A 57,671-nucleotide genomic window follows, 5' to 3' on the forward strand; every position below is an offset into this window, starting at 1 on the left:
GTCGGCAGGCCCTTCAGGGTGGCCAAGAGACCGGTCAGGTCGCCGATCAGACGGCCGGACTTACCGCGAGCGAGCTCGGCGATATCCGGATTCTTCTTCTGCGGCATGATGGAGGAACCGGTGGAGTAGCCATCGTCCAGCTTGACGAAGGCGAATTCCTGGGTATTCCAGATGATGATTTCCTCGGACAAACGGGAAATATCCACGCCGGTCATGGCAGCCACGAATGCGAATTCAGCCACGAGGTCGCGCGAGGCGGTGCCGTCGATGGAATTGTCGGTCACGCGGGAGAAGCCGAGTTCGCGCGCAACAGCTTCCGGATCGAGGCCAAGGGTGTTGCCGGCGAGCGCACCGGAGCCGTATGGGGAGGCGTTGATGCGCTTGTCCCAGTCGATGAGGCGCTGCACGTCGCGGATGAGCGGCCATGCGTGGGCCATAAGCTGGTGTGCGAGCAGCACCGGCTGGGCGTGCTGCATGTGGGTACGGCCCGGCATCACGGTGCGGCCGGCCTTCTCGGACTGTTCAATCAGTGCGTTGACCAAGTCAAGCAGCAGACCAGCGATCACGCGGGAGTGGCGGCGCAGCCACATGCGAATCAGGCAGGCGATCTGGTCGTTGCGGGAGCGGCCTGCGCGAAGTTTGCCGCCGAGTTCGTCGCCGGCGATATCAATCAGACCACGTTCAAGCGCGGTGGCTTCGTCTTCGTCATCTTCAATCGGAGCGAAGGAACCATCGTCCACATGGCGCTGCAGGGTGTCGAGCGCATCTTCCATGCGCTGCAGTTCGTCGGCGGTCAACAGGCCGGCACGGCCGAGTGCACGGGCGTGGGCGCGGGAACCGGCGATGTCATCGTCCGCCAGTCGCCAGTCGAACTGGGTCGACTTGCTCAGGCGAGCCAGTTCCGGGGACGGGCCGGAGGTGAAGCGGCCGCCCCACAGTGCCAGATGTTCATTGTTTTCAGGCATGAATCACTCCTTATACGCTCCAAGAAGCTTGGGCAAAGCTTAACTTTCAGCTGCAAGCAAGGCTATCAGCGCACGGCTACATCATCGTTCGTCACTGTCTGAGTCAATGACAGATTATGCATCACTCAATCTATCTTTAGGAATACAATCAATAAAACTCAATAAATACAGGAACTTTATCGGGTTATAATCGGAAAACTTCGCATCTTTTCTATTTAATCGGACTACAATCGAACTATCAGTCGTAGAAATCGAGGTTCCCATGCCCCAGCAGTTATTAAAGCGTCCAACGTATATCTCAACAATCGAACCTTATATCGACGCTCCATTAGTGAAGATCCTCACCGGAATCAGGCGCTGCGGGAAATCGACGTTACTTCAGCAAATTGCCGAGCTCTTGATGCAGCGTAACGTTCCACAGACCAGTATCCTGCGCTACTCTTTTGATTCAATGCAATATGCAGGTTGGGATGCAGCTCAGCTATACCGGCACTTGACCAGTGCGCTTCCCACAGACGAATCGCGACAAGATCGCCGGTTTTATTTGTTCCTTGACGAAGTTCAGGAAATAGACGGATGGGAACGTGTTGTTAATTCACTGATGGCCGAATGCAATGTGGATATCTACGTCACTGGCTCAAACTCACGAATGATGTCATCGGAAATCTCCACTTACTTAACCGGAAGGTACATCGCATTTCGCGTATTCCCGTTATCTTTTAACGAATATCTTCGTTTCATGGCCGCATACGGCATGGATGACAATAGCCAGAACACCCATTATCAACTTGGACAGTATATTCGCCATGGCGGTTTCCCAGCTACATGCTTAACCTCATACACAGACGATCAGGTTTACGCCATTGTAAAAGACATTTACAATTCGACTATCTTTACGGATATCGTTCGCCGCAACAACATTCGTAAGGTCGACCAACTGGAACGTATTGTTCGATACACCTTCGACAACGTTGGGCGCACATTCTCAGCTGCGACTATCACCAAGTATCTGAAAAGCCAGAACCGCTCCATTGATGGTGAAACCGTCTACTCCTACCTCAAACAGCTCGAGTCAGCGTACATTCTTCATCGATGCTCGCGTTATGACCTGGAGGGTAAAGAGATACTGAAGACCCAAGAGAAATTCTATCTAGCCGATTCTTCCCTGAGGTATGCAGTCCTCGGTTATCAACCAGATAGCGTCGCCGCAATGCTGGAAAACCTTGTATATCTTGAGCTCCTGCGTCGCGGATGGCAACCATTCGTAGGCAAGATAGGTGAAGCCGAAGTTGACTTTATAGCGAAAAAGCAAAACCAAACCATGTATATTCAAATCGCTCAGACACTCGGCAATCCAGATACGCGAAAGCGTGAATATGGCAGATTGCTCAACATACACGACAACTATCCCAAATACGTGTTATGCACCGATGAATATACCGCGGGTGATTATCAGGGCATCACCACCATGCATGTCGCCGACTTCCTCTTGTCAAAGCGTTGGTAACAACAAAAAAGTCCTCTCTGCACTAGGCAGAGAGGACTTGCAAATCGAAAGGGACTTCCCTTCAGTCAGCTTCGTCGATGGTTCCACTCACAGAGGGGAGTCAGAGAGCCGGCATTACTCCACGGTGTTGGTGGGGACTTCGATGCCGTTGCCGAACTTCACGTCGCGGGCTGCGGCCACGCGGGACGGCAGGCCGTAGATGTCGATGAAGCCGTTGGAGGACTTGGAATCGAAGCTGTCGCCGGAATCGTAGGTGGCGAGCTTGTAGTCGTACAGCGAGGAGTCGGAGCGGCGACCGGTCACCACGGCACGGCCACCGTGCAGGGTCATGCGAATCTCACCGGAGACGTACTTCTGGGTGTCTTCGATGAAGGCGTTCAGGGACTGGGTTGCCGGGGAGAACCACTGCGCATCGTAGACCAGCTCGGCCCAGCGCTTGTCGATATCGCGCTTGATGCGGTGCTGTTCGCGCTCGAGACAGCAGTTTTCGAGCTCCTGATGGGCGGTGATCAGCGCCACGGCACCCGGAGCCTCGTACAGCTCACGGGACTTGATGCCGACCAGACGATCCTCGATCAGGTCGATACGGCCGATGCCCTGGGCGCCGGCGCGACGGTTCATCTCTTCAATGGCCTGCAGCGGGGTCACGTCGCGGCCGTCGATCTTGACCGGAATACCCTGCTTGAACTCGATGACCACTTCATCTTCGACCGGCGGGAAGGCCGGATCGTCGGTGTAGGAGTAGCAGTCCTTGGTCGGGCCGTTCCACGGATCCTCAAGGAAGCCGGTCTCGATGGCGCGGCCCCACACGTTCTGATCGATGGAGTACGGGGACTTCTCGGTCTGGGTGATCGGCAGCTTGTGCTCCTTGGCGAACGCGATTTCCACGTCACGGGTCAGCGCAAGGTCACGAATCGGGCTGATGGCCTTCAGGGTCGGATCAATGGCCGCGATGGACACCTCGAAACGAACCTGATCATTGCCCTTGCCGGTGCAGCCGTGGGAAATGGTGTCGGCGCCGAACTGGTGGGCGGCACGCACGAGGTGCTTGGAGATCAGCGGGCGGGAGATGGCGGAGACCAGCGGGTACACGCCTTCGTACATGGCGTTGGCCTTGAGGGCCTTCATGCAGTACTCGTTGGCGAACTCGTCGCGGGCGTCCACCACATAGGATTCCACGGCACCGCAGGCGAGAGCGCGCTGTTTGATGGTTTCGAGGCTTTCGCCGCCCTGACCGACATCGAGGGACACGGCGACAACATCCTTGCCGGTGCGCTCCTTCAGGTACGAGATGGCGACGGAGGTATCAAGACCACCGGAATAGGCCAGAACAATGCGCTTGTTATCTGCCATTGGTTCCCTTTCCTAAACAATCAAAAACAAACTGAGTGTAATTATATACAGAGCTATGCATATTTATGCATGGGCGTGTTGGGGGATTATTTGGAGGCGAGGGCCAGAAGCCAGTCGGCGCGGGCTGCGGCGGTGTCGTCATCCGTGCAGATCACCAGCACCGTATCATCGCCGGCAATGGTACCGAGCACACCGTCGATTGGCTGCTTATCCACCACCGAAGCCACATATTGCGCCGCACCGGAAGGCGTATGCACCACAATAAGATTGCGCGCGGAGGCCACCGAAGTCACCAACCCGCTCAATACGCGAGCCATCTGGGCTTCGGACCGCTCCCCCACCACGGTTTCCCCCTCGCCGGCGGCGGAACCATGTTCAACCGTGTACGCCACGGTGCCATCCTTGAGACGCGTTTTCACGGCATGCATCTCGTCCAAATCGCGGCTCAGTGTTGCCTGAGTCACCACAATGCCCTCATCAATCAGGATTCTGGACAACTGTGATTGCGATGTGACGATATGCGTAGCCAGCGCCTGCTCGATGGCACTGAGGCGAGCGGCCCTGGTAGCGGGCCGCTGCAGGGACGGAGAGGATTCGCTCATGCCAGCAGGCTTTCGTCTCCACGAGCCTTGCCGGCGAGCCATGTCATCAGCGCTTTCTGGGCGTGCAGACGGTTCTCGGCCTCATCCCACACCACGGACTGCGGGCCGTCGATCACCTCGGCGGTGACTTCCTTGCCGCGGTAGGCGGGCAGGCAGTGCTGGAACAGCGCGTCCGGCTTGGCGAGCGCCATGAGCTCGGTGTTGACCTGATAGTTCCAGAACGGCTTGGAGCGAATGGCGTATTCGGCTTCCTCACCCATGGAAACCCAGGTGTCGGTGAACACGCAGTCGGCATCCTTCACGGCTTCCTTGGCATCGGTGGTCACCAGAATGGAGCCGCCGTTTTCCGCGGCGATACGCTCGGCATCGGCCACAATGTCCGGACGGGGCAGATAGCCCTGCGGACCGGCAACGCGCACGTTCATGCCTGCCACGGCACCGCCGAGCAGGTAGGAGTTGGACATGTTGTTGGCGGCATCACCCACGTAGGCGATGGTCTGGTTCTTCAGGTTTTCCACGCCGCCGCGGTGTTCGGCGATGGTCTGGAAGTCCGCCAAAATCTGGCAGGGGTGGAAGTCGTCGGTCAGGGCGTTGATCACCGGATGGGTGGAGTACTTGGCCATCTCCTCCACGCGATCCTGGCCGAAGGTGCGCCATACCACGCCGAATGCCATGCGGTCGAGTACGCGTGCGGTATCGGCCACCGGCTCGCCGCGGCCCAGCTGGGAACCGGACTTGTCGATAACGAGCGGGTAGCCGCCCAATTCGGCGACGCCGATGGAGAAGCTGGAGCGGGTGCGGGTGGACGGCTTGTCGAACAGTACGGCGACGGCCTGTGGGCCGGCGAACGGCTGCTTGTAGAAGCGGTCATGGTGGAACTTGATCGCCAGTTCCAGCACCTGCTTCTGTTCCTCATGGTTGAGATCATCGTCGCGCAGCATGTGGCGAAGTTCGGGGGTCATAGTGGTCTCCTTCACAGTAACTTAACGTATTCAGTCGTTGGGCAGGTCGTTGGGAACGCTCTTCAACACGGCCAGAGCTTGGTCCACGTCTTCGGCAGTGACGATCAGCGGCGGCGCGAAGCGCAGGGCATCCGGTGCTACGGCGTTGACGATCAGTCCGTGTTCGAGGCAGTAGTTCATCACCGCATGAGCGCACGGATGCTTGAGCTCCACGGCATCGAGCAAGCCGCTGCCGCGTACGGATACGTAGAGCGGATTGCCGGTGGCCATGATGCCGTCGCGCAGCTGCTTGCCGCGTTCTTCGGCGTTGGCCACAAGGTTCTCATCCTCAATCACACCGATGGTGGCGAGGCCTGCCGCGGCACCCAATGGATTGCCGGCGAACGTGGAACCGTGGGAGCCCGGGGTGAATAGCGAAGCGAGTTTGGCGCCGAAAGCGATCATGCCGCCCATCGGGAAGCCACCGGCCACACCCTTGGCGAACGTGATCATATCCGGGGCCACACCGCCGGAAAGCTCCTCGTTCTGGAAGGCGAACCAGGACCCGGTACGGCCCATGCCGGTCTGGACTTCGTCGATGATGAGCAGGGCGTGATTAATGTCGCACATCTCGCGCACGAACTTCACGTAATCCGCGCCCAACGGCTTGACGCCCGCCTCACCCTGAATCAGCTCAAGAATCACCGCAGCCACCGGCCCCTTGCCGTAATGGCCGAGACCGGTCTGGGCAAACGCATCATGCAGAGCGTATTTGTCGCCCGGGCGCACGAATTCAATGTTCGGCACCAGCGGATCGTACGGCTTGCGAATGTTCGGCTTCCAAGTTGCGGAGAGCGCACCCATCGTACGGCCGTGGAATCCTTGGGTCATCGCGATGATTCGCGCAGGCTTGCCGCCGACCGACGGCAGCGCGCCAGGCAGCGTACGGCCATACAGTTTGGCGAGCTTCAACGCAGCCTCATTGCCTTCAGCACCGGAATTGCCGAAGTACACTTTGGAGCCTTCAGGAGCACCGGCCAGCTTCACCAGTTTGGCGGCGAGTTCGATCTGCGGTTCGGATGCGAAGTAATTGCTGATATGAGCCATCTTGCCGGCCTGATCGGCAACGGCCTTGACCCACTTCGGGTGTGCGTAACCGAGCGAGTTGACGGCGATGCCCGCCAGGAAGTCGAGGTATTCATTGCCATCGACATCCCAGAGATGAGCACCTTCGCCGTGATCCATCACACGCAGCGGCGTACCGAATACGTTCATATGAACCTGGGCGTACTCCCCCAGCCATTTGCTGTCTTCGGCGCCCAACGTTTCCTTATGCTCAGTAGCCATAGGAACTCCTCATTTCCAGTCCGTCCTCAGGCACGACCATGGTGCCGATACCTGCGGAAGTGAATATCTCGTTCAAGATGGAGTGCGGTTTGCGACCGTCGATGATGTGGGCCTGCGGCACACCGCCGTCGATGGCACGCACGCAGGCTTCCATCTTCGGGCGCATGCCGGATTCCAGATCCGGCAGCATATCGCGCAGATTCTCCACGCCGATGCGTCCGATCAGCGAATTCTTGTCCGGCCAGTCGGCGTAAAGGCCGTCCACGTCCGTAAGAATCACCAGCTTGTGGGCGCCCACTGCGGCGGCAAGTGCGGCTGCGGCCGAGTCGGCGTTCACATTGAGCACTTCGGTGGCGTCCTCTTCGTTCGGCGCCACGGACGAAACCACGGGGATTCGGCCAGCGGCAACCAGATCCTCCACAGCGGACGCGTCGACGGACACCACATCGCCCACCAGACCGATATCAGTAGGCGTGCCGTCGATAACCGGCTTGCGCTGGGTGGCGGAGAACAGGCCGCCATCCTCTCCGGAAAGGCCGACGGCGAGCGGACCATGGGCATTGATCAGGCCCACCAATTCGCGCGATACCTTGCCGGTCAACACCATGCGAACCACGTCCATGGCTTCCGGAGTGGTAACGCGCAGACCGCCCTTGAATTCGGATTTGATGCCCAGAGCCTTCAGCATCTGGGAAATCTGCGGACCGCCGCCATGCACCACGATGGGATGAATGCCCACCTGACGCAGGAACACCATGTCTTCAGCGAAGCACTGCTTCAAATGCTCATCCACCATCGCATTGCCGCCATACTTGACCACAATGCGCTGGCCTGCGAACTCCTCCAACCATGGCAGCGCCTCAATCAGCACTTCCGCTTTCTGATCGGCGCGCAGGTCGGTATGCACGTCAAAATGGAACCCAGGTCCCTTTAATTCAGTTGACAATTGTTCTCTTTTCTGCGATGCCGCCGGGCGCTTTCGCTGGCGGCTGCCATCACCAGTCCGCTGGACTGCAGGTCAGCTTTCGTAATCGGCATTGATGTGCACGTATTCATGGGTCAGGTCGTCGGTCCAGACGGTGGCTGCAGCATCTGAACCAGTGTTCAGGTCGATGTCGATGTGCACTTCACGCGGGGTCATGTCGACTTCGCTGCGGTCGCGTCCGGCACCGCCGTTCTCACAGATGCGCACGCCATTCACATCCACGGTAACCTTGTCGGAATCGTACGGGGCCACTGCTTCAGGTACGGTGCCCAGCGAGCTCACAATGCGACCCCAGTTCGGATCGTTACCGGAGATCGCGCACTTGAGCAGGTTGGATGCGGCGACGGCGCGGCCGCACGCCAAGGCGGCCTCCTCGCTGGTGGCACCGGTCACAGTGATGCGGATGTCATGCGATGCGCCCTCACCATCACCGATGATCTGGCGGGACAAGCTAGAGCAGGCTTCGCGCACCAACTTGTTGAATTCATCCTTGTCCGGTTCGATACCGGAGGCACCGGAGGCAAGCAGCAGCACCGTATCGTTGGTGGACATGCAACCGTCCACATCGATGCGGTTGAAGGAATGCTCGGCGGCCACGGTGAGTGCAGCCTGCAATTGGCCGGCGGATACCACGGCGTCAGTGGTGATGACGCACAGCATGGTGGCCAGCTGCGGGGCGATCATGCCGGAACCCTTGACCATGCCGCCGATCTTCCAGCCGTTGGAACCGGTCAGTTCAACCGTCTTGGGCTTGGTATCGGTGGTCATGATGGCGTGGGAGGCATCGACACCGGCTTCAGCAGTGCTGTCCAACGCCGCGTATGCCTTGGCGGCACCGTCGAGTACATGGTCGAGCGGCAGCAGCTCGCCGATAAGGCCGGTGGAGCAGACCGCCACATCGTCGGCCTTGATACCAGCCAGTTCGGCCACCTTTTCCGCGGTGGCCTTGGACTGCGCGTAGCCTTCCTCGCCGGTGCAGGCATTGGCGCCGCCGGAGTTCAGGATCACGGCCTTGACATGGCCATCGGCAACGATCTTGCGGCTCCACTGAACCGGTGCCGCACAAAAACGGTTCGAGGTGAATACGCCCGCCGCGGCGTCCAACGGACCATTGTTGACCACCAGGGCCAGATCCTTTTTGCCTTCGACTGCGGAAATCCCAGCTTCAACGCCGGCAGCGGTGAAGCCTTGTGCGAATGTGACGCTCACGGTGCTACTCCAATCTTGGTCAGGCCTGCATCCTCAGGCAGGCCCAGTGCAACATTCAGTGACTGTACCGCTTGACCGGCTGTACCGCGGTTGAGGTTATCAATAGCTGAAAATGCATAAAGACGCTGCGACTTGCGGTCGACCGCCACTTGCAGATGTGCGGCGTTGGAACCGATCACGTTGCCGGTGGCCGGCAGCATGCCTTCGGGCAGCAGCACCATAAAGTCCTGTCCCTCATACGCCTTGGCCCATACGGCGCGAATCTCCTCATCGCTCATGGCCAGCGCCTTCTCGCTCATGTGCGCGGACACGGTGGCCAGAATCCCGCGGGACATCGGCGCGAGCACCGGCGTGAAGCCGAGGGTGAATTCATTGGCCGCAGCGGCGCTTTTGCCCGCGGCGTGGGCGAAGTTCTGCAGGATTTCGGGAATATGGCGATGCGTGCCGCCTACGCCATACGGCAGCGCGGACTGCAATGCCTCGGATGCGAGCAGATTGGTGCGCTTCAGATTCTTGCCCGCGCCGGAGTAGCCGACCACCAGATCAGCCACAATGTCCTTCGGCTCAATCAGTCCTTCGGCGATGCCCGGTTGCAGGGCCAGGGTGGTGGCGGTCACGTTGCATCCAGGGCCTGCGATGCGCTTGGTGCCAGGCAAAGCCGTGCGCTGACGGGTGTATTCGCCGGCATCGTTCTTGCCGGTGATGAGCTCAGGCATGCCATAGGTCCAATGCTCGTAGAAGTCGCCACCGTAGAACTCGTCCCAGGCGCTCTTCTCCTCAAGGCGATGATCGGCACCCAGATCCACGACCACCGCATTGGGGTCGAGCTGAGAGGCAAGCTTGCCGGACGCGCCGTGCGGCAAGGCGAGAATGATCACATCATGGCCGTTCAACACTTCCGGCGTGGTGTCTTCCACGGTAAGCCCCGCGAGTTGGGGAATGTGCGGCATGTGCTTGGCCATCGAATCGCCGACCGAGGAATGGCCAGCCACGCATGTGATTTCGAAGTCGGGGTGGGTGGCAAGAATGCGCAGCGCCTCACCGCCGGCGTATCCGGTGGCACCAGCCACGGCCACTGAATATTTTGGCATACTCATCTCTTTTCCATTGGTAGAACTGCAATGAGTATACATGATTATGCAAACATATGCATAGTTATGCATATGGTGTGTTGGATGGCTGGCGGTCGCACAACAGGAAAGCCCCTCCTCGAATCATCGCCGTTCACAGTGAAACGAACAAGCGCGATTCGAAAAGAGGCTTCACGGGCGACACGAACTGCGACCTACGCAGCCAGCGCTATGCGGAGATGGAATCTCCGGAGGCACCGGAACCTGAGCCATTGCCGCCCATCAGCTGCTGCAATGCTTCCTGATACAAGGTGGTGGCATCGTATCCGTTCACCATCATCCACAGCACGGCCAACGTGTACAGCACATTGAGCACCACGGCCGCCACGGCAAGACCGAAGCCTTTCATATGGAAGGTGCGCGTACGCCACATGGCAACGCCACCCATCAGCGCGGACAGCACCGGCACTGGGAAGAACACCGCCAGTATAAACGAGATGATCGCGTACGAATCCCAATGCCCGTACAGCGGATTCTGATTGGGATCGTTCAGGTCGATACCGTTGTAGTAATGCGGCTGATGCGGGGGTTGTGGCGATCCCGCGCGACCAGTGCCCGGCTGCTGACCGCCGTTCTGCCAGCCGGCACCATACGGCTGCCCTTGAGCGCCTGGATACATGGACGGATAATAGCCGGGCGCATTGCCCTGCTGTGCAGCGGCGTTCGGCTGACTGTTCTGCTGCGGCTGGGCTGGCGATGGCGTCGATTGCTGTTGTGCTGAATCGGAATCGGGAGCGCCATAAATATACGGGTTGTAGTTCGGCCCGTACTGTCCAGCCATCGCACCGTATTCAGGCTGCTGGTACTGCCCGTACTGCGGCGTTTGTTGTTCAGGCTGGCTCATGACGCTCCTTATATTGTGCTTTACACATGGATGTGACTCTCCTCAGTCACCTTGCAGTTGCCTTGTAGTCGCCTCGTAGCAACAGCTCCCCTCTGAGGAGGGGAGCCAAGACTGTTTGGAGAGCCAAGGGACAGGTCAGGCGCGTAGTTGCGCACCGATCTTCGCGGCCTCGGCCACGATGTTCGCGCGAATCGCCTCGCTGTCTTCAGCGGAAAGCGTCTTGCTCGGGGAACGGAAGACCACGGCGTATGCCAGGGACTTCTTGCCTTCGCCCACCTGCTCACCGGTGAACACATCGAACAGTTCGATGGATTCGAGGTTGGCACCGGCGGCTTCGCGAATCACGGCTTCCACCTGGTCGGCACTGACCGTATCGTCCACGGTGAATGCCAGATCCTGCTTGACCGGCGGGAAGGTGGAAATCGGCTTGGCCTGCACTGGCTTGCCGGTCAGCGTGGCGAACAGATCAGTCAGGTTCAGCTCGAAAGCGGCGGAATGCTCCGGGAAGCCGAGGGCTTCGTTGACACGCGGATGCAGCTCGCCCACCCAGCCGGCGAACACATCGCCAGCCATCACGCGGGCGGCACGACCCGGGTGCCACTGTGCGGGAACGTCGTCGGCAGCGGGCTGATCCAGCGTGATGTTCGCGCCAATACGGCCGGCAATGCGGCGCACCGCCTCTACGGCATCAGACCAGTCGACCGGGCGCTTGTCGCCCAGCCAGCCGGAGTCCTCGGCCAAACCGGTCAGGATGCCGGCCACATGGTCGGGCTGATCCGGCAGGCCGGCGTCTAGCGCGGCAAGCTGCTCGTCGGTCGGACGCACGCCACCGGGCAGAGCCGGGATGGCGGGGGCATTGGGATCCCACAGGTAGACATGACCGAGCTCGTACAAGGACACGTTCTCGATGCCGCGGCGAATATTGCGCTGCACGGTGGTGGCCAAGGTCGGCAGGATCTCACGGCGCAGGTACGGGCGGTCGCCGTACAGCGGGTTGGCGATTTCCACGCTCACCTTCTTGGTGGCTTCGGGATCATAGGCGAACGCCTTGTAATCCTCATCGCCCACGAACGGGTAGCTCAGGGCTTCCACCATGCCGTATTCGGCCAGCTCATCCGCGACGCGACGACGACGCAACTGGTTCGGGGTCAGGCCCACCAGGCCTTCGATCGGAGCCGGCGGCACGGTGACCGGAATCTTGTCGTAACCGACCAAGCGTGCGATCTCTTCGACCAGGTCGCAGGGAGCACCCAGGTCCGGACGCCAGGTCGGCGGAGTCAAGGAGAACTCGCCGTTGCCACCGCCGGCAACCGTGCAGCCGATGTCGGTGAGAATATCGGAAATACGGTTGATGTCCACGTTGAGGCCGGCCACGCGAGCCACTTCGGAGGCCTTGAAGTGAATCACCTTACGGCGTGCCGTGTTGTTCACGTCGTTCGGGAATTCGCTCGGCTCACCGTTGCCGTACTTGGCCAGCAGCTCGGATGCCATCTGGGCGGCGGCCGGCTGCAATGCGGTGTCCACGCCACGTTCGAAGCGACGGGACGCCTCGGACGGAATCTTGTGGCGACGTGCGGAACGGGCGATGGTCACCTGATCGAAGTGCGCGGCCTCCAGAAGGATGTTCTTGGTATCGGCGGTCACTTCGCCGTACAGGCCACCCATTACGCCGGCGAGGCCGAGGATGCGGGAGCCTCGCTCACCGTTCGGGGAATCGGTGATGAGCAGGTCCTCGACGCTGAGCTCATGTTCCTTGCCGTCCAGCGTGGTGAGCTTCTCACCCTCGTTGGCGCGACGCACCACGATGGGGCCTTCAAGCTTGTCAAGATCGTAGGCGTGCATCGGCTGGCCGAGGTCCAGCATCACATAGTTGGTCACGTCCACGGCCAGGGACAGGGAGCGCATGCCCGCACGGGTCAGGCGACGACGCATCCAGTTCGGAGTCTTGGCGGTCGGGTCGAAGTTCTTCACGATGCGGGCATAGTAGCGGTCGCATCCGGGAACGCCATGAATCGGGTTGTTGTCATCGATTTCGATGTCGATGTCCACCTTGGTGCCCGGCTGATAATCGGCCGGTTCCGGAGCCTTCTCGTTCAGCGCGATGGCCGGATCTGTGTAGGGAGCGCCGGTCGAGTGGTGGTATTCGCGGGCCACACCACGGTAGGACAGCGTGTAACCGCGATCCGGGGTGATGTTGATCTCCAGCATCGGCTGATCCAGATGCAGCAGATGCATGGCATCCTGGCCGGGCTTCAAAGCCTCATACTCAGCCTCGGTGAAGCCATATTCGCGCAGCAGGATGATGCCGTTATGGTTGTCGCCCAGACCCAGCTCACGCTCGGAGGCGCACATGCCGTTGGAGATGTGGCCATAGGTCTTGCGCGGTTCGATTTTGAAGTCGCCCGGCAGCACGGCGCCCGGCAGGGTCACGACGACCTTTTCGCCGGCCTTCATGTTCGGCGCACCGCAGATGATGCCGCGCGGAACCTTGTTGCCGTTCTCGTCGGTCTCATTCCATTCGTCGCCGCAGTCCACATGGCACCAGTTGATGATCTTGCCGTTCTTCTGCGGTTCCGGCGTGGCGTCCACCACGTAGCCGACCACGATCGGGCCGGTCACCTGGGAGGCGTGAATCTCCTCTTCCTCAAGACCCACCTTGACGAGGTCCTTGGCGAGCTGCTCATAGGTCAGGCCTTCAGGAACCTCAACATGGTCCTTGAGCCAATCGATGTCGATCATAGGCATGGCTAAATCACTCCCCCATCACAAACTGTTCGGCGAAACGCACGTCGCCTTCAACCAGGTCGTGCATATCGTTGATGTCGCTGCGCAGCAGCAGCGTGCGCTCCATGCCCACGCCGAAGGCGAAGCCGGTGTACACGTCCGGGTCGATGCCGGCGGAGCGCAGCACGTTCGGGTTCACCATGCCGCAGCCGCCCCATTCAAGCCAGCCCGGGCCACCCTTCTTATCGGGGAACCACAGGTCAAGCTCGGCGCTCGGCTCAGTGAACGGGAAGTAGCTCGGGCGCAGACGGGTCTTGGCTTCCGGGCCGAACATGGCCACGGCGAGCTTGTCTAGCACGCCCTTCAGATCAGCCATGGTCAGGTGCTTGTCGACGGCCAGGGCTTCACACTGGTGGAACACCGGGGTGTGAGTGGCATCAAGCTCATCAGTGCGGAACACACGGCCCGGGCTGGCGATGTACAGCGGCACACCGCGGGTGAGCAGGGCGCGAACCTGATCGGAGGAGGTCTGCGTGCGCACCACCATGTTGGAACCCACGAAACCGGCGGCATCCTTGGCCTGATTGCCCTTGACGTAGAAGGTGTCCTGCATCTGGCGGGCCGGATGATCCGGACCGAAGTTCAGGGAGTCGAAGTTGTACCATTCGGCTTCGATTTCCGGGCCGGAGGAAATCTGCCAACCCATGGAGATGAAGAAGTCCTCAACGTCTTCCATCAGCTTGGCCAGCGGGTGGCGTGCGCCCAGTGGCTTGCGGTTGACCGGCAGGGTCATGTCTACGGTCTCGGCTGCAAGTGCCGCCTTCTCGGCGGCCTCCTTGAGTTCGATTTCCTTGGGTCCGTAGGCACGGCCAAAGTCGGCGCGCAGCTTGCTCATCAGCTTGCCGGCATCCTTCTTCTTGTCTGCCGGAAGCGAACCGATGGCCTTGCTGGCACGAGTCATCGCAGAATCAGCGCCTGCGTACTGTGTCTTGATGGCTTTCAGCTCCTCCAGATTGGAGGCCTTCTGGATTTTCTCGATGCCCTCGGCAACCGCAGCGGTTACCTGATCGGCATCGAACACCATGTGTTCTGCCACGAGAACCCTTTCGTTCGATGATTACTCAACGCGGTTTTCTAATGTTTGCAGCGTATTTTCCAAACTCACATTGTTTCAATATGACCCGACATAGCCAGGCTCATCAGCATGACCGCGGCCGAAGTGCCGAGGTTCAATGATTCGGCCTTGCCGTAGAGCGGAATGGATACGATCCGGTCGCACTGCTCAAGGATTTCTCGTTCCAAACCGCGAGCCTCGTTGCCGAAGAGCACGGCTTTGGATTCCGCCACCAATGCGTGGTTGGCCAGCACCTGCGGCAAGCTCTCCGGTTTGCGCTGCTCGGTACCGTACACATCCGCGGCCCACACGTCCATATTGTGGTCTTTCGCCCAGTTGAAGAACGCTTCGGTGCCCATGCGCAGTACCGGAATATGGAACAGGGAGCCTACGGTGGAACGGATGACCTTGGGATTCAACGGGTCGACGCAATCGTCCACCAAGACCACGGCATCGCAGCCGGCTGCATCGGCAGCACGAATCACCGTGCCGGCGTTGCCGGGATCGCGCACCTGCCAGAATGCGGCGATCTGCGGCTTTGCGCTCAGTTCCAGATCCTCCGAATCGGCATGCATCGCGCGCGCATTGCCGACTGCGAGAATGCCCTGCGCATCCTTGCTGATATGGCGGATCACGTCGCCCGTGCATTGGTGCACGTAAATGGTGGCGTCCTGTGATGTATCCACGATGGTTTGCAACGTGGACGAGATGATTCGCGGATGTTCCAGCGCTTGGGAAACCTCCACATACAGGTCCTGCACTACGTCCGGCCGCCAGGTGACGGCTTCGCGCACCGCCTGCGGGCCCTCGATGAGGAAGCGACCCGAACGTTCGCGGCCTTTGGCGCGAGCGAGATCGGCGATGCGGCGAACACGATCCGACTTGGGATTATCAAGAATCTGGGCATTAATCGGCATAGGCCTTAGCCTACCGCAATATCACCATGACCATGTTGCGTACGTTCCTCCAGAGCAATGTGCCCGCCATCTGGAAGAACGTACACTCAGCACTGTTTACGCGCCGCGCAGTGGAGAATGCCAGTTGCCGGTGGCGACGGCGATGCCTACGGCAGTCAGCGGAATGATGATGCCGATCACATACGACACCCAGTCGATGGTGTGCAATTCAGAGACACGCGCCTGACTGCGTTCGGTATCGCCGCCAAAACCACGCGCCTCCATGGCTGTGGCCAGTTTGGTGGCGCGACGAATGGAGAGCACCAGCAAGCCGAACGCCTGAGAGAACACGCGCATCACCGCGTTGCCATCGCCCAAACCGCGCGAGCGGCGGGAAAGACCGAGCGCACGCCAATCCTCCTGCAGCAGCGTGAACATGCGGATGCCGGCCAGGCCGCCGTATACGAACCGAGGCGAAAGATGCAGAATCTGCACCAGACCGTCCGCAAGATCGGTGGGGTCAAGACCAAGCATGAAAATCACGCTGGGCACAGCGATGGCGGCCACGCGTAGGAATGTTGCGGCGGCGATATACAGCGACCCGTCGCTGATGGTCACCGCACCCCACGAGCAGTAGATTGTGCCGCTCGTGCGACCGTACATCATGATGGTGAGGAAGCCGAAGAACGCGCCCCACCACACCGGCCAAGTGCGCCGTATCACTGTGAGCGGGTTGATGCCGCCGATCCACAGCAGAATCAGCACCACACCGAACTGAATGGATCCGGAGACCACATCCAGCGTGAAGAACAGCGGCAGACTCATCAGCAGCGGACAGATGAAGCGGCTGACCGGATTGAGTTTGGCGATGAACCATGATTGCGAAGCCGGTTTGGCCTGTTCATGTCGCTGCTCTGGAGGAGTTACGGCAATGGAAAGGCGTACGGCTGGTGTTTCGGTTGCACTCATCACGCTTTCCTTTCATCGCTGGTCGCTGCACTGCTCTTCGCGGCCGGCGTTGTCGGCTCGGTACCATCGTCAGGGCTGCCGGAAGCCGAACCACCGGTCGACGTAGGTTCGAAATGAATGGGAATGGCGCCCAGCGATTGGACCAGCGGCTCATCATGGGTGACCATGATCACCGTGCATCCAAGATCACGGATGCCCGCGATCAATTTGACCATTTCCGACCATGTGCGGAAATCCTGACCGAACGTCGGCTCGTCCATAATCAGAATGCGAGGCGCCGCGGCCAGCATGGAAGCAACGGAAAGCCTGCGCTTCTCACCGCCGGACAGGGTGTAGGGGTTACCAAGCGCGAATCGGGTGAGATTCATGCGCTCCAGCATCTCATCGGCGATCCGGTACGCTTCCTCTTGGGTTTTACCCATTGATTTCGGTCCGATGGCCACTTCATCACGCACCGTGTTGGCGGCGAATTGATGCTCAGGCTCCTGGAACACCATGCCGATACGCCCCAGCAGCTGTCGGCTCTTCCAGTGGAAAGGCTCCACACGATCCGGCTTGGGAGCAAGATTCGATGCAATGCGCACATGCCCGGCCAATGGCTTCAACAAACCGGCCAAAGTCAATGCCAGCGTTGATTTTCCGGCACCGTTCGGCCCCATCAGCGCATAGATCTTACCGGGATAAAAATCAAGGTTGATTCCAGTACCGAGCGCGCTGCCGCGGCCGAAACTCAAATCCCGACATTGCAGTACCGGCTCATCGGCAGCCAGGGAGACCTCCGACGACAAGGCTGACGCTTGCAGATGCATGCCATCTTCCTCACGAACATGACCGGCACGATAATCCGGAATGGTACGGCCGGGAACCCAAGCGCCGCCATCGGCAAGCACGTCGCCCATAGTGGAGAACACTTCGTCGGGCGTACCGTCCGCGAGTACACCGCCCTCATGGCTGCCATCGGCTGTGGACCCGAGCACGATCACACGATCCACCAAGTCCAGCCACACGTCAATATGATGCTCGACCACCACCATGGTTTGGCCGGTGGCCTCCACCACATGCTTGACCGCATCATGCACTTCCTTGACGCCTTCAGGGTCAAGGTTGGCGGTGGGTTCGTCGAGCAGCAGCAGTCCCGGTCGCATGGCCAGCACATCGGCGAGGGCCAAACGCTGGCGCTGTCCGCCTGACAAGTGACGGGTGGAGTGAGTCAGATCCAATGATTCCAGACCGACGATATCCAGCGCTTCGCGAACACGCCGCCATGTTTCCTCGCGTGGAATGCCTAGATTCTCGCAGGCGAAGGCCACATCATCGCCAGCGCGTTCGAGAATGATCTGCGAATCTGGATCTTGCAGCACCAGACCGGCTTTGCCGCGAGCCGAGCGCACATCCGTACCGGCAACAGTGAGCTCGCCTTCGCTTTCGCCTTCATCATCACTGCCCAACACGCCAGCCATCGCCGCCATAAAGGTCGACTTGCCAGCACCGGATGCACCAAGTAGCAGCACGCGCTCACCTGGGTTAATCGTGAGATTCACGTGCCGTAGTGCGAAATCTTTACGAGTAGAATGACGCCAACCCCAGTCGCGCGCTTCCACGCCGACCGGGGTTGGCTGTTCATAGGAATTACGGTTGCTCACCGATCAGACCAACGCTTTCGTCCTACCGGATTCGAAACGGTCCAGCACGCCGGTGGCGGCGATGGCACGATGCACGAACCACATGAGGATGCCAGCGATCACAGCGCCGGAAAGCACGGTAGTGAACAGGTAGCCCAGGCCGTAAGCGCCAAAGTAGCCGCCTTCAGTACCGACATAGCCGCCGACCGGGGAGAACTCGTACAGGTAGTTGCCGAATCCAGCGAACGCGCCGGAAAGGGCACGGTCAGCGGGTTCCACTTGCGGTAACGCACAATGGCGAAGATGATTTCAGCGAACACGCCCTGCACCAGGCCGATGATGATGGAACCGCTGATGCCGAACACGCCACCGGCACCGATGATGTATTCGATGCAGGCAGCAATCAGTTCAGCGTAGATTGCTGCGCCCGGCTTGCGAACGATCACCGCGGCCAGAGGACCGGCGAACAGCCAGAATGCGCAAACCAGACCGCTAAAGCCCGGCAGCAAAGCGTCCAGAGCGGTGGTCGGAATCTTGTAGATGAGATCCCAGCCAGCGAAGATAACGCCGGATGCCACGGCGATGATGGAAGCGACGACGATATCGACAACGCGCCACTTGTAGTTGGCCTTAGCCACAGCTTCAGTCATGATTGTGCCTTTTCTTCTCTTCTCATGCGATGCCCAGATTTCACAACCTTCACATCGCATTGGGTTCAGGCACGGGTATGTAAGAGCGACAATTCCGTGAAAACGGCATTACCCGGTCACGTTCCATCGGTCGAGACTCGTGCGTCTCCTCTCAGCCGCCCTAGTGGCAGCTCCCGTGTCAACTCCATGACTATAAGGCAAAGTGCAGTCAAAGGCAATAGTCAGGTACGAAAAAGCGTCAATCAGCGCAACGGCTGATTGACGCTTTGCTCACGTTGCCAGCAAGTCAGATTTGCTGACCGCCCCATCAAAGAAAGGAACCAGAATCATCAGTGACTACTTGCCCAGTTTGGAGAGCAACAGGGCTTCAGTGATCACATTGTGCTTCAGGCCATACAGGGAAATGGACTCATTCGGGCTGTGCGCGTTCGCCTTCGGATCCTCCGGGCCGGTGACCAGCACCTGCGCTGCAGGGAACAGGCGCTGCAGCTCCGGGATGAACGGAATCGAACCGCCCTGACCCTGATTGATCGGGGCAACGCCGAAGGCCTCTTCCATGGCTTCAAGCGCATCCTTGGTAGCCTCGGCGTTGGGATCCATGGCCCAGCCCATGCCGTTCTCCAGCTTGGCCACCTCGACTTCGGCGCCGAACGGCGGATTGGCCAGCAGGAAGGCGGCCAACGCATCCTGAGCCTCTTCCGGACGCTGGTTCGGTGCGGTGCGCAGGGACAGGCGGAATCGGGTTTCCGGGCTGATCACGTTGAACGAACCATCCACCGGGTGAGCGTCGAAGCCAATCACCGTCAGGCTCGGCTTGGTCCACAAACGGGAAGCCAAGGAGCCGGAGCCGGCGAGCGCATACCCGTCGACCACACCGGCGTCGGCGCGCACGCCAGCCTCGTCAACATCCTGCTGCAGTCCGCCGATGGGCTCCTCGGATGCGATGCCCGGCACAGCGATATCGCCGTTGTCGTCGTACAGCGAGGAGATCAGCATGGCGGCCAGCGTATTGGAATCCAAGATCGGGCCACCGTACTGGCCGGAGTGCACCGGATGTTTCAAGCCACGCACGGTCACGTCCACGCAGGTGTTGCCTCTGAGCGAAGTGGTCAGGGATGGAATCTCGGCAGACCAGTTGCCGGAATCGGCCACGATAATCACATCGGAATCGAACTCATCCTTATGCGCGGTGATGAACGGGATGAAGCTCGGCGAGCCCATCTCCTCCTCGCCTTCGATGAACACTTTGATATTCACCGGCAAATCGTCGCCCAGTGCCTTCAACGCACCGGAGTGAATCGCGATGCCGCCGCCATCATCGGCGGAACCACGACCGTAGAGTCGGCCATCGATCTCAGTGCCGACGAATGGATCGGTGTTCCATTCGGCCGGATCCGGCACCGGCTGCACATCATGGTGGGCGTACAGCAGCACGGTCGGAGCGCCGGGATCCACGATGCGCGAGCCGATAACCTCCCATGCGCCCGGCGTGCCGTCATCATTCGCGGCCTGAACCACTTTGGCGTCAATACCGACCAGCTTCAGCTCTTCGGCCACAAACTCAGCCGAGCGCTTCATATGCTCAGCGGTGATGCCTTTGGCGGAAACGGATGCCAAAGCGATTTTACGGTTCAGCAAGTCGACGATGCGAGACCAATCGGATTCAACGCGTTCGCGCACCTGATCCACAGTGAGTGCTGCCATGATGTTCTCCTTATATATAAAGGGCGTCATTGCAATGGTTACGCCTATGCAACGTGTGTCTGAACGTCACCGTAACCTCAAAGCATGACATGGAACCCGTTTAAGAAGGAACAGGCCCAAGCTCCTGTGGAGCCGGCCGCTGAAAAGAAAACCGATCCGGCCGCCGGCAAGGGCCGCCCGACCCCGAAGATGAAGAAAGCACAGGCCGCCGGCATTCGCCCACTGGTTCCCGCCGACCGTAAGGCCAGCGCCAAGGCCGCCAAGGCTCGTATGCGTGAGCGTGAAAACGCCGAGTATGAGGCCATGCAGAAGGGCGACATCAACCATATGCCGAAATCCGAGCGTCTGCCGTGGCGTATCTACATCCGCGATTACGTGGACGCCCGCTTCAACATGGGCGAATGGTTCATCCCCGTGGCTTTCGCGATTCTGATCGTCTCCATGTTCGTCACATCCGCCATGCCCAACAACGCGTGGGTTTCCATCGCCATGATGACCCTGATGTACGGCTATCTGCTGCTTGTGGTGATTGATGTGTGGCTGATGTGGCGCAAGCTCAAGGCCAAGCTCATCGCCAAGTACGGCGAGGCTTCCGTGGCCAAGGGCTCCCGTTCCTTCTCCTACGCGTGGAGCCGCTCCATCCAGATGCGTCGCTGGAGGCTGCCGAAGCCGCGTTACCCCAAGCGCGGTCACTGGCCTGAGGACTAGTTCGTATGGTTGGTTCCGCAGATTGAGGTTGCGGACAGGTGAACATGGCACTGGGCAATGTGAGCAATCAGGCATTGCACTCGCCGATATTCACCATTGTTATTGATTATGGCTCCCTATGATGGGAGCCATAATTGTTATCAAGGAGGATTCATGAGCGAACGGTTTGATCTGGTCATCATTGGCGCTGGCCCGGGCGGCTATTCCACTGCGTTGCGCGCCGCGGAACTTGGTCTCAATGTGGCGCTGGTCGAACGTGACGCCACCGTTGGCGGCACTTGTTTGAACCGTGGATGCATTCCATCGAAGGCGCTGATTACCGCCACCCATACGATTGATACGGTGCACCGTGCCGCGGAACTTGGTGTGAACGCCACGGTGGATGGCATCGACTTCGGCACGCTGCGCGACTACAAACTGCGCATCGTGGATACCATGGTCCGCGGATTGGAAGGACTGCTGGCGCATCGCGGCGTCACTGTGTTCCGTGCACTCGCATCGTTCACTGCTGATGACATTGATAGCGATGGCCGCCATATCGTGCATTTGCATGCCGCTGCGGGGCAGACCGAGGTGCTTGCCTACCATAAGGCCGAGGTGTCGGAACCGGCCGGTGGGCAGGTTGAGCTCAGTGCCACCGATGTGGTCATCGCCACCGGTGCCCAGCCCCGTCCGCTGCCGAATAATCCGTTTGCCGGCGCGTTGATCGATTCCACACAGGCGTTGGAACTCAACGAATTCCCATCGTCCGCCGTCATTATCGGCGCCGGTGCCGTGGCTTTGGAGTTCGCTTCAATGTGGAATGCCGCGGGCTCACAGGTAACATTGCTGATTCGCAAGGATCGCGTGCTTTCCAGCTGGGATCGCCGCGCATCCATGACGTTGACCCGCGAGCTCAAACGTCATGGCGTCAATATCGTGACCCATACCAGCGTGACCCATGTCGACGTGGGCGCCAATCTTGGCGCCACCGTGCACTACACGCGCGAGGGTGAGGACGGCGACCATCAGGTTTGGGGCGAAATCGCACTGGCTGCCATCGGGCGCGATCCGCTCACCGATGCCGCGTGGGGCGTTGATTTGACCACCGACGGGTACGTCGTCACCGATGCGTTCGGACGCACCAGCAAACCGGGCGTCTGGGCTCTCGGCGATATCACCGTCGGTCATGCATTGGCGCACCGCGCGTTCGAGCAGGGACTCGTCATTGCCGAAACCATCACCGGGCACTCCGTGAAACCGGTGGATGAGATGACCGTGCCGCAAGTCGTGTTCTCCTCCCCCGAAGCCGCATGCGTAGGCCTCACCATGGATCAGGCGCAGGAGCGCGAAGACGTGGTGGAGGTCAAGGAAACCGTGTATCCGATGATGGCCAACGCCCGCATGCTGATGCGCGGTAGCGCCGGATCACTCACCATCATCTCCGGATGCTTGGCCGCTGCTCCCGACACCCCAATCGTGCTGGGCGTGCACATGGTCTCGCCGCTGGCTTCGGACATCATCGCCGAAGCCGAACAGCTGGTGGGCAATCATGTGCCATTGGCGGATGCGGCTCGTCTGATTCATCCGCACCCCACCTTCAGCGAAACGTTGGGCGAGGCGCTGCTCAAGGCGGATGGCAGACCGTTACACACGCGTTAGATGCGGACCAGCGCACCTGATACAGTTATTTGCCAGTGTGTTCGTTTGCAATACTGCAGTAAAGGAAAGAGTGATGGCGGACAAGGAAGCAAAGCCTAAGAAGCAAAGCACAATCAAGCAGATTATCCAGATCTACAAGTACACGGCCAAGGAAGACAAGGCTCTGCCATGGCTTGAGGCCGGCTCCTTCCTGCTGCCGGTTGTGGTGATGGTGATTATCGGCCTGATTTTCAAGTGGTCCTGGCTTACCTGGATTTTCCTGATGATCACCGCCGTGATGCTGGGCCTCTTGTTCGCCACGATGATGCTCACCCGACGTGCTGACGCCGTGGGTTACAAGCAGATCGACGGCAAGCCGGGCGCCGCCATCGGCGTGCTCAGCAATATGAGCAAGGCCGGTTTCGACTTCCCGCAGGAGCCGGTGTGGATCGATCCGAAGACCAAGGACGCCATCTGGCGTGGTACGTCGATGAACGGCATCTACCTGATTGGCGAAGGTGATTACGGCCGCATTATGAAGGCCATGGATCGTCAGGAGCGCGAGATCAAGGGCGTTACCGCCGGCTCCTCCATTCCGGTCTACCGTATTCCCGTGGGCCATGGCCCTAAGCAGGTGCCGCTGGAGAAGTTGCGTAACACGGTGACCCACTCCAAGAGCTACGAGCCGACCAACCACAAGAACGCGCTGATCGCCAAGATTCATCCGCGTCGCCGCTTCCTGCTGACCAAGGCTGAGATGGCTACACTGAACGATCGTCTGCGTACGCTGCAGGCCAAGAAGGGCTACAACGTGCCGAAGGGTGTTGACCCGTACCATCCGAAGAAGGTCTCCCGTCGAGCCATGCGCGGCCGCTGATCGACGCCCCATCAAGCAAAGCATCGTCAAACCCGCTCAATCCGTCACCTCACGGATTGAGCGGGTTTTTGTTATACCTGCGCGCCCAGCCACCCCACCAGCCGTGCCATCATCACGTAGCTGTCCACGTTGCGGACGAACCAGGCGGATCAACATTTTCTACCTGAAACACCAATTCCTTGAAATCATGCGGTTCAGCGACATCAATCAACCAGTACGAAACATTCTCGTAACCCAAGTTTCGAGCTTGCGAAACGCGCGATTTTACGATGGGTACTGTTAAATTTCACACGAAAGGAGCGGTCCCGTGACCGAACTCAAGTCCAAGGAAGACGCCGAGGCCCTTATCAACAAGGAAGGCATCGAGTATGTCTCCGTCCGTTTCACCGATCTTATCGGCGTTCAGCAGCACTTCACCGTGCCGGCTAGCGAGTTCCTGAAGGACGCATTCACCGACGGCATGCCGTTCGATGGTTCCTCCGTCCAGGGCTTCCAGGCCATCAACGAGTCTGATATGAAGCTGGTGCCGGATGTTACCACCGCGTTCGTTGATCCGTTCCGTAAGCACAAGACCCTCGACGTGGCCTTCTCCATCGTCGACCCGCTGACCGACGAGCCGTACTCCCGCGATCCTCGTCAGGTCGCCGGCAAGGCCGAGGCTTACCTGAAGTCCACCGGCATCGCCGACACCGCATCCTTCGCTCCTGAAGCCGAGTTCTTCATCTTCGACAAGGTCCGCTTCGAGAACGGTATGAACCGTTCCTTCTACGAGGTCGACTCCATCGAAGCTCCGTGGAACTCCGGCGTTGACGTTGAGGAAGACGGCACCCCGAACATCGGTTTCAAGAACCGCGTTAAGCGCGGTTACTTCCCGGTTCCGCCGATTGACCACACCCAGGATCTGCGCGACGACATGGTCGCCAACCTGCAGAAGGTCGGCCTGATTCTCGAGCGTTCCCACCACGAGGTGGCCGGCGCTGGTCAGCAGGAGATCAACTACCGCTTCAACACCCTGCAGCACGCAGGCGATGACCTGATGAAGTACAAGTACGTGGTTCACGAGACCGCTGCCCTGGCCGGCAAGTCCGCCACCTTCATGCCGAAGCCGATCGCAGGCGACAACGGCACCGGCATGCACTGCCACCAGTCCCTGTGGAAGGACGGCAAGCCGCTGTTCTACGATGAGAAGGGCTACGCTGGCCTGTCCGATCTGGCTCGCTGGTACATCGGCGGTCTGATCAAGCACTCCTCCTCCGTGCTGGCCTTCACCAACCCGTCCCTGAACTCCTACCACCGTCTGGTCCCGGGCTTCGAGGCTCCGGTCAACCTGGTGTACTCCGCTCGTAACCGTTCCGCCGCCATCCGTATCCCGCTGGCTGGCACCTCCCCGGCTGCAAAGCGCATCGAGTTCCGCGCTCCGGATCCATCCTGCAACCCGTTCCTCGCCTTCTCCGCTCAGCTGATGGCAGGCCTGGACGGCATCCTGAACCACATCGAGCCTCCGGAGCCGGTCGACAAGGACCTCTACGAGCTGCCGCCGGAAGAGCACGCTGGCATCAAGCAGGTTCCGAGCTCCCTGTCTGAAGCTATGGACGCTCTGGAAGAGGATCACGACTTCCTCACCGCTGGCGACGTCTTCACCGACGATCTCATCGAGACCTGGATTGGCCTGAAGCGCGACGAGATCGATCAGGCTCGCCTGACCCCGACCCCGCTCGAGTACGAGCTCTACTACCACATCTGATAGGTAGTCGTTCTCATGAAAAGCCCTTTGCAGCTACGGTTGCAAAGGGCTTTTTGCATATTAATGAACTGTTCATATTCCCCAGCGCTTGAATCATCGTTTTTCAATCGCCAAGGCACTATGCTTAGAAACTACGATGTCTCCTTCTCTTACACCATATGGGTCAGGAAACATCCAGTAACATCACAAGAGAAAGAAGAGATGTCATGACTGATTTCAATAATCCTGTTCCGCAGCCGAACCAACCCGGACAGTCGTACGCACAGGTTCCCACTCCGAACGGCGTACCTGCACCGGCTCCGCAGCCGCAGCAGACTTATCAGCAGCCGCAGTATGCCGCTCCCGCACAACCGCAGCAGCCGCAGTACCAGCAGCAGTACCAAGCTCCTTACTCAGCACCGCAGTACCAGGCTCCGGCCACCTCCATCGCTCCCGGTGCCACGTACACTATGTCCGATTCCGATAAGACGATGCGAATGATCGCCTTCATCTTCAACATCATCGGCCTGCTTGCTCTGGGTTGGATGATCATCCCACTCGCATGGTGCATCCCGATGTGTGTGCGCAGCTGGGGTATCTACAAGGGCACCAAGCCGAACACCACCGGCTTCGCCATCTGCGATCTGCTGTTCCTAAGCATGATCAGCGGCATCATCCTGCTCATCAGCCAGAAGGATGCCTGATACAGTTTCGCGCAGCGTAAGCTCAATGCTTATCATGCGTAGAGCATAAGCATCATCTGACACAGGAAGGGCTGGCATCGGATTGCATGAAACCGATGCCAGCCCTTCCTGTTCTAGTCAACCGTCAGTCATCAATCACGCAGAGCACACTAGAACAATGGCTCCATGCCCTCTCCCTGCGGCTTACGTACTTTCGCCATCCTGCCGATGTGGCGCGCATACACCAGCCAGCGACCATCCTGGTTTTCCATGCGAGCCTCAAAATTGCCACCTTCAAAACCACGGCGCTCACCATTGCGAATCTTCAGCACCGCTTTATTAGCAGCCGCACGGTTCGCGGACTCGCCTACCTTGTACCAGCCTGGATGTGCTTTCAACCATGCCGCCAAAGCCGGCCCGTTCCGCTTGATCTGCGGGCGCGAATCCTCCAGTTGCGCGTCATAGCCTTTGCGACGGCATTGTTGCAGGAAATGCGCCGCCTCAAGCGGGTCATCAAAAGCTACCCTGATCGTCGTTTTTCCCATGAGAGGTTAGTATACCTCGAAAATGCGCCATGCCGCCTAGAGTGCCGCCTATAATGCTGCCTCGAAAGAGGGAATGCATCATGTCTGATCAGAAGAATGCGGGCGCCGCGGTTAAGGCGGCGCTACTTGCCAATGTGGGCGTGGCCTGCGCGAAATTCGCGGCGGCGGCTTTTACCGGCTCATCATCCATGTTTTCGGAATCCGTGCACTCGGTGGCCGATTGCGCCAACGAACTCGTACTGATGTTGGGCGACAAAGCCTCCGATCGAAAGTCACGTGGTGATCATCCGTTCGGTTTGCATCGCGTGAAGTATCTGGCCAGCTTCATTGTGGCCACACTCCTGTTCTTCGTCGGCGGCGTGTTCGCGGTCTCGCAGGCGGCAAGCAAACTCGGCGGTCTGATTGACGGCACAGTACCGCGTGAAGCCGAATCGATGGAGCTTATCGCCGCCCTAGTGGTGGTTGGCGTTTCCGCATGCTTGGAAGGCTATGGATTGCATACCTCCATTCATGAGGCGCGCGAACGTATGAAGCGAGTCAAAGTCGAGGATGATTCGTTGGTCGGCTTCTGGCGCCGCACCAAGTCAGCCGAGCTGGCCTCCGTGATGATGGAAGATACGCTGGCGTTGATTGGTTTGGCGTTCGCAGGGCTCGGCATTGGACTATCCATTATTACCGGCGACGAACTCTACGATGCCATCGGCGGTATGCTCGTAGGCCTGGTGCTGGTCTGCGGTTCCGCCGCTCTAGCGTTCAAGTCCGGTTCCCTGCTGGTCGGCGAAAGCCTTGACCCCAGCACGCGCGCCCAAGTGGTCAAAGCCGTGGAAAGCACCAGTGGCGTCGATCGCCTAATCAACATGCAGGCAATTCATATGGATGAGGATTCCGTACTGCTCTGTCTGAAAGTCGAAACATCGAAGCTTGACCGCGATTTCGACGTGCAGACGGTCGACAAGATCGAAACCAATATCCGCGGCGCCTTGCCATGGTACGAGTGGGAGATCTACGTCGAACCCGACATCTGGCGAGCACAGCACTGATTTCCTCTTGCCCCCGCAGCGAATGATTCTCATTGAGAACCATTCGCTGCGGGATATGCTATGCTGGCAGGGCTTTAGGAATCTCACGAGGAGAAACATAGTTGCTGATCTGATAGCCGCGGGTACCATGACGGGATTATGCGCATCGACGCGCACTGCCATGCTGCTATCAATCTGTATCCGCTGCCATCACTCATCATAAGGCAGTGCGCCCAACCATATGGAGGCGCTTATGCAACCTATTACCTTGTCCTTAAGCAATATCAGCTTCACCTATCCGGCAGCCGTCGATCCACTCTTCACGCGGGTCAACTGCACGTTCCCGCAAAGCTGGACCGCGGTATTAGGCGACAACGGCATCGGTAAATCAACTCTGATGGCAATCGCGCGAGGCAAACTCCGTCCCGATAGCGGGCAAGTGTCACCCAATAATCTCGTATTAAGCTACTGCCCGCAAGATATAGCGGTTCAACCCACGAATCTGGAGGACTTCGCCGCTGATTGGCAACCCGAAACCATCCGGCTACGAGAGCGACTCGGCATTGAAGATGATTGGGCGTACCGGTATGGCACCTTGTCTGGCGGTGAACGGAAACGTCTGCAAATCGCATGCGCACTGGCACAGCAACCTGACGTGCTCATTCTGGATGAGCCTACCAATCATGTGGATGAACCGACCCGGCAGGCCATCATCGAGATCATGCGAAACTACAGAGGAATCGGCATCGTCGTCTCCCATGATGTAACGCTCATCGACGCCACTTGCACACGCTGCATCATGTTCGAGCGCAAGCACATCGGCGGGCGAAACGTTACTGAAGCCAATACTTATCAGGGCAATTACAGTCAGGCCATAGAACAGCGGCAGTGTCATGACCGCACTGCTCTGGAACAACTGGCCGGCGCCCGCCGGGAGGTAAAGAGGCTAGAAGCCGCACAATCGCAACGATTCGCCAAGATACAGCAGGCCGAGTCCGCCAAGCGGCATGGCGAGCGCATCACTCCCAAGGATCATGACGCCCGCAATCGCAGGAATCTGGCAAAAATGACTGGATTGGATGCTGGAGTCAGCCGCTCGTATGCGCAACTCAATGGCCGGCTTGCCAAGGCCCGGCAATCAGGCGAAGCGATATCGACGGCGTCCAAACGATATGACGGCAATATATGGATGGACATCACGCCTAGTGCCAGGCATGAGCTGATTCGTCTTGAGCCAGGAGTCATTCCATTCGACAAGCAGCTATCTCCGGAGCAACTGAATGATAGTCCATTGTCTGTAGCATCTCAGTCGGGGAATACCATTCGACTCGATTTTCCTCAAGGCAACATGACTTCTGAGGGGCTGAAGATACCATTAATCAGTGTCGGTCCGCTCGATCATCTTGTCATCACCGGGCCGAATGGTTGCGGCAAGTCAACATTGGTACGCGCGATGATTGATGCTGCGGCCAATGTTCCTACGCTGGTAATTCGGCAAAACACAACAGCAGCAGACGCCAACCGAGCCGTCACATTGCTGCATGGCCTCAGCCCAGTCGATACATCGATGGTATTGAGCGCGTATGCACAACTTAATGCAGATCCCGATAGGCTTCTTCAAGGTGAGGCGGCCTCCCCCGGTGAACTGCGTAAACTGCTGCTATGCCTTGGGCTGGTAAGGAAACCACAGCTTATTGTGATGGATGAGCCGACGAATCATCTTGACCTCAATTCCAAGGTTGCCTTTGCTCGTACGCTCGGCAGCTACCCTGGCGCATTGATTATTGTTTCGCACGATGATTGGTTTGTGCGGCAGATTACCGCAGCGCATGGTTCTTAGCGCATGGTTCTTAATGAGAACCATGCGCTGCGGGGGGAAGAGGACGGCTACGCCATCAGCTGCTCAGCCAAGGAGCGGAAAGTCTTGCCGATGCCATCCGTACGCAGCGCACCGTCAGCATCCAGCACAGCCGGGCGGCCGGCCTCGCCGGTTTCGCGGACTTCGGGAACGAGCGGCAGCTGCGCCATCAGCGGTACATCGTAGCCAAGCGCTTCGGTCAGCTGCTCGCTGACTCGCTGACCGCCACCTTCGCCGAAGATGCGCAGCTTCTCGCTTTTATGCTCGTAGTAGCTCATGTTCTCCACCACACCACGCACCTTCATCGGCACCTGCAGTGCGACCAAGCCGGATCGCACGGCGATGTCGGATGCGGAAGGCTGCGGGGTGGTGATTACCACAAGTTCCGCATTCGGCAATGCCTGAGCCACGGAAATCGCCATATCGCCGGTACCCGGTGCCAAGTCGAGCAGCAGCACGTCCGGCTGACCCCACCAGACATCGGAGAGGAACTGTTCCAGCGAGCGCTGCAGTCGCGGACCGCGCCAGAGGATCGCGCGGTCGGCACCGGCGAACATGCCGATGGAGATGAGCTTCACACCCCAAGCCGTAACCGGCATCAGCATACCGTTCAAGTTGGTGGGCTGCGTATGCACGCCGAACAGTCGCGGCAGCGAGAAGCCGTAGATATCCGCATCGATGGCGGCGGTGTCGTAGCCGAGGGCGGCAAAGGTTGCAGCCAGGTTCGCGGTGACCGAGGACTTGCCTACGCCGCCTTTACCGGAGGCGATGGCGAAAATGCGGGTTTTGACACCGGGCTTGTTGAACGGGTTCTGCTTACGCTCGGCTTTCAGGTCGGCCACCAGGTCGTCCAGCTTGTCGCGGCTCATCGAGGAGACTTCGATATGCGGGGTGAGTTTGGCATCCGGATATGAGGCGACCGCACCGTTGATCTGATTGGTGATGGTTTCCGAAAGCGGGCAGCCTTCCACGGTAAGTTCCACATGCACGGTGACGTCGTAATCGATATCGGCGTTGTCCGCCGAAGGCACCGCGTTAATGGCGGCAATCATGCCTAAATCGGTAACCGATCGGCCGAGCTCCGGGTCGATCACACGACTCAAACGGTTGTAGATCGCTGCTTCAATCTCGCGGGTTTCGCTCATCAATCCTCCTTATTGCCGCCCACTAGAGTACCGTGCAATTCGCCGGCATGCTAGAGCTATGATGAGATTACTTTCATCGCGGAAAGGAGCAATGATGCCCACCATCCTGCAAATATTGCTCAGCGAAGTAATACTCATCGCGATTGGCATATTTCTGTTGTGGAAGCCTGATCTGGTCTGGAAACTGGAACATTTCCTTGATGTCAAGGGTGGTGAACCCACTGACTTCTACACGGGGAACGTACGCCTGCTGGGCACCCTCATGCTGGTAGGCGCCATCGTGCTGCCGTTTATTCTGCTGGCTATAACTGACTAACAAGCGGCGTTAGATTCCGTCAAATCTCTACAATCAACGTCCCCCATCATTTGACTGTAGGACTTTTGACATTGACTGTAGGGAATCTAACACTGACTGAAGGGAATCTAACACTGACTGAAGGATTTTGAACGAAATACGTTAGAAATCCTTCAGTCAGTGTTCAAAAACCTTCAGTCAGTGATGGAAATCCGTCAGTGAGTGTTCAAAACCCTTTCAAAACCCTACAGTGAGACTTCGCCGGTTTCCAGAAGTTCGCCGAATTGGGCTTCGTCGAGCATCGGAATACCGAGTTCCTCAGCTTTGGCGGCCTTGGAGCCGGCGTTCGCGCCGACCACCACATAATCGGTTTTCTTGCTCACCGAACCGGCCGCCTTACCGCCGCGCTCCACAATCGCCTCCTTGGCGGAGTCGCGTGAATAGCCGTCCAAGGAACCGGTGACCACTACGGTTTTGCCAGCCAACGTCTGTGGCAGCGTGCTCTTTTCCGCAGCAGCCACACCGACTCCGGCTGCAGTCCACGCGCGCAAGGTCTCACCACGCCAATCCCCCGGCTCGCGTGCGGCTGCGAACCAGTTCACCACCGATTCGGCGATTTCGGGGCCAACGCCATCAATCTGCGTCAAATCCTCCACGCTGGCCTGTTCGATGGCTTCCAGCGAGCCCATTGCCGAGGCAATCAGGCGTGCTGTGGGCGGGCCAAGACGGCGAATCGACAAGGCCACCAGCACACGCCACAGGTCGGCATGGCGGGCCTTGTCCATCTCATCGAACATCTTGCGCGTGTTCTCCCCCGGGCGAATATACACCGGCACATCAGTCTCAACGGTACGCGTCTTCTTGTGATCCACGCGCACGATCACCGCATCAGCCGGCACGTCATAATCCGGGTAGGCGGTCACCGTGATATCAGATGCAGCCGCTCCCCCGCGCGCAGCCAACTGCTTGGCGGTGAGCTTCTTGGCCGGTGTAGGCGCAGTCCAGAACGCCGGCACCTGATGCCACAGGCCCGAACCGCCCACGCGCTTGCGGGTGCGCTTCTTCTTGCCATTGGAGTCCACGGTCTCACGCACTTCGATGATCGCCGCCTCACGCCAGACGCGCACATCCTTCAAATCGTTGGCATTCAACGCAAACAGGCCAGCCTCGCTGGAAAGCACCGGCGTCTGTTCGGCGGGAAGTTCCAGTCCATCGACCGGCTCATACGGCTCGGGTTCCTCACCAGGTTTGACGATGATTTCCGCAATATTCGGCGCATAAGTGTCCACGGAACCAGGGCGATTCTCCTCCGGGTTCGTCAACGCCAACGCCGACTGATCACCCAGATGTTCGATATCGAACGCCTTGCGGGAAGCCAAGGAGATTACTCGCTCGGTCAACTGCGCCGGGCAGCTTTCCACGTTCGGGCAACGAATATCCTTATCACCCTCCTTGGCCGGCGCCAGTTTGGCACCGCAGGACGGGCAGTATTCAGGCATCACGAACTCGCGTAGCTGGTCTTCACGACCCTTGCGCCGCTCCAATACCGGTCCCACCAGTTCGGGAATCACGTCACCGGCCTTGCGCACCACCACCGTGTCGCCAATCAGAATGCCTTTGCGCTTGACTTCGAATGCATTATGCAAGGTGGTTCTGGCCACCGTGGATCCGGCCACATATACAGGCTTCAAGATAGCCACCGGTGTGACTCGACCGGTACGTCCCACTTGTACACGGATATCAAGCAGTTCAGTGTTGACTTCCTCGGGCGGGTATTTGTAGGCGATGGCCCAACGCGGCGCGCGCGAGGTGGCACCCAGCGTATGTTGCAACGCCAAATCATCGACCTTGACCACGATGCCGTCGAGCGCATGCTCGATATCGCCACGATGCTCGCCGTAGTAGTCAATCATGTCGAGAATCTCTTGGAAGGTGGTCACCGAACGATTATGCGGGGAGACCGGCACGCCCCACTTTTGGTACAGCTCATAAGCCTGCGACTGGTCGGCAACCACGTCATGGGTGCCGCGCGGATGGTCGGCGCCCCACGTGAGCTGCCCCAAACCGTGGGCGTAAAAACTCAGTCGCCTAGTGGCGGTGATGCGCGGGTCCTTCTGGCGCAGAGAGCCGGCGGCGGCATTGCGCGGGTTGGCGAACGGCGCACGGCCGGCATCCTCCTGCTCGGCGTTCAGTGTGCGGAAATCATCCCACCGCATGAACACTTCACCGCGGATTTCCACGAAGTCCGGAATATCCTCCTTAGGGCCGCCAAGGTTGGCTGGAATGGAGCCGATAGTGCGCACGTTCAGCGTGATGTCTTCGCCGGTCACACCGTCACCGCGGGTCAGACCCTGCTCCAACACGCCATTGCGGTAAATCAGATTCAGTGCAAGACCATCGATTTTCACCTCGCAGCTCATCGGCAGCGGCTTACCTTCAGGCCAGTCAAGGTCGCGAATCACTGAATCGTACCAGTCCTTGAGCTCTTCGATGGAGAAGACATCGTCAAGGCTCATCATGCGACTGGGATGACGCACGGAGGCGAAATCGTTGGAGAACGTACCACCAACCCGGTGCGTGGGCGACTGCGGATTGTCAAGCGCAGGGAATGCAGCCTCAAGCCGTTCAAGCACACGCATGCGGGCATCATAAGCGGCATCGGAACTGACCGGGGAATCGTCGATGTAATAGGCGATCTGGTCGGCCTCCACCCAAGCGGCCACGCGCGCCCACAAACGGGCGGCGGCCTCGGCGGTCAGCTGGTTCACATCCAGACGATCGAGACGTACGGCATCGTCGTCAGTCGGCTGCAATGCGGCTATCCATTGCTCGGAGCCCGGCGCGAACTTGGCTGCGCCTTCATTCGGTTGTATAGCGACGGTATCGCCGGTATCGCCATCGTCAAAATCCCATGCCAACTGTTCAATGCTCATATTCGACTATCCTAGCCGACTGCTTCCCTCAGTCAGGTGGTCAGGTCAGGTGGTCAGGGAGCGCAGGTATTGGGCTTGGATGATGTCGATGTCTCCGCCTTCGCCGTCATCCATACGCGCCACAGCCACCGATAGTGTGCGCGCCGGCACGAACATGCCTTCGTCCACGCATACGCGGGCGGCATCGCGCACAATGGCACCGACTTCGATGTTCGGCCACACCGGCAGATCGTGCGAAGCCAATACATAGGCGGCGGAGTCAACGGATTCCGGCACATGAATGCACTGCGAATCCGCACGGGCCACAAGCTCCTGCAATTCACCTTCCAGAGAGGCGATGGCACCGGGCGCAATATGATCGCTCATAATGTAGGCCGCGGCGGCGGTTTCGAAATGATCCAGCATCCACTCGCAGTAGGCGAACCGATAGTAGGCAAATGCGGCATCATCACGGTCCAAGGCCACGCGCAACGCGTTGAGGCAGGCGGCTCGAGCCGAGTCCCAGTCCTCGTTACGGGCCAGTTGAATGGCCAGTTTCAAATGAGACAGCGGATACGCGGGAGCGTACGCCACCATCCGGTTCAGATGTGGGATTGCGGCTTTGGCACCCTTAATCTGCCCGAGCACATCCGCCAATTCCATATGCGCATAGAACAGGTTGTCCGGAATCAGCAACGTGCGCTCATCCATCGTGGCGAACAGGCGGTTATACACCACACGTTCGGCGTACGAGTTGAAATAGCGTGGCACGCCCGGACCTGCGGCAAAAATCTGATCCAAGTGGGCCACAGCAGCCTCAGCCGCGTCGATTGCCTGATCGGCTTGACCAGAGAACAATAAATCGCGTGCACGCAGACGCTCCTTATCGAGACCGTCAGCGAGCGTGAATTTGAAGTCCGGCGTATCGTTGCCATCAATCAGTGCGCTGGTGACCTGCGATGCCAGATCGTTGAGCTCGGGATCGCTGATGGCATCAATAATGCTCATTGCCTGCTGCGCTTTTTCCACCGAATCCAGCTGGCTGTCATGGGCGAGCGTGTGGAATTCATTCACGGCACGCTGCAGCATGTCCACTCGCTGAATGGCGAGCCCGCTGCTGTTCTTCGCACCAAGCACGCGCGCGGTGGCGGCATCGAATTCACGGTCGGCAAGCTCCGGCTCCTCTTGGGAACCATTCGGCGAGAATCGGCGGTCCGTCAGATCGAAGTCCGCGTTGATGGGCTTCAAACCACCCTCGCCATCCACATCCATCACCGCGCCGAACATCCGATACGTGGCTTGCGGATGCTTCAATCCATCCGTATGCAATCGCTGCAGGAATGCGTCACGGCTGAGCGTGACGGTGACCATATTGCGCACGGTGGGGTTGCGACGCAGCACACTCATCGGATCGTCGCCACCGGCATCCGACTGCGCATCGGCGTTATCGTCTGCATCTGTACCGCCGCCATCCGACTGCGGGCCAAGGCTGAAGGACATCTCATCGATATCCATGCCCTTCATCAGATCTTCGAACTGCGAATCAATCGACGCGTCATCACTCTGATCGCCGGCACCGGCTTCCTGGCCATGCGCCCCCTCAGTACCATCGGCCGCATCGGCGGCAGCCTGCTGACCAAAGGTTTCATCATGGGTGATAGGGCGTGTGGGGTCGCCGTGGAAGTCACCATCCTTAGGGTCGGCTTTGGAGCTGGAGCGGCCCAAATCGCCGCTGCGCAGATGTTCGAACGCGCGCAATGCCTCGCTCATCATCTGTTCGATAGCACTGTCCTGCTCGGCAATGGCCTCTTCCAAACCGATGGAATCGATGTGCAACGACACCTGATTGACTTGGGGGCTGGCGCCGAAACTCATTGCCGCCATCATTAGGCCGACGCGCAGATTGTAGGCCACGCTCATCGCCGCCCGCTCGGTGCTGGACAGCGTGCGCCACGTATGGTTCACGTCATCGTAGCGGCTGTTCGGCATCATCGAAGTACCGGCCGTGGTGAAACCAATCGCCACTTCCCCACGTTCCAGGCAGGAGCGGAACTCCACATCGAAACGGTAAGGCAACCGCAGCCGGCGCAGCAGCGTAGACAATGTTTGGCGATACACCCATTCGCCGGGCTGTTGAGCGTCGGGAGCGGCATGCGCCTGATCATGCTCATGGCTGTTCTCGTGAGCATCGTGAAGGCGGGGATTGGGGAACCCGTCCTGAATTTGACTTGCGGTTCGCTCGGCGATCTTCACCAGTTGAAGCACGGCCTGCTGTTCATCCGCACCATCATAGGGTTCAAGCGCCATAATCGCCGGGTTTTCAATCAATCGCATATCGATCTGCGCGGCTTCGGCACGCGTGACCGTATCTTCCGTAGGCGTACGCCCCAGTGAGGAATTGCGCTCCAACCATGCGCTCACCGCCGCGAAACGATTGAGATTGCCTTCGATCTTCAACGCCCTCAACGCCTGACTGAACGCCAATGACGTATCCCAGGCAAAGAAATAACTGTTCGAATACGTGGATGTGTACAGGTGCAACGCTTCGGCACCATGCACGGCTTCCAGCCCCGGAAGCTTATCCAACGCACCGGCCTCACGCATCAGGTCGGCGAAATGATCCTCCAAACCGGAGGCACGCATGCCGTGAGCACGTGCGGCGAGCGTATCCCTTACCGCACGACGAATCGCGCCAATCGGTGCCTCACGGTTCAGGCGACGGAAAATATTGCCCGAACCGAAACCGATGAGCAGCCCGTTGACCTGCGGCAGCATGTAGGCGGCAAAGAACGCGATGGCAATCGCATCCCGATATTCCAAATCATGTCGCATACTCGCCGGCAGATTCGCACGCATCTGTTCCAGCGTGTACCGGTTACCGGTTTTCAGCCATGATGCCAGCCAGGTCATGCGTCCGGTATCGTCTCGCCCAACGATGCCGCCCGAAACCACATTCACCGGCATACCGGCCCGCAGGCGCAACGCCTGTTCCAGGGACCGCACCCGGGCGCGATCGGCTGAAGACAGTTCGTCCAAGCCCAATCGTTCACCGTTCGGCAACGTGACATCCTTCTCCTTGCCGAACATGAAGCGCGGCTGCATCTCCTGCACGTCCATATCCGGGTCGGAGCCCACAAACACGCGTCCATGCGTATCCGCAAACGCCACTTGGGCGAAATGATTCTTGTCGGGGAAAATGCCCAGTGAGAAACCACGCCCCCGTGTGGACGGCAGCTGGGCCCAGCCCAACACCAATCCTTCCGGCACATTCTCCAACGCCGGGAACGTATGACGCTTGGCCACCGGGCTCAACGTCACGGCATGACGAGTCAGTTCATCGATGATGCCGCCGCTGCGTTCGCTCGGCTCACGCAAGGCGTCGCCAAAAGGATTCGAATCGGCTTTTTTGGGTTTGATTAATCCCAAATCCGCCGCGAGCGCGTTCACCGAATCCCTGAACTCGCCCAAAAGCGATGGGTGACGATGATTTCTCGGAGACGACATACGATTTGGCATGATTCACATTGTCTACTGTTTGCCAGACATACGTTCGGCATAAAGCTTATAGAATAATGGCGTGCATTCCATAGACCTCTTTTCCGGCGCCAAGCGCCAGACGCATCACCTCGGGCCTGCAGCAACACCCAAGCGCCTGCTTCACGCGCTCATAGCATTGCTGGTATCGCTTGCGGTGATCGCCAGCGTGGAATGCATCGTGTTCAATATGCCGTTCTGGCGTACGCTGGGCGCCAGCACCGATACCAACGCCGTGCATAATGCGCTGGGAAGCGGTCTGAAACGTACGGATGACGGCATGTTGACCGTCACCGATCCCACGAACGCCTATCTGGAACTGACCGCGGATGGCACCTCGGATTTTCTGCGCATCGACACGGTGAGCGAGCAGACCATTGCCAAGGCTCGGCAGGAGGCTCACCAGCAGTCCGAAGCCAACGGAGACACCCCGGTGTTCTCACCACTGGGCACGATTCATGTGCGCGTGGACGTCAATGGCAGTACCGGGCGCACGCAATCCCTGGCACCGGGCTCCGAGCGCAGCCACTATCTCAAAGCCACCGGCTCCGGCATTGTCCGTGTATGGATCCAGGAGGAGTGTGGCGCCATCGTGCCGATTAGCGATGCCCGCGCTAATGTCACGGTGCCGTTTGCCATCAGTTGGGCTCGTGTGGGAGCGATGGCGCTGGTACTGCTGCTTATCGCACTGTGGCGTCCGGGTTCCCGGCTCTGGAAAACCACGCTGAATCCGGCCAGCCGCCGCCAACGGCTTGCCCTTGCCGGCGTGCTCGCCATTCCAACGCTTGTCTTGGGCGCATCAATCATCTGGCAGATGCTGTATGTAACACCGCTGGCTTTCCACACGGCAGGCGGATACACGTATGATTTCGACCAGTACGCGCATGTGGCCGATTCACTGATCGCCGGCAGGCCGTGGCTTGATCTTCAAGTGCCGAGCCAATTGACACAGGTCGATAATCCGTACGATGTGGCCACGCGTCTGAAACTGCTGCACGAGGGGGTAAGCCCGCTGTATTGGGATTACGCCTACCATGACGGCCACTGGTACTCCTATTTCGGCGTAGTCCCGGCCGCCGTGCTGTTTGCACCATACCGTCTGCTCACCGGACGTATACTGCCCACCGGCGCCGCCGAACAGTTCCTGGTGCTGTTGTTCATTATCTTCTTTACGCTCCTGATGCTGCGGGTGATTCACCGGGTGATGCCGAAAACCTCGCTGGCGGCCGCCTCACTGACCGTGGTTTCCGGTCTGCTCGGCGCACAGGTGGGTTATGTGATCTACCGCACGAATTTCTATCAGGTGCCGTTCGCCGCTTCGCTGGCATTAACCTCATTGGGCTTGTGGCTGTGGCTTGGCGCGGATACCTCCGCCCGCCCACTGCTGCCATCCGATCGATGGCATGCGGGCAACGCCAAGCCGCTCTCATTACCACGGCTTGCGGCCGGCGCGTTATGCATCGCCGCGAACTTCGGCTGCCGCCCAACGTTCACGCTCGCAGCACTGCTGGCCTTGCCTATGTTCTGGCCGCAGATTCGCGCAATGATCACCGGACTGCGGCAGCGCAGCATACGACCGGTTATGGCTGTGCGCGCACCGGTCGCCATGATTGTCCCCGCACTCGCCGTGGTCGCGCCGCTGATGGCATGGAACAAGGCACGCTTCGGCTCGCTGTTCAATTTCGGCAATGCTTATCAGTTCAGCGTTTCCGATATGACGCAATATTCCACGCCAGCCGCGGATATGCCGTACAACGTCTGGTATTACCTGTTCCTGCCGCCACGCTTCATCAACCGATTCCCCTGGTTGGCGCTTTCGCCTGCGCCACTGCCGCAGTGGGGCTACTACGAGGTGATGGTCGGCGCCTTGTTCACCGCGACTCCGCTGATGATACTGGCGCTGATTCTCCCTTGGCTGAAGCAACTGGAGATGCACGGCATGCGCCCTTGGCTGCTTGGCTGTCTGCCGCTCGCCGCCGGATTGATTGTGTTTGATAGCGCGGTCGGCGGCTTGGGCTGGCGTTATCTGATTGATTTCGGCTGGCTTGCCGCATTGGCTGCGATACCGGGAACCTTATGGCTGGTCAACGGCCGCGAACCCAGTGCTTCCTTGGCTGGAGCGAACGATGCGGCTTCGGCGGATGGCATCGCCCACGTGACACCGTGGCGCTGGCTCATGCGTTGGACGGTATTGCTGCTGGTGCTCTGGACGATCAGCATCGCCATACTGAGCTGTTTTGTTCCTGGGCGCGATGATGCGTTAATCGCCAACAATCCCGCGCTCTGGCATGATATCCAGTCCTGGTTCTCGCTGCTGTAATCGCAATGGCGAGTAGCGAACCATGCCTGAAGTATGCAGCCTATTCCACCACATCACACGTAAACTACGTACTTTTTCAAGGGAACCCTTGGGTGCGTTTCAGTGGACAGTCAGCATATCCCCCTGATTTCTCCAAGTCTCACGCCATAATGTAACCGGTGTTGTTCACTGTCTACATTGACGTATCGTAAGGTTTTTCATGTCCAGTTCCGTACGCGCCCGTTTATTCAAAATATCCGCAGCCATTATCACTATCGCCATCGCGGTAGGCCTGTGCCTGTTCTACCGGGATGATGTCAGCGCGGCCATCAAGCAGCGCCGCGTAGAGCGACTGAACGCCCAGGTGGAAAACATCTATACCACCGACTACCAGACCATGATGGATGAGCAGCTCACCAAGGAGCGCGACAGCAAGACGCGCACGGTGGACGACATCTACACCAAGGTGAACCCGTATGGCACCAATACCACGTCCATGTACGTGTATTTCACCACCGATACTGCATCCACGGTGAGCTACACGGTTTCCGCGGACGGCTACCCGGATTACACGGCCACCGCCGTGACCAGCGATGAGGCCGCCACCACGATTCGCAAGGCCATCAACGCCTCCGAATCCTCCACCGGCAATACGCTGAGCCCCAGCGCTTCGGATGAGGATTCCGTGGTATCCACCGTATCCGAGGATTCGCTGGCATCCACTACGCACGAGTTCCTGGTCCTCGGCCTCATTCCCCAGGTAAAGAACACCGTGACCTTGACCATCACCGCCACCGATGGCACGAAGACTACCCGTACCATCACCAAGAACGGTCCGAAGCTGCTCGGCAGTGAGGAAGTCAAGCTGAACGAAACGGTAACCCCGGATTCCTCCACGCTCGGCGAGCTCGGCAATGGCCTGTACGCCATTCTGGGCAATGATTCCAACGAGCAGGACTTCATGTACTACTACGATGCGAACGGCATCCTGCGCGGCGAAGTGCCGGTGCTCTACTACCGCTCCCATCGACTGCTGTTCGATAACAATGGTCTGATGTGGCTGTCCGCATCCACGAAGAACTTCGTGGCCATGAACCGACTTGGCAAGATCGTCAAGAACATCGACCTGGGTAACCGCTTTATTCTGCACCATGATTACGCGCTCGACTCCGACGGCAATATCGTGTCGTTGGCCACCGATTTGCAGCGCAGCGACCACGCTGTGCAGGATCAGGTGATCAAGGTGGATACCAGCACCGGCAAGGTGAGTCTATTGGTTGATTTTGGCGAACTGTTCGCCGACTACAAATCCACCACCGACCACTCCGGCATCGATGAATCCGATCCGACCGCCAAGAACCGTTGGGATTGGATTCACTTCAATACGATTCAGCTGATGGATGATGGTTCCGCGCTGCTGTCCGCCCGTGAAACATCCACCATGATCAAGATCAACGACATTGAAGGCACGCCAAAGCTGGACTATATGATTGGCGAGCCGAGCGTGTGGGATGGCACCAGCGAACAGGATTCCTTCCTGAACAAGGTAGGTGATTTCGGCGATACCGGCGGCCAGCATTCCATCACCGTCCAGTATGATTCCACATTGCCGGCCGGCCAGTATTACGTGTACCTGTTCGATAACAACTTCGGTTATGCCATGACCCGTCCGGACTTCGATTGGACGGTGATCGACGGCATCTCCACCGCGCAATCCTCCAAGGATGAGAACTCGAACTCCCAGTTCCGCAAGTATCTGGTGGATGAGCAGGCCGGCACCTACACCGAAGTGCAGTCGTTCGATGTGCCGTATTCCCCGTATGTCTCCTCCGCGCAGGAGCTTTCCGACGACCTCAACCTCGTGGATACCGGCATGCAGGGCGTGTTCGGCGTGTACGACGACAACGGCCAGCTCAAAGCCCAGTACACGATGAACCTGTCCACCGCGTACATCTACCGCGTCTACCAGTACGGTTTCCGCGGCTTCTACTTCGCGTAACACTTATGGCTCCCCTTGTCAGGGGAGCTGGCCCGCGAAGCGGGACTGAGAGGTAGTCACCTACTTAAGCCAGCACAAGTGATTAATTCCCCTTCTTCGCCGCCTCATACTTACGGCGAATCAGATCCTCATAGAATGCCACGGCATCGTGAGGCGTGCCATCGAATACGACCGTGTGCTCATCCAATACGAGTGCACGGTCGATGGCATATTCGGGCTTGCAAATCATATCCGTATCGTGCGTGGCGATAATCACCTGTTTGTCGTAGCTGAACAAGGCTTTGGCCACTTGTGCCGTACCAATCTCATCCAGGCCTTTGCTGGGCTCGTCCGCCACGATGACGCTCGGTTCAAAACTCAGGGCTGCGGCAATGGCCAGCATGTGGCGCTTGAGTGAGTCAAGCTCACTGGCTTTGGCGCGCGCAACCTGCGCCAAATCGAAATGCGCGAAGAGATTGCCGATGCGTGCTTGACGCTCCCCTTCGGCGATCTTGTGCTTTTTCAGCGCTTCGGACACCGCTTCGGAGATGTTCTTGGCCCGATAGAAGGCGTTCGGGATTTCCTCACGGCGTACAATGCCCACCAAATCATTGATACGTTTGGCATCTTTCTTCACGCTTGGGTCGAGACGCTCCTCGCCGCCTTCCACGTGAACCGTTCCGGCCGTGGCTTTCAACGTGCCATCCAGCAAGCCTAGCAATGTGGATTTGCCGGCGCCATTGAGTCCGATAACCGCCACACGCTGCTCGCTGATGGTCAGCGTGGTTGGCGCGAGACCCAATTGGCCGTCGTCATAGGTATGACCAGCCTGATCGAGGCGAAACGTCAACGATTGCGGGCGTGGCAACGCCTTGGACTTGAAAAAAAATCCCATAGCGCCCATTGTATGCCGCTGAAGCCACTCACTGATTCATCATCGCGAAAAACGTGAACGGATTTCCGTGTTTTCTCAAGCTTCCAACTGTGCGCAGACTTCCTCGAGAATCGCCCGCACATTGCGCTCAAACTCCTCTGGCTCCGGTAACAGGGATATGGCCAGATAACCGTTGACGGTCATATCGAAGAAATAGCCGGGCTGTCCGGTAAGACGGTGATGCGCGATTAGGCCAAGCACCAACGCGTTTTCATCAATGACTGACGGCACACGCAACAACACATTCCAACCGCCCTCCGCACGCAGTACGCTGACCAAGCCGTTCGGGTCGGCGGCAAGCAACGCATGAAGGCGCGCAAGGTTGCCACGCACACGTTCCCGCACCGTGGCGGTCTGCTGAGGCGCGGCTTGCAGCAATGCCGGAATCTTTTCAGCGATGATGTCGCTCATCGGCAGATAATCGTCGGCGATGACGTCCAGTCGACGCTTGGCTTCGGCTACATCGGCTGCCGGACCGGAAACCTGAATCCATCCGACTTTGGCGTGCGGGGCTGCCAGCATCTTGGAAAAGCCGTCGAGCGCAAAGGTCAATACGCCGCTCTCGCCGGCGAGTCTGGCATTGCCGGCAAACGGCTCAAGATCGTAGTCATAGAAGACTTCGTCGGCGATCAGGGCGATGCCATGCCGACTGCACAGTTCCACAATGGATTTGCGTTCGGATGGCTTCACATACGAGCCGGAAGGATTATTCGGATTGATCAGTACCAAAGCGCGAATACGCTCGCCTTGGGAATCAGCAAGCATTGCTTCAAGCGATGCCGTGTCGATGAACCAGGAGCCGTCGAACTGCAACTGGTATTCCACGGTATGCACGCCTTCGAGCCGTGCGATCGATTCGATCAGCGGGTAGCCGGGCTTGGGGGCCAGTACTGCGTCGCCCGGATCGCAGAGCAACTTCATCAGCCAGGAATAGGCTTCCGACGTGGAGCTCAGGATGTACAGGTCGTCGGCATCGACCGGTCGCACAGCATCAACAGCATCAGCAGCATCAACAGCATGCAAAGTCGGTCCGCCGTTGGTAAGAAACGCCGCCAATGCTTCGCGGGCGGCTTTCGGTCCGCGTGGATCAGCCGTGTATACGCTCGGCACCAATGCCGGTGCCAGCGCATGCCTCGTGGGGTTGGAATCATTGAGTTTGCCAAGCGTGATGCCTTGCGCTTTGGCTTGGGCTTCGGCGGCGGCAATAGGATTCGGAGTGCTGATATCAACTCGGGACGAGAAATGCACGGTCATAGGCTCCCACCTTAGAACCCGCCCCACCCTATCGTGTGATTGGACCGTTGCGTGCGACGCAATCCCCGGAATCCAGCGAAAAACAGCACAAAAGAGCCTCTTCTACGACGGATTCCCCGGAATCCAGCACCACAAGCCCCTCTACGCGACGGATTCCCCGGAATCCGTCGAAAAAGCAGCAAAAAAGAGCCTCGTAACGACGTATTCACAGGAATCCGTCGTTACGAGGCTTATTGTGCACGTTGTTGCAGCCTGCTACGAGGTTACCGGTCAGTAGACTGCTTTCCGAGCGGGTGCAATCACTGCTGCTTGGTGCTGGCGTAGTAGGCGGCGCCTACGATGCCGGCCTGGTTACGCAGCTTGGCGGGCACAATCGGCGTCTTGATATCCACGTAGGGCAGGAACTTCTCGCTCACACGGCTCACGCCGCCGCCCACGGTGAACAGGTCGGGGTTGAAGTACTTTTCCATCAGCCCGTAGTACTTGGTCAGACGCTTGGCCCACTTCTTGTAGCCAAGATCCTCGTTCTCGCGCACGGCGGAGGAGGCGTACTTTTCGGCATCGAGATGCTTGGCGCTCAGGATGATGTGACCCAGCTCGGTGTTCGGAATCAACTGGCCGTTGTAGATCAGCGCGGTACCGATGCCAGTGCCCAGCGTAGTGGCGATAACCAAGCCGTCCTGGCCCTTGGCGGCACCGAACTGTACTTCGGCGAGGCCTGCGGCATCAGCATCGTTGACCACCACAACCGGACGTCCGCACGCTTCGGAGAAGACCTCAGTCACGTCCACGCCAATCCAGGATTGGTCAAGGTTGGCCATGAAGTCCAGCTTCTGACCGGGCTTGATCGGAGCGGGGAAGGCGATGCCCACCGGAGCGGATTCCGGCACCTCGAAGTGGTCCAGCTGCTGCTTGACGATGGCAGCCACAGCCTTAGGCGTGGAAACCTCAGGGGTCAGAATCTTCAGACGAGGCTCAGCAAAATCGCCCTTGGTCAAATCAACCGGGGCGGCCTTGATGCCGGATCCGCCAATGTCAACGCCAAAAGCCTGTGCGGTTTCAATCATCGTTGACCTTCCTTTCGTGTGAGACGAGGAATCACTTTGCCATAAGTGTAACGCGCGCCAAGGCACACGCCAAAGATTGCCGCCACGGTTTGCAACCGTATGCATCGACTACGTAGTGCCGCCGTAGTCATTATCAGCCCATCAGCAGTCGCCGTCCGGTTTGAAAAAGCCAAGACACGCTAGGCGAAACACGTCTGATGCAACCGCAGCTTGCCATATCCGAGGGTGATAATGAAGGTATGGCAGAACATAACCAACTTATTGATGCGATTAACATTCGTACCGCTGTGCGCGCCTATGACGACGAGCCAATCGATGACGATGCGGCACGACAGCTTGACATGGCATTGCAGCCGGTCAATCTGCTCGGCAATCTCAATCTTCAGCTTGTGCTGAATCAACCGCAGGTGTTCGCCGAAGCCAATGCTTCCGGCCATCTGACCGGCGCCGCGAACTATCTGGCTTTGGTGGCGCCCAAGGATGACGATCAGGCCAAGGAGCGCGCCGGCTTCTATGCCGAACGCGTGGTGCTCACGGCTACGTTGCGCGGACTGGGCACGCTCTGGGTGGCTGGCTCATGGGATAAGGCCGAGGCAGCCAAGCATTGCCGCATCGGCAACGATGAGGAACTGCTGCTGGGCGTGGTGATCGGCCATCCGAAGAATCGCCTTGCCTACCAGTCCATGACCTATGAGGAGCTTTGCGAGCGCCAGCGCACCCACCGTTCAACGAAGACGTTCGAGCAGTTCACCGCCCTGATGAGCGATGACGAGCGAGCGGCGGCGCCGGACTGGTTCAAGGCCGGTGTCGAAGCGGCGATGAAGGCGCCGAGCGCCATGAACCGTCAGCCGATCACGTTCTCCTACAATCCGGATGATGATACGGCTGCCGCACATATCGATACCAGTGCGGGAGATGAGCATCATGCGCTGAACGACCTCGGCATCGCCAAACTGCACTTCCAGATTGGCGCCGGTCAAGGCCAATGGGCGTGGGGCGACGGCGGCCTGTTCATTCACAAATAAGATTCACAAATAAGCAGTAAAAAAGCTCCCTCAATGAGGGAGCTTTTTCTGTTTATTCCAGCGGAGGCATCGGCTTCCACTCGGGGTCATGCAGCAGCTTGCGTGAATCCCACCAGCCCTGGGCGATCTTCACCAAGCCGGTCTTCACATGTTCACGGTCGACCATCACCAGTCGAATCACTTCCTTGACTGCGGTCAGGAACGTGCCGAAGCCGAAGATCAGCGGGTGGAAATCACCGTACGTCATGAAGTATCGGGCCATGTAGCCGCGATTGCGCATGATGTGGTAGCGGTTCATATCGGACGTGGAGTTGAGCTGGCGTACGCCTGCGATATCCCAGTTGCCGATTTCACGGGTGCGGCGCAGAATCACATCCGGCACCACAATCGGGTTGGTGACCTTGCTGGCGCGGTAGCCGTACATCGTGTCATCCCAGTAGATGAAGAATCGCGGGTCCGGCAGACCGATGGCCTTGACCACGCGGCGGTTGAACAAGCCGCCTTCGAAGCATAGCGTGTTCATCACACGGTAGCCGGCCGGACCGAATGCCGCCGGGGCAATCGGGTTCGGAATGCCCAACGCTACCTTGAAATCGTACTGCCAGTAGAACGGGCCGCCATCATAGTCGAAGCGGGAACCCTGAATCACCTCATGCTTGTCGGTCCACTTGGCAAGCTTGCCGATGGCATCCGGCAACACAGCCACATCATCATCCATCACCCAGAACCATTCGGCACCAAGCTCATACGCCTTCTTCACACCGGCGGAGAACCCGCCGGCACCGCCCAGGTTCTCGGTTTGCGGGGCATACACCACGCGCTCCTCATTGCCGGAAAGGTCAGGAACCGTGGTACCCCACTGGCCGGTGACCTTGGCAGCCAGATCGTTGACCATGTCCGCGGTCTGATCGGAATGCTCGTTGTCCACGATGATGATGCGCCAAGGAGCCTGCTCCAAGGCGAGAATCGAATCGAAGAGCACTTCAAGCAGCTGCTGACGCTTGTAGGTGGTCACGATCAAGGCAAGTTTGTTGATGGTTCGCTGTACGGCATGCTTTTGACTCATAGATGCCATTCTATGCACAGCCGCTCCCCCAAATCCCTCAACGGTGTTTGCAAGCGTTTGCAACCGCGTACCAACGCTCTTCGAGGCCAGCACATCCCATGCGGCATCCGCGGCATCTTCCGCCGATAATGAAATCCGATTTGCATATGACTGCACCATGGCGTATGAATATCTTCGTTAGTTTCAGGGAAGGTGCAATTCCTTACTGGCGGTGATTCTGCTCCCCACGTTTCATTCTGGGGAATGCAGATCAGCCCGCGACCCGCGAAAGCGGCTGATTCGGTGAGATTCCGAGGCCAACGGTTACAGTCCGGATGGAAGAAACGAGGAGCTCTCATGAGCATGTCTTCGCATATTCGCATGCAGTTTGTCCGTTCTATCGCGCCCGAAGCACAGGGTGCCGGCTCGTCCGCCGCCGCGGATGCCAAGCTGGGCTCGCATTCCACCGGTGTGGCGGATTCCGGCCGCTGGTCGACTCGTCGTATCGCCATGTACGCCTTGTTCGTGGCCTTGGCCATGGTCACCAGCTTCATTGAATTCCCCATCACCCCGGTGGCTTGGCTGAAGTACGATCCGTCTGGCATCGTGTGCCTGATCGCCGGCTTCGCCTATGGCCCGTCCGCCGCCATCATCGTCTCCGTGCTGGGCTTCGTACCGCACATGTTCGCCGATCCGTGGGGTTCGCTGATGGCCGTGCTCGTGGCACTGTGCCTGTCCGTGCCTGCTTCGCTGATCTACCGTAAGATCCGCTCCCGCAAGGGCGCTGCCCTGGGCATTGTGGTGGGTGCCGTACTGGCTATCGTGGCCGCATTGCTCGGCAACCTGGTGATTACGCCGATCTATGCGCACATGTCGTACGCTGCCGTCGCCGCGATGATTCTGCCGATTCTGCTGCCGTTCAATCTGGCGAAGATGGCGATTCACGCTGTGGTGACCTTCCTGATCTACAAGCCGATTTCCAACCTGCTCGCCAAGCAGCAGTGAGCGTCGGGGATAATCCCCCTAAAAATACCGAAAACAGACACTAAGTATGCGGGCAAACCAACAGCTCGCATACTTAGTGTCTTTTCGATGCCTCAAACAGACACTATGTATGCGAGCCCCTCGTTCGGGCGCATACATAGTGACGATTTCATTCCACTCTCCGCAACAACCGGAGCCGATTAGCCCATTGCATAACGAATGAGTATCATGCCAGACAATCCGCACGAAGCCCCCACCCCAGCAGCCAAGCTCAGCCATATTCGATTCAGCTATGACCATGGCGCAACCTGGGCGTTGGATGATGTGTCATTGACCATCAATAGCGGTGAACGAATTTGCCTGATTGGTCCCAATGGATCTGGTAAATCCACCTTGGCCAAGCTTATCGCCGGATTAAGCGCACCGGATGATGGCAGCATCATCCTGCTCAATCATGCGGTTTATACCGCGCAAGGTGGTCCGAATGCCAGCGAATACAGGGCGGCGCGGCGCGGCATCGGCATGGTATTGCAAAACCCCGAGGATCAGCTCGTCACTACGGTGCTCGAGGATGATGTGGCTTTTGGCCCGGAAAACCTCGGCATTGTCCATGCGCAGATCGGCGAGCGCATCACGTCGAGTCTTGCCGCGGTGGGGCTTGACTCACACCGCGGCTCGGATCCCACGCGTATGAGCGGTGGACAGCAGCAGCGTGCGGCTATCGCCGGCATGCTGGCCATGAATCCTGCGATGCTGGTGCTCGACGAGCCTACGGCGATGCTGGATGCCACTGCGCGAGCCGAAGTCATGACGGTGCTGGATGCATTGCATGCTCAAGGCACCACTATCGTGCATGTGACGCATCATCCGGATGAGACGGTGAACGCCGACCGTATTGTGCACATGGAGCATGGGCGCATCGTGCGCATCGCGGATCCCTATGATCAGCCGTGCCTGGAACCGACCGTCTCCGCTGCGATGGCCGGGAACACGGCATTGCTTCCGGGCGCTGATTTGCCGCTCTTGGGCGAACAGGCATTGCAGGCGGATGATACGCACAGTACTCCCGCTATTCGCGTGGAGCATCTGCGCTACCGGTATGGTTCCGGTCGCACGGTGATTCGTGATCTGTCATTCCATGTTGCCCAAGGTGAGACGCTCGCCATCATGGGTGCCAATGGATCAGGCAAATCCACGCTGGCCAAACTGTTGTGCGCATTGGGCAAGCCTTCCGCCGGTTCTATCGAGGTGGACGGCATCCCGGTTGCCAGCGCCAATAAGCATTCCGGCAAGCCACGGTTCGCATCCCGCAAGCAGCTTGCCCAGTTGCGCAGGAGCGTCGGCTATGTGATGCAGCATCCCGAACATCAGCTGTTCGCGGATACCGTTGCCGAGGATGTGGCGTACGGTCCCCGCAATCAGCATGTGACTGAGACGGAAGTCGCCGAGCGTGTGCAGACGGCCTTGGAGGCCTTGCACATCGCGCACTTGGCGGACCGCTCCCCCTTTGATTTGTCCGGCGGCCAACAGCGACTTGTAGCCATCGCCGGCGTGGTGGCTTGCAATCCTTCCGTGCTGGTGATGGATGAGCCGACGGCAAGTCTCGACGTGCGAGCCAAGGCACGTATCCACGAACTGATTCGCGCCTTGCGAGCCAAGGGCGTGACCATGGTGATGATCACCCATGATCGCGCCGAGGCGTTCGCATTGGCGGATCGCGTGGTACAGATGCCCGACGAGCATGAAACAACGCGTGAAACATCACAGTCCAACCAGGTTGCAGCAACAACCCAGCCGATGCGTCATCGCTCGCTCATGCACCGGCTTGATCCGCGCGTGAAAATGGTGGGAATTCTGGCCGCCATGTTCACCATGTTCGCGGTCAACACCCCGGTGCAGCTTGCCGTTGGCGCAGCATTGACGCTTGGTATCATCGCCGCCGCCAGAATCAATCCAATCCGACTGTTGCAGTCGATTCATCCGATTCTGGCGTTGCTTGTGCTGATGAGCCTCACCAATCTCATTGTGGTGCGTACCGGCACTCCATTGGTGAGCGCAGGCCCGCTGTCGATTACCGCGGACGGCGTGATGATTGCCGTACTGTACTCATGCCGATTTGCTTTGGTCATTATTCTTGGCGCGGTATTCCTCAACACCACCACGCCGACCGCCATGACCGACGCCTTTGCGGCACTGTTGCATCCGCTCTCCCGACTCGGCGTGCACACTCAGGAAATCGCATTGGTGATGAGCCTGGCGTTGCGATTCATTCCCACATTGACCGGCGAGACGACCTCGATCATCCATGCGCAGGCGGCTCGCGGCGGCTCGGTGGAAACCGGATCGCTTGCGCAACGCGTCAAAGCGTTAAGCGCCATTATCGTACCGGTATTCGCGGGCACCCTGCGCCATGCGGATAATCTGAGCCTGGCTCTGGATGCCCGCTGCTATGAGGAAGGCATCACTCGTACGCATTGGCGCGTCTTCTCCCCCGGTTTGCGCGATGCCGTATTCGCCGTGATCATCGCCGTCTATATTGCGGCCATTGTGCTGCTGTAGCACCGACTCGTGCATTTCCCGCCCCACGGCTATGCTCAAGTGGTTACACGAAAGATAAGGAAGACTCATGGCATTGACCAAAAAGCAAATCAAGCAGCTGCGCGCGCTGGCCAATTCATTGAAGCCGCTGTTCTATGTGGGCAAGAATGATTTGACCGAGGCGGCAATCAAGCAGGCTGACGAAACCATCGAGAAGCATGAGCTCATCAAGTGCGCCGTGCAGGATGGATCTGGACTGACCGCCAAGGAGGCAGCCGAGGAGCTCGCCGAGCAGCTGGGGGCCGAAGTGGTGCAGTCCATCGGCAATCGTTTCGTCATCTACCGCGCATCCAAGCGTGAGGATGTGGAGCATATCAAGCTCGTACGCGATTAATTCATGATGCAACACGCCGGCTCAGACCGGGTGGAACACGCGCGACCATAGCAGACGGCCGGTAGACCAAAGTCAATGAAGACATGCGTCTGCCAGCCGTTTTTCATACCCATTCGGCACTGTGTTGCGCTCTTCGCTCATTCAGTTGTTCCCCTTATGGACAAAACGTGAGAAAATGAATAGCAATGACGCGTACCAAGCCACGTCAATTCACTTCGAGAAGGGACCCAATGATGAGTGACGCTCAGCAACCTTATGCTCCTGTCAATCCAGAACCCACGGCACCCGCACCGGATTACACGCAACCATCCGCTCCGGTGACCGATTACACGCAGCCGTCTGCGGCGGAACCGCAAAACCCGGAAACCCCGTTCACCCCGGAATCATCAGCTACTCCGGCGGCTCCAGAAGCTCCAGCCACACCGAATCCCACCGCCAACGCCTTTACGCAATCGCAGCCTGCCGATGCCTATGGTCAGACACCGTATGGCCAGCCGGCAGCGGCACCGCAACAGCCGCAGCAGCCGACGTACGGTCAGCCGCAGCAGCCCCAGCAACCGGCAGCATATGGCCAGCCGCAGTATGGCCAGCCGGCCGGTGCACCAGCCTCTCCGTACACGCAACCGTATGCTCAACCGCAGTATCAGCAGCCTGCCGGCGCACCACCGTATGCTCAGCAGCCTAACCCGTACACCCAGCCGCAATATGGTCAGCCGCAGTACGGGGCGCCCCAATATGGCGCACCGCAGTACGGCGCTCCACAGTATGGCGCCGGCTACTCATCCAAGTCCAAGCTGGCGGCCGGTCTGCTCGGCATCTTCCTGGGCGCATTCGGTGTGCATAACTTCTATCTCGGCAACACCGCCAAGGCCGTAATCCAGCTCCTGCTTACGCTGGTTGGCTGGATTCTTATTGTCGGCCCGCTCGTGTCTTCCGTCTGGGGACTTGTGGAAGGCATTCTGATTCTGACGAGCCGTTACGGCTCTCCATGGCATCAGGATGCCAACGGTCAGGAACTGACCGACTAACCGGCTGACCTACGCGGGTGCTTCGGATCATTCGAATCACCCGCGTGCATTGCGTGCGCCACCGCCGTGACGACACGCCGACCATGTTCGCTGCAATGCGGGCATGGTCTTTTTTATGTCTTCTTCCACCGCAATAACGAACATTTTCTTTGTTCGCTTTTGCAAAAAGTAAACAGGGAATATCGCGGACGCACAGAACGCCCCAAATAGGTTACCAGCACGTGAATACCTGATTAAACGGCTATTTTCCGCCATTTTCAGTGATACTGTTAGGAACCAGCACAAACCAATGTGCACATCCTTACTCATCAGAGTCAGGATGACAGATGTGCGTTTCACTACGTAATTGAACATTTCTTGATTCATTACGAGCATGGCATGGCAACGAAAGGACCATCATGGCGGAAGAAGAAAAAGTCATCGTCGTAGACCCGGATATGTTCGGCAAGGATGCGGCATCGAAGACCGCTAAGGCCAACGAAGTGGCCAAGAGCTTCGGCATCAGCGATCAGGCACTTGATGAGGTGGAGTATTTCAAGTCTCAGCTGACCAACCATAATGCATGGGGACTGCCCTTCATGGGTTATGTCAATGAGGATGGCTACGGATACGCCTATGTTCCGGATGCCGCCATCACCCATAACCCATACTGGGACGCGCACAAGGCGTTCCTTGCGCTGCCTGAGGATGTGCAGACCGCCTTCGCGATTCGTATGCTGTTCACTCACCGTCCGGTGGATCGCTATGGCGCCGCCATGTTCCTGCACTATCAGCGTGGTTTCAAGGTTGATTTTGAAGGACTCGGCGCCAACAAGTACTGATTCAAGGATTTGATTCCGATCAGCTGATCGCTCACCAGTCAATCCCATAACGCGTGTGGCCCGCAAGACGATGATGTCTTGCGGGCCACACGCATCAGGACGTGATCGCTCCCAGTCTCTATCGGCGTGCCAGATTGATGAGTTCCTGCTGCCTGGCGTACCGGGACACATTGGTCTGCGCAATCTGGATGATGCGCTCGGAAGTCTCCTCCAGATGATTGCCACCGGCCACATGCGGGGTGATCAGGCAGCGTGGCTCATCCCACAACGGACTCGTTTGCGGCAAAGGTTCCGGTTCGGTCACATCCAAACCGGCTCCATGGATACGCCCCTCGTGCAGTGCTTCAGCCAAGGCATCCGGATCGATGGCATCGCCGCGGCCGGCGTTGATCACGATGGCGGTTTCTTTCATGCGTTCCAGACGATGGGCATCCAACAGATGATGGGTTTGCGGCGAGCGCGGCACGGCAAGCGCCACGACATCCGCCAATGGCAGCAGTGCGTCCAATCGTTCGAAACCGTACATTTTCTCAATGCCCTTGGCGGGAACATCGGCGTGACGGCGCACGCCAAACGTACGCATGCCTACGCCCTGCGCCAGCTGTGCAAAATGCGAACCGATATCGCCGGCTCCAATGATCAGCGCAATGCCGCCTTCCGGGCTCAGTACCGGACCGGCATCCTGCCAACGATGCGCGCTCTGATGGGCGGCATACTGGTTGATGTTCTTCATCAGCGCCCACATCATGGCGAACATATGCTCGGAAACGGACTGTCCGTAAGCCCCGGACGCATTGGTGACCATGGTGCCACGCGGCAACACGCCTTCTTTCAGGTACGCGTCCACGCCGGCACTGAAGGTCTGCAACCATTCGAGGCGCGGGAATCGCGCAGCCTCGCTGGGCGGGAAGTTGCCGATCACGGCCGTGGCCTTGGCACTGAGTTCATCCGGAATGTTCACCGGCCACACCATATCGGTACGATGCGCGGCACTCCCCACAAACTCCTGCGGCACACCATACGCGGCTTTGATGAAAGCCTGTTGCTCCATTGCGGTGAGTGGCAGGCAGTTGACAATGAGCTTATGCGTATTCTCGATTCCCATGGCCACCAACCTAGGCCGCGGGGCGGATAAAAAATGGCTCCCCTTGAGTGGGGGAGCCAGAGCAACCATGTCTATCGGCGGGACGCACGGATTCGGAATGCTATAGCCAAGCAGCTCCAGCCGATGATGCAGATCACGATCATCGTGGCGAACGTCCACGCACCGCCTACCGCCGTGGCGTGGGCAAACTCAGGCGTACCCTCCGCTCCGGCACCGGACTGTGCCACGGAAAGAATCGTGGAGAACAGTGCAGTACCCGCCGCGCCACCGAATTGCAGACAGGTGTTGAAGATGGCGTTGCCGTCTGGACGGAACTCATGCGGCACACCGCTTAATCCGCTGGTCATGATGTTGGCGGCACCTACGGCGTAGAAGAAACCGAAGATGAAGTAGAAGCCGCAGAGGAGGCCTGCCGTCAGATGCATCGAGAAGATGAGCATCAGCACCGGCCCCACAATGGCGATGCCGATGGGGATCAGAATCGGTTTGACCGCACCGAAACGGTCATAAAGCCAGCCGCCGATCGGTGCGCACACCGCGCCAATCAATGCGCCCGGCAGCACCAAGGATCCTGCCACGAATGCGCTGGTGCCGAGTGCCAATTGGGAAACATTGGTGATCACATAACCGTAGCCAATGGCCACCAAAGGCAGTACCAAGTATGCAATAACGTGCAAGAGCACCACCGGATCGCGCAAAATCCCCAGACGCAGCAGCGGCGAGAAGGCCTTCTTTGAGCTCAATGCAAACAGCATGAGCGCACCTAAACCAATGATCAGGCTCACCACCGCAATCACACCGGACTTGACTGCATTCTGACCAGAGACTGCGGCACTGATGGCCACACCTCCCTGGTTCAGTGCCAGCACCAAACCAACCAATGCCAAAACAATGGATCCGAGTTGAATCGGATCAAGGAATGCAGCCTCGGTAGGAACCTTCTGCTCAATGCATTTGATACCGATGAACGAAGCGATCAGCACCAACGGAATCACAATCACGAAAATAGCCCGCCATGGCAGGATGGTGGTCACCGCACCGCCCACGGTCGGGCCGATGGCCGGTGCCACGGTGATGACCAGGGAGCCGACGCCCATCAGTCGACCGATTTTTGAGCGAGGCGATTGCTCCAGAATGATATTGACCATCAGTGGCGTGGCGATACCGGAGCCAATGCCCTGAATGATGCGGGCCACAATCAGTAGTGGGAACGCGTTGGCGACAATCATGATCAGGGAGCCAACGATAGCCAGCACCACTGCGGTAAGGAAAATGCCTTTCAATGGGAAACGACGCTTCAGGAAGGAGCTAATCGGCATCGTCGCGGCCACAGACAAGAGATAAATCGTGGTGATCCACTGCACAGTGGCGGTATCCACATGGAATTCGCGCATCAGCGAGGGGAAGAGCACGGTCATCACCGTTTCGGTCAGAATGCCGATGAAGGCCAGCGATCCCACGGCCACAATAGCGCCAATGAGTTTAAGCGGGATCCTCTCGGTATCAAGTGCGCGTGTCTGCTCGGTTTCGGGCATAGGAAAGCTCCTCTACGTCTTTGGTGTAACAAAGTGGAATATCAGGTTTACCAACCGGCGTATGTGTCTCTACGCACCATCTGATAGGACCGGCAACAGGTTCCGATGATGCGTCCCGTTTTATAGCCAACTCGTATTGTAAGGCCGTAGCCGGACGCGTTTGCATATTCAGCGTGGTAGGCCGCGCATGGCAGGCCAATACCGTTTTACGCACAACGACGTGTGGGGCGCGGCTCGGAAATCCGAACTGCGCCCCACACGTCGATGAAAGGAAGAAAAGAAAAAGGAGAAAGATTGTGGTGTCCGCTCCGGCTGCAACCACTCCCCCTGTTCTGCGGCGAACGAATGGAAAGCGATTGCAACCGGAGCACACCTCTTCAGTTATTGTTCAGTTATGTGATTGCGAGGGCCTATTTTTTCTCCCCGACTGCCATCACGGCGCGCTGCAGCACCACGAAGACGAGGATCATGAGGCCGACCACGATGGTGGTCCATTCTGCCGGCACACCGAAGTCGGAGGTGAGCGGGTCGAGGATGGAGCGGACCAGAGCGCCGAGCACGGAACCGAGCACGTAGCCGAAGCCACCGGTGATGATTGTACCGCCAATAACCACGGAGGCCACTGCGTCAAGCTCCCAGCCCACACCAACGGTGTTCTTTGCGGAACCGATGTTGGCGGTGTACACGATGGAGGCCAGAGCCGCGAGGATTGCGGAGGTCAGGTAGATGGTGTACTGGGTGCGCTTGACCGGCAGACCCATCAGCTCAGCGGAGGAGCGGGAGCCACCGATGGCGTAGATGGTACGACCGGTGCGGGTGTGGTGCAGGAAGATGTAGCCGTAGATCACAACAACCAGAGCGATGATCACGCCGACATTGAAGGACAGATCGTTGGAGATCTTCGGGTTATCGATGATCTTGATCTCGTTGGCGATGAATGCGAAGTTGTTGTTATCCGGGAAGGTCAGGGAGTCGGTGGAGATGATGGAGGCAATACCGCGGGCCAGGAACATCGTGGACAGGGTCGCGATGAACGGCTGCATGTTGAATTCCTCAATCAGCGTGCCGGCCAGAAGACCGAACACAGCACCGATCAGCAGCATGATGACCATGACCAGGACGGCCGGGACACCGGCGTTGGCCAGCTTCAGACCGACGACTGCGGTGATTGCCACGATGGCGCCGACCGACAGATCGATACCACCGGTCAGAATCGGCAGTGTCATAGCCACAGCCAGGATGATCAGGTAGGCGTGGTCGATGAACAGGGAGGAGACGAAGCCCAGTCGGATGTAGGTGCCGAAAAGTGCCTGTCCCATGATGATCATCAGGAGGAAGATCACCACGGCCGCGAGGGTCGGAATCATCTGACGATCGAGCTTGAAGCTCTTCTTAGGATGCGTTACCTTGTTTGCCGTAGCTGTTGTCATGCTGCCACCGCCTTAGCTTGAGCCTTGAGCGCGCGCTTGCGTTTCATTGCCGCACCCAAGTTGTGGATCTTAGGAGCCTGCATCACGCAGATCACGATCACGACGACGGCGAAGAAGGCCGGGGTTGCTTCGGCGTTGATGCCGAGGGTGATGATGGTCTTGCGGATCATGGCGATAATCACGGCGCCGACAGCGGAGCCGGCGAGGGAGAACTTACCACCGAGCAGCGAAGTGCCGCCGATGACGACTGCCAGAATGGCGTACATTTCGAGGTCCTGACCGGTCTTGACCACGTCGACGCGCATCACGGATGCGGTGGCGAACAGACCAGCGATGGCCGCAAGGAAGCCGGAGACCGCGTAGACGAGGAAGAGGATCTTCTTCGGCTTGATACCGGTCATACGGGAGGCTTCCTGATTGATGCCGACGGCCTCGATCATCATGCCCATTGCGGTCTTGCGGCACAGCAGGCCGACCAAGATCACAATGACCACGGCGATGACGAAGTTGGCGGGGATGCCGAGAATGAAGCCGTTGGCAATCCACTTCAGTGGTTCGTTGCCGGCGACGGCGGAGGCGTCGGTGTTCTCACCGGAGGTAATCACCTTGGCGATACCACGGCCGGCGAGCATCATGATCAGGGTGGTGATGAACGGCTGCAGGCCGAGCAGGGAGACCAGAGCGCCGTTGACGCAGCCGATGACCAGGCCGACGGCCAGAGCGATCAAGATGGAGACCCACACGTTCACGCCG

43 protein-coding genes, 5 pseudogenes and 1 riboswitch (2 of these 49 running past the window's edge) are annotated in these 57,671 nt (G+C 58.7%); of the genes and pseudogenes, 17 read left to right on the top strand and 31 right to left on the bottom strand.

Annotated elements, in window-relative coordinates:
* A protein-coding gene (argH, locus tag JS530_RS05165; protein ID WP_214376134.1) for an argininosuccinate lyase crosses the window boundary here: on the bottom strand, window positions 1-965 show its 5' portion. The gene continues 508 nt to the left of window position 1, outside the view; 965 of the gene's 1,473 nt are visible here — the first part of the coding sequence; the start codon lies at window positions 963-965; its stop codon lies beyond the left edge, outside the window.
* 262 nt (window positions 966-1,227) lie between these two features.
* Between argH and JS530_RS05170 the strand changes: the two genes are divergently transcribed.
* Entirely contained in the window at window positions 1,228-2,472 is a 1,245-nt protein-coding gene (locus JS530_RS05170) for an ATP-binding protein (protein WP_214376135.1), read from the top strand.
* Between the two features lie 114 nt (window positions 2,473-2,586).
* Here the strand turns inward: JS530_RS05170 and JS530_RS05175 are convergent, their stop codons facing one another.
* The 15 genes and pseudogenes from JS530_RS05175 to JS530_RS05245 all read right to left on the bottom strand — a co-directional run bounded on the left by JS530_RS05175 (window position 2,587) and on the right by JS530_RS05245 (window position 20,562).
* A complete protein-coding gene (locus tag JS530_RS05175; RefSeq protein WP_033890316.1) occupies window positions 2,587-3,825 on the bottom strand; it encodes an argininosuccinate synthase in 1,239 nt (412 codons plus the stop codon).
* Between the two features lie 86 nt (window positions 3,826-3,911).
* Window positions 3,912-4,427 (bottom strand): arginine repressor, encoded by a 516-nt coding sequence (locus tag JS530_RS05180; RefSeq protein ID WP_214376136.1) that lies wholly within the window; start codon window positions 4,425-4,427, stop codon window positions 3,912-3,914.
* Complete coding sequence (argF, locus tag JS530_RS05185; protein ID WP_214376137.1) at window positions 4,424-5,389, bottom strand: ornithine carbamoyltransferase; 966 nt, start codon at window positions 5,387-5,389, stop codon at window positions 4,424-4,426. Before argF ends, JS530_RS05180 begins: the two co-directional genes overlap by 4 nt.
* A gap of 30 nt (window positions 5,390-5,419) precedes the next feature.
* Window positions 5,420-6,715, bottom strand: coding sequence for an acetylornithine transaminase (locus tag JS530_RS05190; RefSeq protein ID WP_214376138.1), 1,296 nt, complete (start codon window positions 6,713-6,715; stop codon window positions 5,420-5,422).
* Window positions 6,705-7,661: an acetylglutamate kinase gene (gene argB / locus JS530_RS05195; protein ID WP_214376139.1), complete on the bottom strand. Its 957-nt coding sequence runs from the start codon at window positions 7,659-7,661 to the stop codon at window positions 6,705-6,707. The genes JS530_RS05190 and argB overlap by 11 nt, the downstream gene beginning before the upstream one ends.
* A gap of 72 nt (window positions 7,662-7,733) precedes the next feature.
* Window positions 7,734-8,909 (bottom strand): bifunctional glutamate N-acetyltransferase/amino-acid acetyltransferase ArgJ, encoded by a 1,176-nt coding sequence (gene argJ / locus JS530_RS05200; RefSeq protein WP_214376140.1) that lies wholly within the window; start codon window positions 8,907-8,909, stop codon window positions 7,734-7,736.
* On the bottom strand, window positions 8,906-10,000 hold the full coding sequence (gene argC, locus JS530_RS05205) for an N-acetyl-gamma-glutamyl-phosphate reductase (protein WP_214376141.1): 1,095 nt from the start codon (window positions 9,998-10,000) through the stop codon (window positions 8,906-8,908). The genes argJ and argC overlap by 4 nt, the downstream gene beginning before the upstream one ends.
* Window positions 10,001-10,208: 208 nt before the next feature.
* Entirely contained in the window at window positions 10,209-10,883 is a 675-nt protein-coding gene (locus JS530_RS05210; RefSeq protein ID WP_214376142.1) for a hypothetical protein, read from the bottom strand.
* Between the two features lie 135 nt (window positions 10,884-11,018).
* Window positions 11,019-13,628, bottom strand: a complete 2,610-nt coding sequence (gene pheT / locus JS530_RS05215; RefSeq protein ID WP_214376143.1) for a phenylalanine--tRNA ligase subunit beta — start codon at window positions 13,626-13,628, stop codon at window positions 11,019-11,021.
* 7 nt (window positions 13,629-13,635) lie between these two features.
* On the bottom strand, window positions 13,636-14,691 hold the full coding sequence (gene pheS, locus JS530_RS05220) for a phenylalanine--tRNA ligase subunit alpha (protein ID WP_214376326.1): 1,056 nt from the start codon (window positions 14,689-14,691) through the stop codon (window positions 13,636-13,638).
* Window positions 14,692-14,768: 77 nt separating this feature from the next.
* A complete protein-coding gene (locus tag JS530_RS05225) occupies window positions 14,769-15,638 on the bottom strand; it encodes a TrmH family RNA methyltransferase (protein WP_214376144.1) in 870 nt (289 codons plus the stop codon).
* A 96-nt stretch (window positions 15,639-15,734) separates the two neighbouring features.
* Entirely contained in the window at window positions 15,735-16,586 is an 852-nt protein-coding gene (locus JS530_RS05230; RefSeq protein ID WP_214376145.1) for an energy-coupling factor transporter transmembrane component T family protein, read from the bottom strand.
* Window positions 16,587-16,693: 107 nt separating this feature from the next.
* Window positions 16,694-18,229: pseudogene (locus tag JS530_RS05235) on the bottom strand (ABC transporter ATP-binding protein); the annotation flags it as partial.
* Between the two features lie 3 nt (window positions 18,230-18,232).
* Window positions 18,233-18,858: pseudogene (locus JS530_RS05240) on the bottom strand (ECF transporter S component).
* A 336-nt stretch (window positions 18,859-19,194) separates the two neighbouring features.
* Window positions 19,195-20,562, bottom strand: a complete 1,368-nt coding sequence (locus JS530_RS05245; protein WP_214376147.1) for a dipeptidase — start codon at window positions 20,560-20,562, stop codon at window positions 19,195-19,197.
* Between the two features lie 84 nt (window positions 20,563-20,646).
* Here JS530_RS05245 and JS530_RS05250 point away from each other — a divergent pair, with 84 nt between their 5' ends.
* The 5 genes from JS530_RS05250 to JS530_RS10800 all read left to right on the top strand — a co-directional run bounded on the left by JS530_RS05250 (window position 20,647) and on the right by JS530_RS10800 (window position 26,194).
* The gene (locus tag JS530_RS05250) at window positions 20,647-21,270 is read left to right on the top strand and encodes a DUF3043 domain-containing protein (RefSeq protein ID WP_214376148.1); all 624 of its coding nucleotides are present in this window, start codon (window positions 20,647-20,649) and stop codon (window positions 21,268-21,270) included.
* Window positions 21,271-21,423: 153 nt separating this feature from the next.
* On the top strand, window positions 21,424-22,911 hold the full coding sequence (locus tag JS530_RS05255) for a dihydrolipoyl dehydrogenase family protein (RefSeq protein WP_214376149.1): 1,488 nt from the start codon (window positions 21,424-21,426) through the stop codon (window positions 22,909-22,911).
* A gap of 73 nt (window positions 22,912-22,984) precedes the next feature.
* Window positions 22,985-23,767: a DUF4191 domain-containing protein gene (locus tag JS530_RS05260; RefSeq protein ID WP_214376150.1), complete on the top strand. Its 783-nt coding sequence runs from the start codon at window positions 22,985-22,987 to the stop codon at window positions 23,765-23,767.
* A 307-nt stretch (window positions 23,768-24,074) separates the two neighbouring features.
* On the top strand, window positions 24,075-25,511 hold the full coding sequence (glnA, locus tag JS530_RS05265; protein WP_100493673.1) for a type I glutamate--ammonia ligase: 1,437 nt from the start codon (window positions 24,075-24,077) through the stop codon (window positions 25,509-25,511).
* A gap of 206 nt (window positions 25,512-25,717) precedes the next feature.
* Complete coding sequence (locus tag JS530_RS10800; protein WP_240541101.1) at window positions 25,718-26,194, top strand: hypothetical protein; 477 nt, start codon at window positions 25,718-25,720, stop codon at window positions 26,192-26,194.
* A 149-nt stretch (window positions 26,195-26,343) separates the two neighbouring features.
* Here JS530_RS10800 and JS530_RS05275 read toward each other — a convergent pair whose 3' ends face one another.
* Window positions 26,344-26,718: a hypothetical protein gene (locus JS530_RS05275; RefSeq protein WP_214376151.1), complete on the bottom strand. Its 375-nt coding sequence runs from the start codon at window positions 26,716-26,718 to the stop codon at window positions 26,344-26,346.
* Window positions 26,719-26,798: 80 nt separating this feature from the next.
* On the opposite strand from JS530_RS05275, the gene JS530_RS05280 reads away from it, so the two are divergent.
* Both JS530_RS05280 and JS530_RS05285 read left to right on the top strand, forming a co-directional pair.
* Window positions 26,799-27,758, top strand: coding sequence for a cation diffusion facilitator family transporter (locus tag JS530_RS05280; protein ID WP_240541102.1), 960 nt, complete (start codon window positions 26,799-26,801; stop codon window positions 27,756-27,758).
* A 232-nt stretch (window positions 27,759-27,990) separates the two neighbouring features.
* On the top strand, window positions 27,991-29,577 hold the full coding sequence (locus JS530_RS05285) for an ATP-binding cassette domain-containing protein (RefSeq protein ID WP_214376153.1): 1,587 nt from the start codon (window positions 27,991-27,993) through the stop codon (window positions 29,575-29,577).
* Between the two features lie 47 nt (window positions 29,578-29,624).
* Here JS530_RS05285 and JS530_RS05290 read toward each other — a convergent pair whose 3' ends face one another.
* Window positions 29,625-30,740 (bottom strand): Mrp/NBP35 family ATP-binding protein, encoded by a 1,116-nt coding sequence (locus tag JS530_RS05290; RefSeq protein ID WP_214376154.1) that lies wholly within the window; start codon window positions 30,738-30,740, stop codon window positions 29,625-29,627.
* A 91-nt stretch (window positions 30,741-30,831) separates the two neighbouring features.
* Between JS530_RS05290 and JS530_RS05295 the strand changes: the two genes are divergently transcribed.
* Window positions 30,832-31,056, top strand: coding sequence for a DUF6199 family natural product biosynthesis protein (locus JS530_RS05295; protein WP_214376155.1), 225 nt, complete (start codon window positions 30,832-30,834; stop codon window positions 31,054-31,056).
* A gap of 224 nt (window positions 31,057-31,280) precedes the next feature.
* Here the strand turns inward: JS530_RS05295 and ligA are convergent, their stop codons facing one another.
* From ligA to JS530_RS11075, 4 genes and pseudogenes are all read right to left on the bottom strand, one after another.
* On the bottom strand, window positions 31,281-33,968 hold the full coding sequence (gene ligA, locus JS530_RS05300; protein WP_214376156.1) for an NAD-dependent DNA ligase LigA: 2,688 nt from the start codon (window positions 33,966-33,968) through the stop codon (window positions 31,281-31,283).
* 45 nt (window positions 33,969-34,013) lie between these two features.
* Window positions 34,014-35,366, bottom strand: a pseudogene (locus JS530_RS11065) (tetratricopeptide repeat protein); the annotation flags it as partial.
* Between the two features lie 71 nt (window positions 35,367-35,437).
* Window positions 35,438-36,890, bottom strand: a pseudogene (locus JS530_RS11070) (tetratricopeptide repeat protein); the annotation flags it as partial.
* An 89-nt stretch (window positions 36,891-36,979) separates the two neighbouring features.
* Window positions 36,980-37,394 (bottom strand): annotated as a pseudogene (locus JS530_RS11075) (tetratricopeptide repeat protein); the annotation flags it as partial.
* Between the two features lie 277 nt (window positions 37,395-37,671).
* On the opposite strand from JS530_RS11075, the gene JS530_RS05310 reads away from it, so the two are divergent.
* Both JS530_RS05310 and JS530_RS05315 read left to right on the top strand, forming a co-directional pair.
* Entirely contained in the window at window positions 37,672-39,801 is a 2,130-nt protein-coding gene (locus JS530_RS05310; RefSeq protein WP_240541115.1) for a hypothetical protein, read from the top strand.
* Window positions 39,802-40,000: 199 nt separating this feature from the next.
* A complete protein-coding gene (locus JS530_RS05315) occupies window positions 40,001-41,779 on the top strand; it encodes an aryl-sulfate sulfotransferase (protein ID WP_214376157.1) in 1,779 nt (592 codons plus the stop codon).
* A gap of 82 nt (window positions 41,780-41,861) precedes the next feature.
* Here the strand turns inward: JS530_RS05315 and JS530_RS05320 are convergent, their stop codons facing one another.
* The 3 genes from JS530_RS05320 to ppgK all read right to left on the bottom strand — a co-directional run bounded on the left by JS530_RS05320 (window position 41,862) and on the right by ppgK (window position 45,013).
* Window positions 41,862-42,653: an ATP-binding cassette domain-containing protein gene (locus tag JS530_RS05320; RefSeq protein WP_214376158.1), complete on the bottom strand. Its 792-nt coding sequence runs from the start codon at window positions 42,651-42,653 to the stop codon at window positions 41,862-41,864.
* A 75-nt stretch (window positions 42,654-42,728) separates the two neighbouring features.
* Window positions 42,729-43,946, bottom strand: coding sequence for a pyridoxal phosphate-dependent aminotransferase (locus tag JS530_RS05325; protein WP_214376159.1), 1,218 nt, complete (start codon window positions 43,944-43,946; stop codon window positions 42,729-42,731).
* A gap of 299 nt (window positions 43,947-44,245) precedes the next feature.
* Window positions 44,246-45,013, bottom strand: a complete 768-nt coding sequence (gene ppgK / locus JS530_RS05330; RefSeq protein ID WP_214376160.1) for a polyphosphate--glucose phosphotransferase — start codon at window positions 45,011-45,013, stop codon at window positions 44,246-44,248.
* A 239-nt stretch (window positions 45,014-45,252) separates the two neighbouring features.
* Here ppgK and JS530_RS05335 point away from each other — a divergent pair, with 239 nt between their 5' ends.
* Entirely contained in the window at window positions 45,253-46,038 is a 786-nt protein-coding gene (locus tag JS530_RS05335; protein WP_214376161.1) for a nitroreductase family protein, read from the top strand.
* Between the two features lie 52 nt (window positions 46,039-46,090).
* On the opposite strand, the gene JS530_RS05340 is transcribed toward JS530_RS05335, so the two are convergent.
* The gene (locus JS530_RS05340; RefSeq protein ID WP_214376162.1) at window positions 46,091-47,104 is read right to left on the bottom strand and encodes a glycosyltransferase family 2 protein; all 1,014 of its coding nucleotides are present in this window, start codon (window positions 47,102-47,104) and stop codon (window positions 46,091-46,093) included.
* Window positions 47,105-47,279: 175 nt separating this feature from the next.
* Window positions 47,280-47,434, top strand: a riboswitch (FMN riboswitch).
* A 6-nt stretch (window positions 47,435-47,440) separates the two neighbouring features.
* Between JS530_RS05340 and JS530_RS05345 the strand changes: the two genes are divergently transcribed.
* From JS530_RS05345 to JS530_RS05360, 4 genes are all read left to right on the top strand, one after another.
* Window positions 47,441-48,088, top strand: coding sequence for an ECF transporter S component (locus JS530_RS05345; RefSeq protein WP_214376163.1), 648 nt, complete (start codon window positions 47,441-47,443; stop codon window positions 48,086-48,088).
* Window positions 48,089-48,295: 207 nt separating this feature from the next.
* Window positions 48,296-50,626, top strand: a complete 2,331-nt coding sequence (locus JS530_RS05350; RefSeq protein ID WP_214376164.1) for an energy-coupling factor transporter ATPase — start codon at window positions 48,296-48,298, stop codon at window positions 50,624-50,626.
* 67 nt (window positions 50,627-50,693) lie between these two features.
* Entirely contained in the window at window positions 50,694-50,999 is a 306-nt protein-coding gene (locus tag JS530_RS05355; protein ID WP_214376165.1) for a YhbY family RNA-binding protein, read from the top strand.
* A 230-nt stretch (window positions 51,000-51,229) separates the two neighbouring features.
* Complete coding sequence (locus JS530_RS05360) at window positions 51,230-52,027, top strand: TM2 domain-containing protein (protein ID WP_240541103.1); 798 nt, start codon at window positions 51,230-51,232, stop codon at window positions 52,025-52,027.
* Window positions 52,028-52,063: 36 nt separating this feature from the next.
* Here the strand turns inward: JS530_RS05360 and JS530_RS05365 are convergent, their stop codons facing one another.
* Window positions 52,064-52,381, bottom strand: a complete 318-nt coding sequence (locus JS530_RS05365) for a hypothetical protein (RefSeq protein WP_214376166.1) — start codon at window positions 52,379-52,381, stop codon at window positions 52,064-52,066.
* A gap of 44 nt (window positions 52,382-52,425) precedes the next feature.
* Here JS530_RS05365 and JS530_RS05370 point away from each other — a divergent pair, with 44 nt between their 5' ends.
* The gene (locus JS530_RS05370) at window positions 52,426-52,848 is read left to right on the top strand and encodes a glycerophosphodiester phosphodiesterase (protein WP_214376167.1); all 423 of its coding nucleotides are present in this window, start codon (window positions 52,426-52,428) and stop codon (window positions 52,846-52,848) included.
* Between the two features lie 118 nt (window positions 52,849-52,966).
* Here the strand turns inward: JS530_RS05370 and JS530_RS05375 are convergent, their stop codons facing one another.
* The 4 genes from JS530_RS05375 to fruF form a co-directional block, all read right to left on the bottom strand.
* Window positions 52,967-53,953, bottom strand: coding sequence for a D-2-hydroxyacid dehydrogenase (locus JS530_RS05375; protein ID WP_214376168.1), 987 nt, complete (start codon window positions 53,951-53,953; stop codon window positions 52,967-52,969).
* A 71-nt stretch (window positions 53,954-54,024) separates the two neighbouring features.
* The gene (locus tag JS530_RS05380) at window positions 54,025-55,488 is read right to left on the bottom strand and encodes an MFS transporter (RefSeq protein WP_214376169.1); all 1,464 of its coding nucleotides are present in this window, start codon (window positions 55,486-55,488) and stop codon (window positions 54,025-54,027) included.
* A gap of 410 nt (window positions 55,489-55,898) precedes the next feature.
* Window positions 55,899-56,918, bottom strand: coding sequence for a fructose ABC transporter permease FruG (gene fruG, locus JS530_RS05385; protein WP_214376170.1), 1,020 nt, complete (start codon window positions 56,916-56,918; stop codon window positions 55,899-55,901).
* Window positions 56,915-57,671 carry the 3' portion of a fructose ABC transporter permease FruF gene (fruF, locus tag JS530_RS05390; RefSeq protein ID WP_214376171.1) on the bottom strand. Its footprint extends 314 nt past the window's final position, so 757 of the gene's 1,071 nt are visible here — the last part of the coding sequence; the start codon falls outside the window, past its right edge — the gene reads right to left on this strand; its stop codon occupies window positions 56,915-56,917. Before fruF ends, fruG begins: the two co-directional genes overlap by 4 nt.

Origin of the sequence: Bifidobacterium colobi, assembly GCF_018555455.1 — a bacterium.
GTDB classification, from domain to species: Bacteria; Actinomycetota; Actinomycetes; order Actinomycetales; family Bifidobacteriaceae; genus Bifidobacterium; species Bifidobacterium colobi.

Excerpts from the sequence above, each read along its gene's own strand:
- JS530_RS05335 (WP_214376161.1), top strand. The coding sequence starts at position 45,253 with ATGGCAGAACATAACCAACTTATTGATGCGATTAACATTCGTACCGCT.
- JS530_RS05340 (WP_214376162.1), bottom strand. The coding sequence starts at position 47,104 with ATGAGTCAAAAGCATGCCGTACAGCGAACCATCAACAAACTTGCCTTG.
- JS530_RS05365 (WP_214376166.1), bottom strand. The coding sequence starts at position 52,381 with ATGTTCAATTACGTAGTGAAACGCACATCTGTCATCCTGACTCTGATG.
- JS530_RS05250 (WP_214376148.1), top strand. The coding sequence starts at position 20,647 with ATGACATGGAACCCGTTTAAGAAGGAACAGGCCCAAGCTCCTGTGGAG.
- JS530_RS05325 (WP_214376159.1), bottom strand. The coding sequence starts at position 43,946 with ATGACCGTGCATTTCTCGTCCCGAGTTGATATCAGCACTCCGAATCCT.
- JS530_RS10800 (WP_240541101.1), top strand. The coding sequence starts at position 25,718 with ATGACTGATTTCAATAATCCTGTTCCGCAGCCGAACCAACCCGGACAG.
- pheS (WP_214376326.1), bottom strand. The coding sequence starts at position 14,691 with ATGGTGTTCGATGCCGATCAGGTAACCGCTGCGGTTGCCGAGGGCATC.
- ligA (WP_214376156.1), bottom strand. The coding sequence starts at position 33,968 with ATGAGCATTGAACAGTTGGCATGGGATTTTGACGATGGCGATACCGGC.
- JS530_RS05170 (WP_214376135.1), top strand. The coding sequence starts at position 1,228 with ATGCCCCAGCAGTTATTAAAGCGTCCAACGTATATCTCAACAATCGAA.
- JS530_RS05360 (WP_240541103.1), top strand. The coding sequence starts at position 51,230 with ATGATGAGTGACGCTCAGCAACCTTATGCTCCTGTCAATCCAGAACCC.
- JS530_RS05370 (WP_214376167.1), top strand. The coding sequence starts at position 52,426 with ATGGCGGAAGAAGAAAAAGTCATCGTCGTAGACCCGGATATGTTCGGC.
- JS530_RS05275 (WP_214376151.1), bottom strand. The coding sequence starts at position 26,718 with ATGGGAAAAACGACGATCAGGGTAGCTTTTGATGACCCGCTTGAGGCG.
- JS530_RS05255 (WP_214376149.1), top strand. The coding sequence starts at position 21,424 with ATGAGCGAACGGTTTGATCTGGTCATCATTGGCGCTGGCCCGGGCGGC.
- JS530_RS05375 (WP_214376168.1), bottom strand. The coding sequence starts at position 53,953 with ATGGGAATCGAGAATACGCATAAGCTCATTGTCAACTGCCTGCCACTC.
- pheT (WP_214376143.1), bottom strand. The coding sequence starts at position 13,628 with ATGCCTATGATCGACATCGATTGGCTCAAGGACCATGTTGAGGTTCCT.
- JS530_RS05245 (WP_214376147.1), bottom strand. The coding sequence starts at position 20,562 with ATGGCAGCACTCACTGTGGATCAGGTGCGCGAACGCGTTGAATCCGAT.
- JS530_RS05295 (WP_214376155.1), top strand. The coding sequence starts at position 30,832 with ATGATGCCCACCATCCTGCAAATATTGCTCAGCGAAGTAATACTCATC.
- JS530_RS05355 (WP_214376165.1), top strand. The coding sequence starts at position 50,694 with ATGGCATTGACCAAAAAGCAAATCAAGCAGCTGCGCGCGCTGGCCAAT.
- JS530_RS05210 (WP_214376142.1), bottom strand. The coding sequence starts at position 10,883 with ATGAGCCAGCCTGAACAACAAACGCCGCAGTACGGGCAGTACCAGCAG.
- JS530_RS05230 (WP_214376145.1), bottom strand. The coding sequence starts at position 16,586 with ATGAGTGCAACCGAAACACCAGCCGTACGCCTTTCCATTGCCGTAACT.
- fruG (WP_214376170.1), bottom strand. The coding sequence starts at position 56,918 with ATGACAACAGCTACGGCAAACAAGGTAACGCATCCTAAGAAGAGCTTC.
- JS530_RS05225 (WP_214376144.1), bottom strand. The coding sequence starts at position 15,638 with ATGCCGATTAATGCCCAGATTCTTGATAATCCCAAGTCGGATCGTGTT.
- ppgK (WP_214376160.1), bottom strand. The coding sequence starts at position 45,013 with ATGATTGAAACCGCACAGGCTTTTGGCGTTGACATTGGCGGATCCGGC.
- JS530_RS05380 (WP_214376169.1), bottom strand. The coding sequence starts at position 55,488 with ATGCCCGAAACCGAGCAGACACGCGCACTTGATACCGAGAGGATCCCG.
- JS530_RS05180 (WP_214376136.1), bottom strand. The coding sequence starts at position 4,427 with ATGAGCGAATCCTCTCCGTCCCTGCAGCGGCCCGCTACCAGGGCCGCT.
- JS530_RS05350 (WP_214376164.1), top strand. The coding sequence starts at position 48,296 with ATGCCAGACAATCCGCACGAAGCCCCCACCCCAGCAGCCAAGCTCAGC.
- JS530_RS05310 (WP_240541115.1), top strand. The coding sequence starts at position 37,672 with ATGCCGTTCTGGCGTACGCTGGGCGCCAGCACCGATACCAACGCCGTG.
- argF (WP_214376137.1), bottom strand. The coding sequence starts at position 5,389 with ATGACCCCCGAACTTCGCCACATGCTGCGCGACGATGATCTCAACCAT.
- JS530_RS05285 (WP_214376153.1), top strand. The coding sequence starts at position 27,991 with ATGCAACCTATTACCTTGTCCTTAAGCAATATCAGCTTCACCTATCCG.
- JS530_RS05280 (WP_240541102.1), top strand. The coding sequence starts at position 26,799 with ATGTCTGATCAGAAGAATGCGGGCGCCGCGGTTAAGGCGGCGCTACTT.
- argC (WP_214376141.1), bottom strand. The coding sequence starts at position 10,000 with ATGCCAAAATATTCAGTGGCCGTGGCTGGTGCCACCGGATACGCCGGC.
- JS530_RS05320 (WP_214376158.1), bottom strand. The coding sequence starts at position 42,653 with ATGGGATTTTTTTTCAAGTCCAAGGCGTTGCCACGCCCGCAATCGTTG.
- JS530_RS05190 (WP_214376138.1), bottom strand. The coding sequence starts at position 6,715 with ATGGCTACTGAGCATAAGGAAACGTTGGGCGCCGAAGACAGCAAATGG.
- JS530_RS05260 (WP_214376150.1), top strand. The coding sequence starts at position 22,985 with ATGGCGGACAAGGAAGCAAAGCCTAAGAAGCAAAGCACAATCAAGCAG.
- JS530_RS05175 (WP_033890316.1), bottom strand. The coding sequence starts at position 3,825 with ATGGCAGATAACAAGCGCATTGTTCTGGCCTATTCCGGTGGTCTTGAT.
- JS530_RS05315 (WP_214376157.1), top strand. The coding sequence starts at position 40,001 with ATGTCCAGTTCCGTACGCGCCCGTTTATTCAAAATATCCGCAGCCATT.
- JS530_RS05290 (WP_214376154.1), bottom strand. The coding sequence starts at position 30,740 with ATGAGCGAAACCCGCGAGATTGAAGCAGCGATCTACAACCGTTTGAGT.
- JS530_RS05345 (WP_214376163.1), top strand. The coding sequence starts at position 47,441 with ATGAGCATGTCTTCGCATATTCGCATGCAGTTTGTCCGTTCTATCGCG.